At 74.7% G+C, this 57,671-nt stretch carries 52 protein-coding genes and 2 tRNA genes (2 of these 54 running past the window's edge); 12 read left to right on the forward strand and 42 right to left on the reverse strand.

Annotated features, from left to right (window positions below; all coding sequences use genetic code 11):
• On the reverse strand, positions 1-1,644 hold the 5' portion of the coding sequence (gene polA / locus BJP59_RS08665) for a DNA polymerase I (RefSeq protein ID WP_194522729.1). The gene continues 1,062 nt to the left of window position 1, outside the view; 1,644 of the gene's 2,706 nt are visible here — the first part of the coding sequence; the start codon lies at positions 1,642-1,644; its stop codon lies beyond the left edge, outside the window.
• A 100-nt stretch (positions 1,645-1,744) separates the two neighbouring features.
• Here polA and BJP59_RS08670 point away from each other — a divergent pair, with 100 nt between their 5' ends.
• On the forward strand, positions 1,745-2,128 hold the full coding sequence (locus tag BJP59_RS08670; protein WP_043651213.1) for a hotdog fold thioesterase: 384 nt from the start codon (positions 1,745-1,747) through the stop codon (positions 2,126-2,128).
• Positions 2,129-2,165: 37 nt separating this feature from the next.
• Here the strand turns inward: BJP59_RS08670 and BJP59_RS08675 are convergent, their stop codons facing one another.
• Together BJP59_RS08675 and BJP59_RS08680 are read right to left on the reverse strand one after the other, a co-directional pair.
• Positions 2,166-2,831, reverse strand: a complete 666-nt coding sequence (locus tag BJP59_RS08675; protein ID WP_021482502.1) for a GNAT family N-acetyltransferase — start codon at positions 2,829-2,831, stop codon at positions 2,166-2,168.
• A gap of 235 nt (positions 2,832-3,066) precedes the next feature.
• Positions 3,067-3,687 carry an ANTAR domain-containing response regulator gene (locus BJP59_RS08680; protein WP_044144409.1) on the reverse strand — a complete coding sequence of 207 codons (621 nt, stop codon included), beginning with the start codon at positions 3,685-3,687 and terminating at the stop codon, positions 3,067-3,069.
• A gap of 190 nt (positions 3,688-3,877) precedes the next feature.
• Here BJP59_RS08680 and BJP59_RS08685 point away from each other — a divergent pair.
• A tRNA-Leu gene (locus BJP59_RS08685) sits at positions 3,878-3,951 on the forward strand.
• A gap of 33 nt (positions 3,952-3,984) precedes the next feature.
• Here BJP59_RS08685 and BJP59_RS08690 read toward each other — a convergent pair.
• The 29 genes from BJP59_RS08690 to BJP59_RS08830 all read right to left on the reverse strand — a co-directional run bounded on the left by BJP59_RS08690 (position 3,985) and on the right by BJP59_RS08830 (position 38,609).
• Positions 3,985-4,809 (reverse strand): alpha/beta fold hydrolase, encoded by an 825-nt coding sequence (locus BJP59_RS08690; protein ID WP_194522730.1) that lies wholly within the window; start codon positions 4,807-4,809, stop codon positions 3,985-3,987.
• A gap of 159 nt (positions 4,810-4,968) precedes the next feature.
• The gene (locus BJP59_RS08695; RefSeq protein WP_194522731.1) at positions 4,969-5,325 is read right to left on the reverse strand and encodes a hypothetical protein; all 357 of its coding nucleotides are present in this window, start codon (positions 5,323-5,325) and stop codon (positions 4,969-4,971) included.
• 58 nt (positions 5,326-5,383) lie between these two features.
• A complete protein-coding gene (locus tag BJP59_RS08700; RefSeq protein ID WP_194522732.1) occupies positions 5,384-6,250 on the reverse strand; it encodes a nucleotidyltransferase domain-containing protein in 867 nt (288 codons plus the stop codon).
• A 157-nt stretch (positions 6,251-6,407) separates the two neighbouring features.
• Positions 6,408-7,838 (reverse strand): pyruvate kinase, encoded by a 1,431-nt coding sequence (gene pyk, locus BJP59_RS08705; RefSeq protein WP_194522733.1) that lies wholly within the window; start codon positions 7,836-7,838, stop codon positions 6,408-6,410.
• Positions 7,839-7,950: 112 nt separating this feature from the next.
• Positions 7,951-9,417, reverse strand: a complete 1,467-nt coding sequence (locus BJP59_RS08710) for a glutamate synthase subunit beta (RefSeq protein ID WP_194522734.1) — start codon at positions 9,415-9,417, stop codon at positions 7,951-7,953.
• Positions 9,410-13,993 (reverse strand): glutamate synthase large subunit, encoded by a 4,584-nt coding sequence (gene gltB, locus BJP59_RS08715; RefSeq protein WP_061267745.1) that lies wholly within the window; start codon positions 13,991-13,993, stop codon positions 9,410-9,412. The genes BJP59_RS08710 and gltB overlap by 8 nt, the downstream gene beginning before the upstream one ends.
• A gap of 138 nt (positions 13,994-14,131) precedes the next feature.
• Entirely contained in the window at positions 14,132-15,145 is a 1,014-nt protein-coding gene (gene lgt / locus BJP59_RS08720; protein WP_194522735.1) for a prolipoprotein diacylglyceryl transferase, read from the reverse strand.
• Positions 15,142-16,044: a tryptophan synthase subunit alpha gene (gene trpA / locus BJP59_RS08725; protein WP_194522736.1), complete on the reverse strand. Its 903-nt coding sequence runs from the start codon at positions 16,042-16,044 to the stop codon at positions 15,142-15,144. The genes lgt and trpA overlap by 4 nt, the downstream gene beginning before the upstream one ends.
• Entirely contained in the window at positions 16,041-17,297 is a 1,257-nt protein-coding gene (trpB, locus tag BJP59_RS08730; protein ID WP_194522997.1) for a tryptophan synthase subunit beta, read from the reverse strand. The genes trpA and trpB overlap by 4 nt, the downstream gene beginning before the upstream one ends.
• Positions 17,298-17,436: 139 nt before the next feature.
• Entirely contained in the window at positions 17,437-18,249 is an 813-nt protein-coding gene (trpC, locus tag BJP59_RS08735) for an indole-3-glycerol phosphate synthase TrpC (protein WP_043651188.1), read from the reverse strand.
• 185 nt (positions 18,250-18,434) lie between these two features.
• Positions 18,435-18,866, reverse strand: a complete 432-nt coding sequence (locus BJP59_RS08740; protein WP_194522737.1) for a DUF2752 domain-containing protein — start codon at positions 18,864-18,866, stop codon at positions 18,435-18,437.
• Between the two features lie 12 nt (positions 18,867-18,878).
• Positions 18,879-19,421 (reverse strand): DUF4190 domain-containing protein, encoded by a 543-nt coding sequence (locus BJP59_RS08745; protein WP_194522738.1) that lies wholly within the window; start codon positions 19,419-19,421, stop codon positions 18,879-18,881.
• Entirely contained in the window at positions 19,418-19,693 is a 276-nt protein-coding gene (locus tag BJP59_RS08750) for an HGxxPAAW family protein (protein WP_228075274.1), read from the reverse strand. The genes BJP59_RS08745 and BJP59_RS08750 overlap by 4 nt, the downstream gene beginning before the upstream one ends.
• Positions 19,694-19,779: 86 nt before the next feature.
• The gene (locus BJP59_RS08755; RefSeq protein WP_194522739.1) at positions 19,780-20,421 is read right to left on the reverse strand and encodes a Trp biosynthesis-associated membrane protein; all 642 of its coding nucleotides are present in this window, start codon (positions 20,419-20,421) and stop codon (positions 19,780-19,782) included.
• Complete coding sequence (locus BJP59_RS08760; protein ID WP_061267739.1) at positions 20,418-21,995, reverse strand: anthranilate synthase component I; 1,578 nt, start codon at positions 21,993-21,995, stop codon at positions 20,418-20,420. The genes BJP59_RS08755 and BJP59_RS08760 overlap by 4 nt, the downstream gene beginning before the upstream one ends.
• Positions 21,992-22,426, reverse strand: a complete 435-nt coding sequence (hisI, locus tag BJP59_RS08765; RefSeq protein ID WP_051876457.1) for a phosphoribosyl-AMP cyclohydrolase — start codon at positions 22,424-22,426, stop codon at positions 21,992-21,994. Before hisI ends, BJP59_RS08760 begins: the two co-directional genes overlap by 4 nt.
• 117 nt (positions 22,427-22,543) lie before the next feature.
• Positions 22,544-24,436 (reverse strand): ABC transporter ATP-binding protein, encoded by a 1,893-nt coding sequence (locus BJP59_RS08770; protein WP_194522740.1) that lies wholly within the window; start codon positions 24,434-24,436, stop codon positions 22,544-22,546.
• The gene (locus tag BJP59_RS08775; protein ID WP_194522998.1) at positions 24,433-26,340 is read right to left on the reverse strand and encodes an ABC transporter ATP-binding protein; all 1,908 of its coding nucleotides are present in this window, start codon (positions 26,338-26,340) and stop codon (positions 24,433-24,435) included. The genes BJP59_RS08770 and BJP59_RS08775 overlap by 4 nt, the downstream gene beginning before the upstream one ends.
• 251 nt (positions 26,341-26,591) lie before the next feature.
• Positions 26,592-27,362: an imidazole glycerol phosphate synthase subunit HisF gene (gene hisF / locus BJP59_RS08780; protein ID WP_043651192.1), complete on the reverse strand. Its 771-nt coding sequence runs from the start codon at positions 27,360-27,362 to the stop codon at positions 26,592-26,594.
• The gene (locus BJP59_RS08785; protein WP_228485353.1) at positions 27,359-28,429 is read right to left on the reverse strand and encodes an FKBP-type peptidyl-prolyl cis-trans isomerase; all 1,071 of its coding nucleotides are present in this window, start codon (positions 28,427-28,429) and stop codon (positions 27,359-27,361) included. The genes hisF and BJP59_RS08785 overlap by 4 nt, the downstream gene beginning before the upstream one ends.
• A gap of 13 nt (positions 28,430-28,442) precedes the next feature.
• Entirely contained in the window at positions 28,443-29,804 is a 1,362-nt protein-coding gene (gene pafA / locus BJP59_RS08790; RefSeq protein WP_194522741.1) for a Pup--protein ligase, read from the reverse strand.
• A gap of 6 nt (positions 29,805-29,810) precedes the next feature.
• The gene (prcA, locus tag BJP59_RS08795) at positions 29,811-30,587 is read right to left on the reverse strand and encodes a proteasome subunit alpha (protein WP_086150502.1); all 777 of its coding nucleotides are present in this window, start codon (positions 30,585-30,587) and stop codon (positions 29,811-29,813) included.
• Positions 30,584-31,507 carry a proteasome subunit beta gene (gene prcB, locus BJP59_RS08800; RefSeq protein WP_021479767.1) on the reverse strand — a complete coding sequence of 308 codons (924 nt, stop codon included), beginning with the start codon at positions 31,505-31,507 and terminating at the stop codon, positions 30,584-30,586. The genes prcA and prcB overlap by 4 nt, the downstream gene beginning before the upstream one ends.
• Before the next feature lie 19 nt (positions 31,508-31,526).
• Positions 31,527-31,727, reverse strand: coding sequence for a ubiquitin-like protein Pup (locus BJP59_RS08805; RefSeq protein ID WP_021479766.1), 201 nt, complete (start codon positions 31,725-31,727; stop codon positions 31,527-31,529).
• Between the two features lie 150 nt (positions 31,728-31,877).
• A complete protein-coding gene (gene dop / locus BJP59_RS08810) occupies positions 31,878-33,515 on the reverse strand; it encodes a depupylase/deamidase Dop (protein WP_194523000.1) in 1,638 nt (545 codons plus the stop codon).
• An 86-nt stretch (positions 33,516-33,601) separates the two neighbouring features.
• Positions 33,602-35,260, reverse strand: coding sequence for a proteasome ATPase (gene arc, locus BJP59_RS08815; RefSeq protein WP_171467940.1), 1,659 nt, complete (start codon positions 35,258-35,260; stop codon positions 33,602-33,604).
• Between the two features lie 180 nt (positions 35,261-35,440).
• A complete protein-coding gene (locus BJP59_RS08820; protein ID WP_228485415.1) occupies positions 35,441-36,472 on the reverse strand; it encodes a tRNA (adenine-N1)-methyltransferase in 1,032 nt (343 codons plus the stop codon).
• Positions 36,473-36,678: 206 nt separating this feature from the next.
• Positions 36,679-37,857: a site-2 protease family protein gene (locus BJP59_RS08825; RefSeq protein ID WP_228485354.1), complete on the reverse strand. Its 1,179-nt coding sequence runs from the start codon at positions 37,855-37,857 to the stop codon at positions 36,679-36,681.
• 71 nt (positions 37,858-37,928) lie between these two features.
• Positions 37,929-38,609, reverse strand: a complete 681-nt coding sequence (locus tag BJP59_RS08830) for an HAD family hydrolase (protein WP_228485355.1) — start codon at positions 38,607-38,609, stop codon at positions 37,929-37,931.
• 284 nt (positions 38,610-38,893) lie between these two features.
• Here BJP59_RS08830 and BJP59_RS08835 point away from each other — a divergent pair, with 284 nt between their 5' ends.
• Positions 38,894-40,816 carry an alpha/beta hydrolase domain-containing protein gene (locus tag BJP59_RS08835; RefSeq protein WP_194522744.1) on the forward strand — a complete coding sequence of 641 codons (1,923 nt, stop codon included), beginning with the start codon at positions 38,894-38,896 and terminating at the stop codon, positions 40,814-40,816.
• Positions 40,817-40,879: 63 nt separating this feature from the next.
• Entirely contained in the window at positions 40,880-41,746 is an 867-nt protein-coding gene (locus BJP59_RS08840) for a PAC2 family protein (RefSeq protein ID WP_021482086.1), read from the forward strand.
• A gap of 46 nt (positions 41,747-41,792) precedes the next feature.
• Here BJP59_RS08840 and mshC read toward each other — a convergent pair whose 3' ends face one another.
• Positions 41,793-43,067 carry a cysteine--1-D-myo-inosityl 2-amino-2-deoxy-alpha-D-glucopyranoside ligase gene (gene mshC / locus BJP59_RS08845; protein ID WP_194522745.1) on the reverse strand — a complete coding sequence of 425 codons (1,275 nt, stop codon included), beginning with the start codon at positions 43,065-43,067 and terminating at the stop codon, positions 41,793-41,795.
• Positions 43,068-43,186: 119 nt separating this feature from the next.
• On the opposite strand from mshC, the gene BJP59_RS08850 reads away from it, so the two are divergent.
• Complete coding sequence (locus tag BJP59_RS08850) at positions 43,187-44,251, forward strand: magnesium and cobalt transport protein CorA (protein ID WP_194522746.1); 1,065 nt, start codon at positions 43,187-43,189, stop codon at positions 44,249-44,251.
• A 16-nt stretch (positions 44,252-44,267) separates the two neighbouring features.
• Here the strand turns inward: BJP59_RS08850 and BJP59_RS08855 are convergent, their stop codons facing one another.
• Entirely contained in the window at positions 44,268-45,143 is an 876-nt protein-coding gene (locus tag BJP59_RS08855; protein WP_021482775.1) for an undecaprenyl-diphosphate phosphatase, read from the reverse strand.
• A gap of 141 nt (positions 45,144-45,284) precedes the next feature.
• Here BJP59_RS08855 and BJP59_RS08860 point away from each other — a divergent pair, with 141 nt between their 5' ends.
• Entirely contained in the window at positions 45,285-46,253 is a 969-nt protein-coding gene (locus BJP59_RS08860) for an aldo/keto reductase (RefSeq protein WP_194522747.1), read from the forward strand.
• Positions 46,254-46,284: 31 nt separating this feature from the next.
• Here the strand turns inward: BJP59_RS08860 and BJP59_RS08865 are convergent, their stop codons facing one another.
• Positions 46,285-46,596: a hypothetical protein gene (locus BJP59_RS08865; protein WP_034651396.1), complete on the reverse strand. Its 312-nt coding sequence runs from the start codon at positions 46,594-46,596 to the stop codon at positions 46,285-46,287.
• A 101-nt stretch (positions 46,597-46,697) separates the two neighbouring features.
• Here BJP59_RS08865 and BJP59_RS08870 point away from each other — a divergent pair, with 101 nt between their 5' ends.
• Together BJP59_RS08870 and BJP59_RS08875 are read left to right on the forward strand one after the other, a co-directional pair.
• Complete coding sequence (locus BJP59_RS08870) at positions 46,698-46,931, forward strand: DUF5703 family protein (RefSeq protein ID WP_009861400.1); 234 nt, start codon at positions 46,698-46,700, stop codon at positions 46,929-46,931.
• A 24-nt stretch (positions 46,932-46,955) separates the two neighbouring features.
• Positions 46,956-47,804, forward strand: coding sequence for a fructosamine kinase family protein (locus BJP59_RS08875; RefSeq protein WP_194522748.1), 849 nt, complete (start codon positions 46,956-46,958; stop codon positions 47,802-47,804).
• A gap of 18 nt (positions 47,805-47,822) precedes the next feature.
• Here the strand turns inward: BJP59_RS08875 and BJP59_RS08880 are convergent, their stop codons facing one another.
• The 4 genes from BJP59_RS08880 to ald form a co-directional block, all read right to left on the reverse strand.
• Positions 47,823-49,196 (reverse strand): M20/M25/M40 family metallo-hydrolase, encoded by a 1,374-nt coding sequence (locus tag BJP59_RS08880; RefSeq protein WP_194522749.1) that lies wholly within the window; start codon positions 49,194-49,196, stop codon positions 47,823-47,825.
• 203 nt (positions 49,197-49,399) lie between these two features.
• The gene (locus BJP59_RS08885) at positions 49,400-51,541 is read right to left on the reverse strand and encodes a M3 family metallopeptidase (protein WP_194522750.1); all 2,142 of its coding nucleotides are present in this window, start codon (positions 51,539-51,541) and stop codon (positions 49,400-49,402) included.
• Between the two features lie 77 nt (positions 51,542-51,618).
• Positions 51,619-52,254, reverse strand: a complete 636-nt coding sequence (locus BJP59_RS08890) for a GNAT family N-acetyltransferase (protein WP_194522751.1) — start codon at positions 52,252-52,254, stop codon at positions 51,619-51,621.
• A gap of 101 nt (positions 52,255-52,355) precedes the next feature.
• Positions 52,356-53,471, reverse strand: coding sequence for an alanine dehydrogenase (gene ald / locus BJP59_RS08895; RefSeq protein WP_175009790.1), 1,116 nt, complete (start codon positions 53,469-53,471; stop codon positions 52,356-52,358).
• A 108-nt stretch (positions 53,472-53,579) separates the two neighbouring features.
• Here ald and BJP59_RS08900 point away from each other — a divergent pair, with 108 nt between their 5' ends.
• From BJP59_RS08900 to BJP59_RS08905, 3 genes are all read left to right on the forward strand, one after another.
• Positions 53,580-54,779 carry an APC family permease gene (locus BJP59_RS08900; protein ID WP_228485356.1) on the forward strand — a complete coding sequence of 400 codons (1,200 nt, stop codon included), beginning with the start codon at positions 53,580-53,582 and terminating at the stop codon, positions 54,777-54,779.
• 5 nt (positions 54,780-54,784) lie between these two features.
• On the forward strand, positions 54,785-54,922 hold the full coding sequence (locus BJP59_RS19750; RefSeq protein ID WP_228485357.1) for a hypothetical protein: 138 nt from the start codon (positions 54,785-54,787) through the stop codon (positions 54,920-54,922).
• Between the two features lie 68 nt (positions 54,923-54,990).
• Entirely contained in the window at positions 54,991-55,293 is a 303-nt protein-coding gene (locus tag BJP59_RS08905) for a DUF1905 domain-containing protein (protein ID WP_081896040.1), read from the forward strand.
• A 35-nt stretch (positions 55,294-55,328) separates the two neighbouring features.
• On the opposite strand, the gene BJP59_RS08910 is transcribed toward BJP59_RS08905, so the two are convergent.
• Positions 55,329-56,474, reverse strand: a complete 1,146-nt coding sequence (locus BJP59_RS08910) for an AI-2E family transporter (RefSeq protein WP_378223161.1) — start codon at positions 56,472-56,474, stop codon at positions 55,329-55,331.
• 376 nt (positions 56,475-56,850) lie between these two features.
• Here BJP59_RS08910 and BJP59_RS08915 point away from each other — a divergent pair.
• Positions 56,851-56,938: transfer RNA gene (locus tag BJP59_RS08915), tRNA-Leu, on the forward strand.
• Between the two features lie 88 nt (positions 56,939-57,026).
• Here the strand turns inward: BJP59_RS08915 and BJP59_RS08920 are convergent.
• Both BJP59_RS08920 and BJP59_RS08925 read right to left on the reverse strand, forming a co-directional pair.
• Positions 57,027-57,518: a hypothetical protein gene (locus BJP59_RS08920; protein ID WP_194522752.1), complete on the reverse strand. Its 492-nt coding sequence runs from the start codon at positions 57,516-57,518 to the stop codon at positions 57,027-57,029.
• A 148-nt stretch (positions 57,519-57,666) separates the two neighbouring features.
• A protein-coding gene (locus tag BJP59_RS08925) for an SDR family NAD(P)-dependent oxidoreductase (RefSeq protein WP_194522753.1) crosses the window boundary here: on the reverse strand, positions 57,667-57,671 show its 3' end. 850 nt of this gene lie beyond the right edge of the window; the window shows 5 of its 855 coding nt (coding positions 851-855); the start codon falls outside the window, past its right edge — the gene reads right to left on this strand; the stop codon is at positions 57,667-57,669.

Genomic DNA, 57,671 nt, shown 5'->3' on the forward strand with positions numbered 1-57,671 from the left:
GCGCCCGATGACGGCGTAGGCCTCCGACGCGGCGGTCGCGACGAGGTCGCCGAAGTGCTGCTCGAGCTCGCGCAGGTACGTGACGTCCGCCGCGATGCCGCGCTGCTCCATGCGCGCGAGCACCTGGGACAACGGCAGCTCGAGGTCGGCGAGGAGCGTCGTGGCCCCCCGGTCCTCGAGCTCGCCCGCGAGGACCTCGCCGAGCTGGGCGACGGCGAGCGCGCGCACCGCGTCGCGCTCCTGCTCGCCGCTGCCGTCGAGCGAGAGGTCGAGCGCGCCCTGCGCGTCGTTGCCCGCCTCCGTGTCCGGGCGGAGCTCGCGGTGCAGGTGGCGCACGACGAGGTCGCCCAGGTCGTAGCCGCGCTGGTCGGGGTGGCACAGGTACGCGGCGAGCTCGGTGTCGAACGTGACGCCCGCGAGGTCGTAGCCGCGCGCCGCGAGCTCGTGCCAGGCCGACTTCGCGCCGTGCACGACCTTGGGCCGCTCCGGGTCGGCGAGCCACGCGGCGAGCGCCTCGTCGTCGGCGCCCGCGACGTCGGCGAGCTCGAGCGCGACGGCCGCCCCGGCGTCGTCGGACACCGCGAGGCCCCACGCGTCCCCGCCGCCCGGCACGACCTTGCCGGCCACCTCGACGCCCAGCGGGCGCGTGCCGCGCTCGGCCAGCCAGGCGCCCAGGCCCCCCGGCAGGACGTCGGCGAGCGCGACGTCGAACCCCGCCTCGGCCTCGACCTCGCCCTCGGGGGCGATCGCGAAGAGCCGGTCGCGCAGGGCGCGGAACTCCAGGGCGTCGAGGACGCGGTGGGCGGCCTCGCGGTCCCAGGGACGGGTCGCGAGGTCGTCGGGGCCGACGGGCAGCTCGAGGTCGCGCAGGAGCGCGTTGAGCTGCCGGTTGAGGCGGACCTGGTCGAGGTGCGCCCGCAGGTTCTCCCCCGCCTTGCCCTTGATCTCGTCCGCGTGGTCCAGCAGGCCGTCGAGGTCGCCGTACGCCGTGATCCACTTGGCGGCCGTCTTGGGGCCGACGCCGGGGATGCCCGGCAGGTTGTCGGACGTCTCGCCGACGAGGGCGGCGAGGTCCGGGTAGCGCTCGGGCGGCACGCCGTACTTCTCGACGACGGCGGCGCTGTCCATGCGCGCGAGCTCCGAGACGCCCTTCTTCGGGTAGAGCACCGTGACGTCCGGGCCGACGAGCTGGAACGAGTCCCGGTCCCCCGAGCAGACGAGCACCTCCATCCCGGCGGCGGCGCCCTGCGTCGCGAGGGTCGCGAAGATGTCGTCGGCCTCGTAGCCCTCGCGCTCGAGCGTCGGGATGTGCAGCGTCTCCAGGATCTCCTTGATGAGCGGCACCTGGCCCCGGAACGGCTCGGGCGTGGACTCCCGCGTGCCCTTGTAGCTGGGCAGGATCTCGGTGCGGAAGGACTGGCGCCCGGCGTCGAACGCGACGGCGACGTGCGTGGGCTCCTCGTCCCGCAGGAGGTTGATGAGCATCGAGGTGAACCCGTAGACCGCGTTCGTGTGCTGCCCCGTGGTCGTCGAGAAGTTCTCCGCCGGGAGCGCGAAGAACGCGCGGTAGGCCATGGAGTGTCCGTCGATGAGCAGGAGGCGAGGTCGCGCGGAGGTCGTCACGGGTGCCAACCTATCGCCCATGACCCACACGCACGGTTCCGACCAGAACGCCGCCCCGACCGGGACGCCGACCCCCGCCACCCCGTCGACACCCGACGCCCCGCGTCACGCCTACGAGGCGATGGGCCTGCGCACCGAGGGGACGCTCATCGAGCGCATGGGCATCGAGCTGGGCGAGGTAGGGGCCGACCGTGTCACCGCACGCATGCCCGTGGCGGGCAACACGCAGCCCGCGGGGCTGCTGCACGGGGGCGCGTCCGTCGTCCTCGCCGAGACGCTGGGGTCCATCGCCGCGCAGCTGCACGGCGGACCCGGCCGCGCGGCCGTGGGCATCGAGGTGAACGCGACGCACCACCGCGGGGTGCGCGACGGCTGGGTGCACGGCGAGGCGGTGGCGGTGCACCGCGGGCGCACGACGGCGAGCTACGAGATCGTCGTGTCGGACGACGAGGGTCGCCGCGTGTGCACGGCGCGCCTCACGTGCATGATCCTCGCGCAGGGCTGACCGGGGCGACGCCGGCCGCAGAGCGCGCGAGCCCGGCTCAGCCGGGCAGGGTCTCGCGGGTGTCGGCCGGCGTCACCACGCCCGCGCGGCTGTTGTACTCGGCCTGGAACTCGCGCAGGTCGACCGGCCCCGACATCGTCTCGGTGCGGGCGCGCCGACGGCGCGCGATGAGGTCCTCGAGAGAGCGGGTGCCCCGGCGGGCCGGGGTGAGGTCGGCCGCGAGCCGGCGCTGCAGGACCGCCGTCGAGACGACGCGGTGCCCGGCCACGGGGCCGAAGCCCAGTCGCGCGAGGAAGCGCTGCACGCCGCGGGAACCGGGGATGGGCACGGAGTAGACGTGCGTCGCGCCGGACGACGCGGCGAGCTCGGCCGTCGCGCTGAGGAGCGCGTGGCCCACGCCGCGGCGCCGGGCGTCCTCCCCCACGTACACCGCCTCGACGTACAGGCTCGGCTCGTCCGCGAACAGGTGCGGGTCGAGCACGCGGGCCAGGACGAACCCGACGGGGCGGCCGTCGTGCAGGGCGACGAGCACGTTGCCGCCGGGCAGGGTGAGCAGCACCGACAGGTGCCGGACCAGGCGGTCCTCGTCGGGTGCGCAGATCTGCGCCCCGGACGCCGACTCGCGGCGTGCCTCCGAGCACAGCACAGCGATCCCCGGCAGGTCGTCACCGACCGCGGGCCTGACCTCCACTGCTGGGCGCACTGCGCTCCTCCTCGTTCGCACCGTGGGACCGGCGGCGGCACCGAGGGACGTGGGGCGTGAGAAGGTCCACGTCGCTCGGACAGCACCGTCGGCCGTCGACATGAGCACTACGTGGCGACCGTGTTCACCGCCCCGGAACTGCTGGACGCCAGTCCAAGACGATAGCCCGCCCGGAGCCCCGTGACAAAGGTCCTGATCAGGACCCCCGCGCGGCGCACCGGGCGTGGCGGGCGGCTCAGGCGCCGCCGACCTGCTCGATGACGGCGTCCGCGACCTCGCGCATCGTGAGGCGGCGGTCCATCGACGTCTTCTGGATCCAGCGGAACGACTCCGGCTCCGACAGGCCCATCTTCGTCATGAGCAGGCCCTTCGCACGGTCGACGCGCTTGCGCGTCTCGAAGCGCTCCGCGAGGTCGGCCACCTCGGACTCGAGGGCCGAGATCTGCGAGTAGCGCGAGATCGCGATCTCGACCGCAGGCAGCAGGTCCGCCGGGGTGAACGGCTTGACGACGTACGCCATGGCGCCGGCGTCGCGCGCCCGCTCGACGAGCTCCGCCTGCGAGAACGCCGTGAGCAGGACGACCGGGGCGGCGTGCGCCTTGCCGATCTGCTCCGCCGCGGAGATGCCGTCGAGCTCGGGCATCTTCACGTCCATGACCACGACGTCGGGCTTGAGCTCGAGCGCCAGCTTCACCGCCGTCGCGCCGTCGCCGGCCTCACCGACGACGTCGAACCCGGCGTCCCGCAGCGTCTCGACGACGTCGAGACGGATCAGGGCCTCGTCCTCCGCGACGACGGCGCGGCGCGCGGCGCGACCCGACGGGGCGGGGGTGGCGGCGGGCTCGGGCTCGATCATCGGGGGCAGGTCGAGCGGCTGCTTGTCCTCGGGCTGCGCTGTCTGGTCACTCACGGGACTCATCGTAGTGCGCCGCACCGGGTGCCGCCCCCGCGTTTCACCCTCCGAGGAGTGTGATTCTCGTGAAGGCGCGCGCGTGTGGTTCGATGGTGCCCGCGCGGCGGAGCCCGGCTGGACACGTCCGCGCGCGGCCCCGGTAGCCCAACCGGCAGAGGCGTTCGGCTCAAACCCGATCCAGTGTGGGTTCGAATCCCACCCGGGGCACCCCTCATCTCGGCAGACGTACGGTGCTCGACGTCACGGCTCCTCGCGGTCGAGGAAGTCCCGCGTCGTCGTGACGAAGGACTCGACGCTGGAGTACGGCAGCCCGTGCGGAGCCCCCGGGACGGTGACGAGCCGCCCGTCGGGCAGCGCGTCGACGAGGCGGCGCGCCCACGTCCCCGAGACGAGCGGGTCGCGGTCCCCGACGACCACGAGGACGGGCTGCGTGATGCTCTGCACCAGGTGGCTGACCTCGGCGCGGCGCGCCTGCTTCAGGGCCCGCACCGCCGCGACCGGACCGGCACGCAGGTAGTCCACGACGGCGATCGGCAGCAGCGACCACCTCTCGCGCGGGCCGTCGAGGAGCAGGCGCCACGCGCTCTGCCACCACCGGGGGTGCTCCGGGTCCCGGGAGGGGCCCACGAGCACGACCCGCCGGACCAGGTCGGGCCGCTCCGCGGCGAGATGGCTGACGATCTGGCAGCCCAACGAGTGCCCGACGACGTCCGCGCCCGTCATGCCGAGCCCGTCCATCCAGCGGGCCACGACGTCCGCCATCTCGGCCATCGACGGCAGGTGCGGCGGACGACCGCTGCGCCCGACGCCCGGCAGGTCCAGGGCGGCGGTGCGGCGGTCCGTCCCGAGCCGGCGGACGCCCGGCTCCAGGTACCGGGTCGACAGCGCGAGCCCGTGCACGAGGACCACGTCCGCGGGTACGGCACGGCCCTCCGGGCGGTCCGCCCGGTCCGGCTCCGCGACGACGGAGTACACCCGCACCCCGTCGATCAGGTCGTACCGCTCCTGGAGGGCCGGAAGGACCGTGCTCCCCGAGGAGCGCCCGCGCCGGTGCGCTCGGGGCACGACGGACCTCGCTCTCCCACCGTCGACCGGTGGCTGGATGGTCAGCACCGAGCGGTCGCCGAGCGCTGGGCCCAGGGTAGAGGGCGAGGACGAGCGGCGCCGCGGGGCTCGGGACGGGACGGACGGGCGACGGGCCCCGCGCGCACGGACCGACGCCGTCTAGAGCTCGGGCCGCGCCCTGTCCAGCACGACCGCCTCGCGCGCGGCCTCCCGGGCGGCGGCGCTCGCGTCGCGCGCCGCCTGCCGGGCGATCGCCTCGTCGCCGAGGAGAGCGGCGGCGTGCGCGACGGTCGCGGATCTCAGCGCGTCCTGCGCGCTGCGCTCGGCGGCCTCCGCCACCTGATGGACCTGCTCGCACACGGTGGCGGCCGCCTCCGCGGTCTCGCGCGCGTCGCGGCGCGCGACGAGCGCACGGAAGGTCGCCTCGCGCGCGGCGGCCGCCGCGCCGTCGGCGTCGGGGTCGCTCGCCGCCGCGTAGAGGTCCTGGTCGACGTCCTCGATCTGGTCGCTGGTCACCCACGCGAGGGTAGGGCCGACCCGCCGTGCTCGCTCGAGCGAGGCGCGCGCCCGTCGGTCACCGCCGCTCCCCCGACGCGGCGCCCGGCGCGCCCGCAGCCGTCGTCGAACGCGACCCCGCCGGGCCGTGCCGCGCGACCGCCGACCGGAAGAAATCCCCCGCCACCGAGCGAGCCGTCACGGCCCCGGCCCCTGCCACCGTCGCGGCCGCCGAGGCGGCGGCGAGCTCGTCGTCGACGAACCGGCGGAGCACGGCCGGGACGGGGCCCGCACCCATCTCGCGCGAGACCGCCTTGAGCGCGACGAGCCCGGACGCCTCCTGCACCACCGCGCTCGGTGCCTCGCCCTCGTCGAGCAGCGTCGTGAGGCGCATGGGCGGGACGGCGTCCGGCCGCACGCGCAGCCAGCGCAGCGTCGCGGCCGGGCGCAGGACGTAGAAGAGCTTCTTGAGCGGCACGTCGTCCGCCGTCCACCACCGCTCCCGCTGGCCGAGCGCGACGTGCAGGTAGTGGCGCCGCACGGCGTCGCGGTCGACGACCCGCTCGGCGAGCGCGAGCAGGTCCGCGCGGAACGCGGGGTCGCCGCGGTAGACGATCGGCGAGCGCAGCCACTCCAGCAGCGTCGCGTTCCCGCGCACGAGCAGCCGCACGGCCTTGACGAGGTCCCACCCGTTGACGTCCAGCACCGCGTCGAGCGGCGTCTCGACGACGTCGCGCCGCGGCCAGGGGTCGAGGTAGTCGGCCTCCGGGCGCACGTACACGAAGCGGCAGTCGTAGTCCGAGTCCGGCGACGGGAACCCCCACGCCCGGCTGCCGCTCTCCACCGCGAGCGGGATCGCGACGCCCTCGTCGCGCACGACGGCGTCCAGCCGCGCGTCGACCCGACGCACGACCGCGGGGTCCAGGGACGCAGGCACAGCTCGCATCCCGCGAGGGTAGGGGCGCGCCGGGGGCCGTGTCGCGGGCTTTCCCGCACCCGTAGGACGACCGACGGCGGCGCCCCCGCGCAGGGGGCGCCGCCGTCGGGCAGCACGAGCGCCCGTGGCGGGCGCGCGGCGTCAGCTCCGGTGAGAGCTCCGGACGTCAGTTCCGGGTGTCGGAGTGGTCGCCGATCTTGTGCACGAGGATCGAGTTCGTCGTGCCCGGCTGGCCCACGGGGGCGCCGGAGACGACGACCACGAGGTCGCCGACCTCGGCGAGGCCGTTGGCCTGCAGGGTCGTGTCGACCTGGCCGACCATCGCGTCGGTGTTCTCCACCTCGGGCACCTGGTACGTCTGGGTGCCCCACGTGAGCGACAGGACGTTGCGCACGTGCTCGCGCGGCGTGAACGCGAGCAGCGGGATGGACGAGCGCAGGCGCGACATGCGGCGCGCCGAGTCGCCCGACTGCGTGAACGTCGCGAGGTACTTCGCACCGAGGATCTCGCCGATCTCGGCCGCCGCGCGCGTGATGGCGCCACCGCGCGTGTGCGGCGTCGAGCCGAGCGGCGCGATGCGCTCGCGGCCCGCCTCCTCCGTCGCCTCGATGATCCGGGCCATCGTCTGGACCGTGAGGATCGGGTACTCGCCCACGCTCGTCTCGCCCGAGAGCATGACCGCGTCGGCGCCGTCGAGGACGGCGTTGGCGCAGTCGGACGCCTCGGCGCGCGTCGGGCGCGGCGAGTTCGTCATGGACTCGAGCACCTGCGTGGCGACGATGACGGGCTTCGCGTTGCGACGCGCGAGCTCGACGATGCGCTTCTGGACGAGCGGCACCTGCTCCAGCGGGAGCTCGACCGCGAGGTCGCCGCGGGCGACCATGACGCCGTCGAACGCGTCGACGATCTCGGCGAGGTTGTCGACGGCCTGCGGCTTCTCGATCTTCGCGACGACGGGGACCGTGCGGCCCTCCTCGTCCATGATCCGCTTGACGTCCTCGAAGTCCTTCGCGGACCGCACGAACGACAGCGCGATGATGTCCGCGCCGAGCGCGAGGGCCCAGCGCAGGTCGTCCTGGTCCTTCTCGGAGAGCGCCGGCACGGAGACCGCGACACCCGGGAGGTTCAGGCCCTTGTTGTTCGACACCGGGCCGGCGACCTCGACGCGCGTGACGACGCGCGGGCCCTCGACGGCGGTGACGCGGACGAGCACCTTGCCGTCGTCGATGAGGATCGGGTCGCCCACGCGGGCGTCGCCCGGCAGGCCCTTGTGCGTCGTGGAGACGAGCTCCTTGGTGCCGACGACGTCCTCGGTCGTGATCGTGAAGGTGTCACCCTCCTCGAGCCAGTGCTTCTCGTCGCCCGCGAAGCGGCCCAGACGGATCTTCGGCCCCTGAAGGTCGACGAGGACCGCCACGGAGCGGCCCGACTCGGCGGCGGCCTCGCGCACGCCGTGGTAGACGGCCGCGTGCTCCTCGGCGCTGCCGTGGCTGCGGTTGATCCGCGCCACGTCCATGCCCGCGTCGACGAGCGCGCGGAGCTGCTCCTTCGACTCGGTCGCGGGTCCGATGGTGCAGACGATCTTTGCTCTGCGCATATCTCCAGCCTCTAGTCTTCCGACCGGCCAGGAGCCGGTCGTCGCGGGGTGCCCCTCCCTAGGATGCCCCGCTCATCGTCCCGGCGCCGGACATCCGACGTCGGGGTGCACGTCAAGCGCGCAAGGACACGGTGTTCGCGCGCACGGGCGCGGGCAGCTCGGTCCCTCCCTGAAGGTAGGCGTCGACGGATGCCGCCGCCGCCCGCCCCTCGGCGATCGCCCACACGATCAACGACTGCCCACGACCGGCGTCGCCGGCCACGAAGACCCCGGGCAGCGACGACGCGAAGTCGTCGCCGCGCGCCACGAGGCCGCGCCCCGTGAGGTCCGCGCCCGTCTGGGTCGTGAGGGCAGCCGTCTCCGGTCCGGTGAAGCCCATCGCGACGAGCACGAGGTCCGCGGGGATCTCGCGCTCGGTGCCCTCCTTGGGCACGCGACGGCCGTCGGGCAGGTACTCGGTCTCCGCGACGCGCAGCGCGCGCACGGCCCCGTTCTCGTCGCCGAGGAACGCGACGGTCGACGCGAGGAACTCGCGCTCGCCGCCCTCCTCGTGGGACGAGGACACCTCGAACACGATCGGGTCGGTCGGCCACGGCTGGGTCGCGGACCGCTCGAGCGGCGGCTGCTTGCCGATCGCGAGCGTCGTGACGCTCGCCGCGCCCTGGCGCAGCGAGGTGCCGAGGCAGTCCGAGCCCGTGTCGCCGCCACCGATGACGATGACGTGCTTGCCCGTGGCCGTGATCTGGCCGGGCACCTCGTGCCCCGCCACGACCGCGTTCGCCTGGTGCAGGAAGTCCATCGCGAAGTGGATGCCGCCGAGCTCGCGCCCGGGCACCGACAGGTCGCGCGGCACCGTCGCGCCCGTCGCGACCACGACGGCGTCGTAGCGCGCCCGCAGGTCGTCCCACGTGATGTCGACGCCGATCTCGACGCCGGGGCGGAACCGCGTGCCCTCGGCCTCCATCTGCGCGACGCGGCGGTCGATGTGGTGCTTCTCGAGCTTGAAGTCGGGGATGCCGTAGCGCAGCAGGCCTCCGACGGCGTCGTCGCGCTCGTACACCGCGACGGTGTGCCCGGCGCGCGTGAGCTGCTGCGCGGCGGCGAGCCCGGCGGGACCCGACCCGACGACCGCGACCGTGAAGCCCGTGAGCCGCTGCGGCACCTGGGGCGTGACGTACCCGCGGTCGAACGCCTCGTCGATGATCGAGACCTCGACGTTCTTGATCGTCACGGGCGGCTGGTTGATGCCGAGCACGCAGCTCGACTCGCACGGCGCCGGGCACACGCGCCCGGTGAACTCCGGGAAGTTGTTCGTCTCGTGGAGGCGGTCGATCGCGTCGGCCCACTGCTCGCGGTAGACGAGGTCGTTCCACTCGGGGATGAGGTTCCCGAGCGGGCAGCCCTGGTGGCAGAACGGGATGCCGCAGTCCATGCAGCGGCCCGCCTGCTCCTTGAGGAACGGCTGGCCCTCCTCGAGGTGCGCGTGCACGTCCTTCCAGTCCCGCAGGCGCACGGCCACCGGGCGGTTCGGCGGGAGCTCGCGCTCCCGCACCTTCAGGAATCCGCGGGGGTCAGCCACGGGCCACCTCCAAGATCTGGTCCCACACGCCGGGCGCGGCCGGATCGAGACCGGCCGACTCGGCCTTCTCGAGCGCCGAGCGCATGCGGGCGAAGTCGGTCGGCAGGACGCGCGTGAAGCGTTGCACCGCCGTGGCGAAGTCCTCGAGCAGCTCGGCCGCGAGCGGCGATCCGGTCTCCTCGTGGTGACGGCGGACGAGCCGCTCGACGAGCGCGACCTCGGCGTCCTCGAGCGGGCTCAGCCCGAGCTCGCCGGTCGCGAGCGCGCTCGTGTTCACGGCGCTCTCGCGCAGGTCGAGCACGTAGGCGGTGCCGCCGGACATGCCGGCGCCGAAGTTGCGTCCGGTCGGGCCCAGCACGACGACCGTGCCGCCCGTCATGTACTCGCACCCGTGGTCGCCCACGCCCTCGACGACGAGCGTCGCGCCTGAGTTGCGGACGCCGAAGCGCTCCCCGACGCGGCCGCGCAGGAAGATCTCGCCCGACGTCGCGCCGTAGCCGATGACGTTCCCGGCGACGACGTTGCTCGACCCGGTGAGGACCGCGTTGCGGTCCGGCCGCACGACGATCCGCCCGCCCGACAGGCCCTTGCCGACGTAGTCGTTCGCGTCCCCGAACAGGCGCAGCGTGACGCCGCGCGGGAGGAAGGCCCCGAGCGACTGGCCGGCGGACCCCGTGAGGGTGACGTCGATCGTGTCGTCCGGCAGGCCCTCGCCGCGGAAGCGCTTGGTCACCTCGTGGCCGAGCATCGTGCCGACCGTGCGGTTGACGTTGCGGACCGGCAGCGAGATCCGCACCGGCTCGCGCCGCTCCAGCGCGTCCTCGGCCAGCGCGACGAGCTGGTTGTCGAGCGCCTTCTCGAGCCCGTGGTCCTGCGTCGTCGTGTTCCGCAGCGACGCGCCCTCGACGGGGACGGGCTTCTCGAGGATGGGCGCGAGGTCGAGACCCTGCGCCTTCCAGTGGTCGATCGCCTGGCGCGTGTCGAGGTACTCGACGTGGCCGATGGCCTCCTCGATGCTCCGGAACCCGAGGCGCGCCAGGTACTCGCGCACCTCCTCCGCGATGAACTCGAAGAAGTTCACGACGAACTCCGGCTTGCCCGTGAAGCGGGCCCGCAGCTCCGGGTTCTGCGTCGCGACGCCCACCGGGCAGGTGTCCAGGTGGCACACGCGCATCATGACGCAGCCCGAGACGACCATCGGCGCGGTCGCGAAGCCGAACTCCTCGGCCCCGAGCAGCGCGGCCACGACGACGTCGCGCCCGGTCTTCATCTGCCCGTCGACCTGCACGACGATGCGGTCGCGCAGGTTGTTGAGCACGAGGGTCTGCTGCGTCTCGGCGAGGCCGATCTCCCACGGCGTGCCCGCGTGCTTGAGCGACGTGAGCGGGCTGGCGCCCGTGCCGCCGTCGTGGCCCGAGATGAGGACGACGTCCGCGTGCGCCTTGGACACGCCCGTCGCGACCGTGCCGACGCCGAACTCGGAGACGAGCTTGACGTGGACGCGCGCCGCCGGGTTCGCGTTCTTCGCGTCGTGGATGAGCTGCGCGAGGTCCTCGATCGAGTAGATGTCGTGGTGCGGCGGCGGCGAGATGAGGCCGACGCCCGGCGTGGAGTGCCGGGTCTTCGCGACCCACGGGTACACCTTGTGGCCCGGGAGCTGACCGCCCTCGCCGGGCTTGGCGCCCTGGGCGAGCTTGATCTGGATGTCGTCGGCGTTCGTCAGGTACTCGCTCGTGACGCCGAAGCGGCCCGACGCGATCTGCTTGACCTTCGAGCGACGCTCCGGGTCGTACAGGCGCTCCGGGTCCTCGCCGCCCTCGCCCGTGTTCGACCGACCGCCGAGGCGGTTCATCGCGATCGCGAGGGTCTCGTGGGCCTCGGCCGAGATGGAGCCGTACGACATCGCGCCGGTGTTGAAGCGCTTGACGATCTCGCTCACGGGCTCGACCTCGTCGAGCGGCACCGCGGGGCGCTCGCCCTCGCGCAGCTCGAGGAGGCCGCGCAGCGTCATGAGCCGCGAGGACTGCTCGTCCACGCGGTGCGTGTACTCGCGGAAGATGTCGAACCGGCGCTCGCGCGTCGAGTGCTGGAGGCGGAACACCGTCTCCGGGTCGAACAGGTGCTCCTCGCTGTCGCGGCGCCACTGGTACTCGCCGCCCGTGGTCAGGCGGACGTGCGGGCGGTGGTTGCCGGAGCGCGGGTACGCGTCCACGTGGCGCGCCGCGACCTCGGCCGCGACGACGTCGAGCCCGATGCCGCTGAGGCGCGACGTCGTGCCCGTGAAGAACGCCTGCACGAGGTCGTGCGAGAGACCCACGGCCTCGAAGACCTGGGCGCCGCGGTAGGAGGAGATGGTCGAGATGCCCATCTTGCTCATGACCTTGAGGACGCCCTTGCCGAGGCCCTTGATGAGGTTCGCGACGGCCTTGGCCGGGTCGACCGCGAGGTAGCCGCGGCGCGCGAGGTCCTCGACGGTCTCCATGGCGAGGTAGGGGTTCACCGCGGCGGCGCCGTAGCCGATGAGGAGCGCGACGTGGTGCACCTCGCGCACGTCCCCCGCCTCGACGACGAGCGACACCTGCGTGCGCGTGTGACGCCGCAGGAGGTGGTGGTGCACCGCGCTCGACAGCAGGAGCGACGGGATCGGCGCGTGCTCGGCGTCCGAGTCGCGGTCCGACAGCACGATGAAGCTCGCGCCGGCGGCGACGTGCGCGTCGACCTCGGCGAAGATCTCCTCGAGCCGCGCGAGCAGCGACTCGCCGCCGCCCGCGACGCGGTACAGGCCCTTGATCGTCACGGCGCGGAAGACGCCCGCGAGGTTCGGGTCCTTGTCGACGCGGATGATCTTCGCGAGCTGGTCGTTGTCGAGCACCGGGAAGGGCAGCATGAGCTTGCGCGCGTGCTCCGGGGTGTCGACGAGCAGGTTCGGCTCGGGGCCGATCGCCCCGCCGATCGACGTGACGAGCTCCTCGCGGATCGCGTCCAGCGGCGGGTTCGTGACCTGCGCGAACATCTGCGTGAAGTAGTCGAACAGCAGGCGCGGGCGCTTCGCGAGGACGGCGATGGGCGTGTCCGTGCCCATGGCGCCGAGAGGCTCGGCGCCCGTGTTGGCCATCGGCGTGAGGATGACCTTGAGCTCCTCCTGCGTGTACCCGAAGGCACGCTGGCGGCGCTCGACCGACGCGGGGCTGTGCGCGACGTGCTCGCGCTCGGGGAGCTGGTCGAGGTAGACCGCGTTCTCCGCGACCCACCGCGCGTACGGGCGCTGCGCCGCGAGCTGGGACTTGATCTCCTCGTCCTCGATGATCCGGCCCTGGCCGGTGTCGACGAGGAACATGCGGCCCGGCTCGAGACGGCCCTTGCGGACGATCGTCGCGGGGTCGAGGTCGAGCACGCCCGCCTCGCTCGCCAGCACGACGAGGCCGTCCTCGGTGACCCAGTAGCGCCCGGGGCGCAGGCCGTTGCGGTCGAGGACCGCGCCGATGAGCGTGCCGTCGGTGAAGTTGAGGCACGCGGGGCCGTCCCACGGCTCCATGAGCGTCGAGTGGTACTCATAGAACGCGCGCAGGTCCGGGTCCATCTCGGCGTGGTTCTCCCACGCCTCCGGGACCATCATGAGCACGGCGTGCGGCAGCGAGCGGCCCGACAGGTGCAGGAGCTCCAGCACCTCGTCGAAGCTCGCCGAGTCGCTCGAGCCGTCCGAGCAGACCGGGAGCAGCGGCGCGAGGTCGCCGAGGGCGTCGCTCGCGAGCGTGCCCTCGCGCGCGGCCATCCAGTTCCGGTTGCCGCGCACCGTGTTGATCTCGCCGTTGTGCGCGATCATCCGGAACGGCTGCGCGAGCGGCCAGGACGGGAACGTGTTGGTCGAGAACCGCGAGTGCACGAGCGCGATCTCGCTCGCGTACCGCGGGTCGGACAGGTCCGGGAAGAACGGCTCGAGCTGCGCCGTCGTGAGCATGCCCTTGTAGGTGAGCGTGCGCGCCGACAGCGACGCGAAGAAGAGACCGAGCTCGTTCTCCGCGCGCTTGCGCAGGCGGTACGTCCGGCGGTCGAGGTCGACGCCGGCCAGCTCGCGCGACGGGTCGGCCACGACGACCTGACGGAACAGCGGCATCGACGCGCGCGCGCTCGGGCCCACGAGGTCGGCCGTCACGGGGACGTCGCGCCAGGCGAGGACCTCGAGCTTCTCCTCGGCGGCGATCGCCTCGACCGCGCGGGCCGTGGTCGCGGCCGCCTCGGGGTCCTGCGGGAGGAACGCCATGCCGATGGCGTAGTGCCCGGCGGGCGGGAGCTCGGCGTCGACCACGTCGCGCACGAAGGCGTCGGGGATCTGCGTGAGGATCCCCGCGCCGTCGCCGCTGTTCTCCTCGGCGCCGACCGCGCCGCGGTGGTCCAGGTTGAGCAGGGCCGTGAGCCCCGCGTCCACGATGTCGCGTCCGGGCGTGCCGCGGAGCGTCGCCACGAAGGCGACGCCGCACGCGTCGTGCTCGGCGGCGGGGTCGTACAGACCGGATGCCGTGGGAGGGGCGGACAGGGCGGGTGCCCGGTGCGCGTCCCGATACTGCGGCGTGGTCATCAACACCGTCCTCACAGGCGCCCGACCGAGACGGCCGGGCTGGTTCCAGCTGGGGGGTTCGGGACGTCGTCGGCCCTGGTGGACATGACGGAACCACCGGGCGGTCGCCCGGCGGATTCGCCGTTGAGTGACGGAGGCTCAGCGACCGGGGTCTGGTCGCGCGGCATCTGCCTGCTCGGACTCCTCCGAGTCGTCGGAGTCCGCGGTCTTCTCGGGGTCCGCGGCGTCGGTCGACTCCTCGACCGGCTCCGTGGGCTCCGTGGCGGGCGCCTCGCCCGGCGCGTCGAGGGACACCGTCTCCTCGCGCCCGGGGTGGCGACGCCCGACAACGATAAACGCTACCAACGCACCGACACCGACCAGGATCGAGGTCCAGACGTTCAGCCGGAGACCGAGGACGAGCTCGGCCTCGTCGATGCGCAGCATCTCGATCCACACCCGACCGAGCGTGTAGACGAAGACGTAGAGCCAGAATACCCGACCATGACCGAGCCGGAACCGACGGTCCAGGTAGATCAGGAGCAGGGCAGCGGCGATGTTCCAGACCATCTCGTAGAGGAACGTCGGGTGGAACAGCGTGCCCGGCGGGTAGCCGGCCGCGGCGGCGACCGAGTCGTCGACCCGCAGGCCCCACGGCAGCGTCGTGGGCGAGCCGAACAGCTCCTGGTTGAACCAGTTGCCGAGGCGGCCGACGGCCTGCGCGAGGAGCAGCCCCGGGGCGAGCGCGTCCGCGAACGCCGGGAAGCTCACGCGCTGGCGCCGGCACCCGATGTACGCGCCGACCGCTCCGAGCGCGACCGCGCCCCAGATGCCGAGGCCGCCCTCCCACACGTACAGCGCGCGGACGGGGTCCCCGTTCGGGCCCCAGTACGGGTCGGGCGTCGAGAAGACGTGGTAGAGCCGCCCGCCGACGATCCCGAACGGGACCGCCCAGAACGCGATCTCCAGGACGTCGTCGGCCTCTCCCCCGCGCTTGACCCAGCGGCGGCGCGTGAGCCACAGGGCGACGCCGATCCCGGCGAGGATCGCGAGCGCGTAGGCGCGGAGGGGGAACGGCCCGAGGTACCAGGTGTGCTGGGGCGGGCTCGGGATCGCCGCGGGCAGGGCGCCCGCGGCCTCCGCGAGCTGCCCGACGGCGAGCGCGGCGCTCATGCGACCACCCCGCCGGGCGTCGTCGTGCCGGGCTGCTCCTGGCGGGCGGACCGCACCCCGGCGGCCAGCGAGGCGGCGACCGTGCGGAGCGCGGCGAGCCGCTCGTCCCACGGGGCGTCGCCCAGCAGGGGCCGGACGAACGCCGAGCCGACGATGACGCCGTCGGCGTAGCGCGCGACCTCCGCGGCCTGCTCGGCCGTGGACACGCCGAGGCCGACGCAGACGAGCTCGGCGCCCGCCGCGCGCGTGTCGGCGACGAGCCGCGCGGCCTGGGGCCCGACGGCGGCGCGCACGCCCGTGACGCCCATCGTCGAGGCCGCGTAGACGAAGCCGCGCGACGCGCGCGCGGTGAGCCGGAGGCGCTCCGGCGTCGAGCTCGGCGCGACGAGGAACACGCGGTCGAGACCGTGCGCCTCGGCGGCGTCCAGCCACGCGCGACCCTCGTCGGGGACGAGGTCGGCCGTGATGAGCCCGGCTCCCCCGGCCGCCGCGAGGTCGCGCGCGAACGCGTCGACGCCGTAGCGCAGCACGGGGTTCCAGTACGTCATGACGAGCACCGGCACGCGCCCGCCCGTGCGCTCCGTGACGGCCGCGACGACGCGGAAGACGTCCGCGACGCGCGCGCCGCCGTCGAGCGCCGCCTGGGCTGCGGCCTGGATGACCGGGCCGTCCATGACGGGGTCCGTGTACGGGATGCCGAGCTCGAGCACGTCCACGCCCGCGTCGACGAGCGCGAGCGCCGCCTCGACCGAGCGCTCGACGGTCGGGAAGCCGACGGGCAGGTAGCCGACGAGCCCCGCGCGGCCCTCCGCGCGCAGCTCGAGCAGGCGGCGGGCGGTGGCCGACGCCGTCCCCGGCGTCGACGCCCCGGGTGCGTCCTGGGTCTGGGCGGCGCTCACAGCTGTCCCTCCGTGCCCGTCGCCGTCTCGGCGATCGCGTCGTCGTCCACGAGGTCGAACCACCGGGCGGCGGTCGCCACGTCCTTGTCCCCGCGCCCCGAGAGGTTCACGAGGATCACGTGGTCGGTGCGGCCCGCGGCCGCGGCCTCGCGCCCGACCCGCAGCGCGCCCGCGAGGGCGTGGGCCGACTCGATCGCGGGGATGATCCCCTCGGTGCGGCACAGCAGCCGGAACGCGTCCATCGCCTCGGCGTCGGTCACGGGCAGGTACGTCGCGCGGCCGAGGTCGTGGAGCCACGAGTGGGCGGGCCCGACGCTCGGGTAGTCGAGCCCCGCCGACACCGAGTGGCTCGGCAGGGTCTGGCCGTCCTCGTCCTGGAGGAGGTACGAGCGCGCGCCGTGCAGGACGCCCGGCGCGCCGCCGCTGAAGCGGGCCGCGTGGCGGCCCGTCTCGATGCCCTCGCCCCCCGCCTCGAAGCCGAAGAGCTCGACGCCCTCGTCGTCGAGGAAGGCGTTGAAGAGCCCGAGCGCGTTCGAGCCGCCGCCCACGCACGCGGCGAGAGCGTCGGGCAGGCGCCCGATGCGGTCGAGGATCTGCGTGCGCGCCTCCTCGCCGATGACGCGGTGGAACTCGCGCACCATCTCGGGGAACGGGTGGGGCCCGGTCACGGTGCCGAGCAGGTAGTGCGTCGTGTCGACGTTGGCGACCCAGTCGCGCAGCGCCTCGTTGATCGCGTCCTTGAGCGTGCGCTGGCCGATCGTCACGGGGACGACCTCGGCGCCGAGGAGGCGCATGCGCGCGACGTTCAGCGCCTGGCGCCGCGTGTCCTCCTCGCCCATGTAGACGACGCACTCGAGGTCGAGCAGGGCGGCGGCCGTCGCCGTCGCGACGCCGTGCTGGCCGGCGCCCGTCTCGGCGATCACGCGCTTCTTGCCCATGCGCTTGACGAGCAGCGCCTGGCCGAGGACGTTGTTGATCTTGTGCGAGCCGGTGTGGTTGAGGTCCTCGCGCTTGAGGAAGACGCGCGAGGCGCCGGCGTGCTCCGCGAAGCGGGGCACCTCGGTGAGCGGGCTCGGGCGGCCGGTGTACTCGCGCTGAAGGCGCGCGAGCTCGGTGACGAACGCCGGGTCGTCGAGCGCCTTGCGGTACTCGGTCTCCAGCTCGTCGAGCGCGGCGACGAGCGCCTCGGGCACGAAGCGCCCGCCGAACTCGCCGAAGTAGGGACCCTCCTGGGTCGCGAGGGAGCGCGTCAGGTCGGCGCGGACGGAGTGCGCGCCGCTCGGAGGGGTGGTCGATGGTGTCGAGTCGGGCACGGGGCCGGTCCTCCTGCGTGGTGGGGTGTGCTGGGCCGGGGCGCGGCGCCTGCGACGTGACGGACGGTGCCGTCGTGCCTCAGGGCCGCACGGACCACAGCGACGGGTGCGACCCGGCCGCGACGAGGTCGGCGACGGACGAGCGCGGCGCGTCGTCGGTCACGAGCGCCTCGCCGACCAGCACGGCGTGCGCGCCGGAGCGGGCGTAGTCCATGACGTCGTGCGGCCCGCGCACGCCGGACTCGGCCACGCGGACGACCTCGTCGGGGATCGCGGGCGCGAGGCGCGCGAAGGTCGTGCGGTCGACGTCGAGCGTCTTGAGGTCGCGCGAGTTCACGCCGACGACCCGCGCCCCGGCGTCGAGCGCGCGCGTCACCTCGTCGAGCGTGTGGACCTCGACGAGCGCGGTCATGCCGAGCGAGTGCACGCGCTCGACGAGCGACGTGAGCACCGTCTGCTCGAGCGCGGCGACGATGAGGAGCACGATGTCCGCGCCGTGCGCGCGCGCCTCCCACACCTGGTACGGCGTCACGACGAAGTCCTTGCGCAGCACCGGGACGTCGACCCGCGCCCGGACGGCGTCGAGGTCGGCGAGGCTCCCGTTGAACCGCCGCTGCTCGGTGAGCACCGAGATCGCGGCCGCGCCGCCCTTCTCGTACTCCCCCGCGAGCTCGGCCGGGTCGGAGATGGACGCGAGCGCGCCCTTGCTGGGGCTCGACCGCTTCACCTCGGCGATGACGGCCACGGCGTCGTCCGCCTTGAGGCGGCTCACGCACTCGAGCGCACCGGGGACGCGGGCGGCTCGTTCCTTGAGCTCGTCGAGCGAGGTCGTCGCCTGGCGTGCCGCGAGGTCCTCGCGCACACCCGCGACGATGTCGTCCAGCACCGTCATCGTCCCACCACTCCCCGTGTCGTCCCGCCCCCTGCCGGGCCGGTCGGCCGGCGTGCACCCACAGGTTCGGGCCGACCCGTTGACAGGGAGGTACCTGCCATCGTAGAGCCGCCCCCGAGTGACGATGACCACGGCCCAGCCCCGAGACGCGCGCGGCGCCGCCGGTCGCGGTCACGGCCACCGGCTCAGACGGCCACCGGGCCGAGCCACGGGACCAGGGCGGGCACGTTGCGCAGCACCCCGAAGAGCACGAGCACGGCGAGCGACGTCCACGCCACCCCCGCGGGCACGCGCGGCGCGGGGCGGCCGCGCCAGGCGCGGACGAGCCACAGGCCCCACAGCACGACGAGCAGCGGTGCGACGACGACCCAGAGCGGGTTCATGGACCAGGCCGCGGCGAGGTCGAGGTGCACGAGGTCGTGCGTGGCCCGCAGGCCGCCGCACCCGGGGCACGCGAGGTCCGTCAGGGCGAGCAGCGGGCACGTGACGTAGTGGCCCGGGCGGTTCGGGTCGACCGCGCCCACGTACGCCGTCGCGGCGGCGACGAGCGCACCGACGGCGAGCGGCGCCACGGCCTCGCGCGGCACCAGCCGTCGGCGCACCGCCTCGGACGTCACGTGACCGCCCCGTCAGTACTGGTCGGGGATCGTGCCGACCCAGGCGAGGACGGCGGGGAAGAACACCAGCAGGAGCAGCAGACCGATCGCGGACAGGCCGATCGCGACCCAGCCGAGGATGATGCCCGCCGTCGCCATGCCGTCGTTGTCCGCCTGGCCCTCCGCGACGGCACGCTTCGCCGCGTTGCCCACGATGACCGCGGGGATGCCCGTGAAGAAGCCGCAGCTGAGCACGAACGCGGCGATGCCCAGGACGAGAGACCAGATCGCGAGGTTGTTCTTCGGGTAGTACGGCGGCGGCGCGTAGGCGCCTGCCGGGTACGGCTGGCCCGGGTACGGCTGGCCCGGGTACGGCTGACCGGGGTACTGCTGGCCCGGGTACTGCTGCTGGCCCGGGTACGGCTGACCGGGCTGCTGCTGACCGGGGTAGCCCTGGTCAGGACCCTGCGGGCCGGGGTGCTGCGCGCCGCCGGGCACCGACGAGCCGTACGGCGCCTGCGACCCGTCCTGCGGGGGCGTGCCGTCGTGCGGGCCCGGTGCCGGCGGCTGCGTCACCGCGCGTCCTGCTTCTTCTGCCCGTAGCCCATGTTGCGGAGCACGAGGCCGCCGACGAGCGCCACGGCCACGACGCCCATGCCGACCCAGAACAGCCAGACGGCGGCGACCACGACACCGATCGCGGCCACGAGGGCGCCGACCATGATGCCGATCATGGTGAACCACGCGGCGACGGTGTGGCCGTGGTTCGTGGGCGGTGCCGCGGGCGGCAGGTAGGCGATCTCGGTGGTCTGCTGGTTCTCGGCCATGAGGGTCGTGCCTTTCGTCAAGATGTGGTCAGAGCCTATCGGACCGGGCCGGGGCCCGTCCCGTCGCGGGACGTCGGCGGACGTCGCGTGGGACACGTCCGCGCTGCTCAGCGGTCCGTGGGGTCCTCGCCGCGGGAGAGCGCGTCCCAGGCGTCGTGGTCGGAGACGTCCTCGGCGTCGGCGGGGCCCGCCGCGCCCGCGACCTCGGAGGTCCCGTCCGCGGGCGTGCCGGCTGCCGTCGCGGGCGTCGCCCCGGCCCGCTCGTGCCGCGTCGAGGCGCTCGCCCACGACCGCGCGCCGAGCGCCACCCACACCACCACGAGCACGGTGAGCACGCCGAGCACGGCCGCCACCCAGGGCGCCGCGGTGAGCTCGACCGGTGCGGTCAGCTCCGTCACGCCCGTCGCCTCGGCCACCGCCGACCGGGCGGTCGGCTCCGGGTCGATCGCGACGCTCAGCGCCGACACCGTCGCGACGACGCCGCTCGCCGCCGCGACCGCCAGGACGACCCACCGGCCGACCCGTCCCACGAGGCCGAGCGCGAGCGCGGCCGCGACGAGCACGAGCGCGGCCGCGCTCACGCCGGGTGCGGCCGACGTGCCGGCCACCGCGACGTCGACCTGCGGGTCGAGCGCGGTGGCCCCCGTCGTGCGCAGCCACGTGGGCACCGCCGCCGCGAGGGTCGCGCCCCCGAGGAGCAGCAGGACCCAGATGGCCGTGCGGCGGGCCGGGCCGCCCGGGCGGCTCACGCGAGCCCCCGCAGCCGCGCCGCGACCTGCACGGCACGGACCGCCGCGGCCGCCTTGTTGCGCGACTCCGCGTACTCGAGCGCCGGCACGGAGTCGGCGACGATCCCGCCCCCGGCCTGGACGCTCGCGCGCCCGTCGCGGATCAGCGCCGTGCGGATGGCGATCGCCATGTCCATGTTCCCGTCGAAGTCGAAGTACCCGGCCGTCCCACCGTAGATCCCGCGCGAGGCGGGCTCGAGCTCGTCGATGAGGGCGATCGCGCGCGGCTTGGGCGCGCCCGAGAGCGTCCCCGCGGGGAACGTGGCCCGGAAGGCGTCGAGCGCCGTCGCGCCGTCGCGCAGCGTGCCGACGACCGTCGAGCACAGGTGCATGATGTGGCTGAACCGCTTGGTCGCCATGAACTCCACGACCTCGACCGACGTCGGCTCGCAGACCTTGACGAGGTCGTTGCGCGAGAGGTCGACGAGCATGATGTGCTCCGCGAGCTCCTTGGGGTCCTCGCGCAGCTCCTCCCCGAGCGCGACGTCCTCCTCGGGCGTGGCGCCGCGCGGCCGCGAGCCCGCGATGGGGAACGTCGTGACCCGGCCGTCCTCGACCTTGACCAGCGTCTCCGGGCTCGACCCGACGACCGCGAAGTCGCGCCCGTCCGCGTCCGTGAGCTGGAAGTAGTACATGTACGGGCTCGGGTTGATCGTGCGCAGCGCCCGGTAGACGTCCAGCGGGTCCGCCGGGCAGTCGAGGTCCAGGCGCTGCGAGAGGACGACCTGGAAGACCTCGCCCTCGCGGATCGCGTCCTTGCCCGCCACGACGGACGCCTCGAACTCGTCGCGCGTCGAGCGGAACTCGAGCTCCGGCTCGACGGCGTCGGCGGCCACGACCGACGCGACGTGCGCACCGCCGGCGACGAGGCGCGCCTGCATCGCGTCCAGGCGCCGCACCGCGTCGGCGTACGCCTCGTCGACCCGCTCGTCCGTGTCGTCGAAGTTGATCGCGTTCGCCACGAGCCACACGCTGCCCTCCGCGTGGTCGACGACCGCGAGGTCCGTCGCGAGGCACAGCGTGAGCTCCGGGACGCCCAGCTCGTCGGGCGCGTGCGCGGGCAGCGTCGGCTCCCAGTGCCGGATGACGTCCCACCCGATCGCCCCGGCGAGCCCGCCAGTCAGCGGCGGGAGGCCGTCGACCGCGGGCGTGCGCAGCACGTCGAGCGTCGCCTCCAGCACCTCGACCACGTCGCCCTCGCGCGGGACGCCCGCGGGCACGTCGCCCGACCACACCGCCCGGCCGTCGCGCGCCGTGAGGGTCGCGCGGGACGCGACGCCGACGAACGAGTACCGGGCCCAGCGCCCGTCCGACTCCGCGGACTCCAGCACGAAGGTGCCCGGCCGACCCTGCGCCAGGGTGCGGTAGAGACCGACCGGCGTGACGTCGTCGGCCAGGAGGCGCCGCACGACCGGGACGACCCGGCGGGAGCGGGCGAGCGCGCGGAAGCCGTCGAGCACGGGCCACGTCGTGCCCCACGCGGGCCCGCCCGCGGGGACGGTGGTGGTGCCGGCCGGGTCGACGGTCGTGCTCACTGGTTCTCCTCCTCGGGGTCCGGTCCGACGGCGGGCGCGGCCCCGGCGTCCGGGGCACCCGGCGCGGACGGCAGCTCGCCGACGACGGCGCCCAGGTCTCCGCCGGCCTCGAAGCACGTGCGGGTGCCCGTGTGGCACGCGGCGCCGACCTGGTGCACGCGCACGAGGAGCGCGTCGCCGTCGCAGTCGAGCGCGACCGAGCGCACCACCTGGACGTGGCCCGACGTGTCGCCCTTGCGCCAGTACTCCTGGCGCGACCGGCTCCAGAACGTCACCCGCCCGGTGGTCAGGGTGCGGTGGAGCGCCTCGTCGTCCATCCAGCCGAGCATGAGCACCTCGCCGGTGTCGTGCTGCTGGACGATCGCGGCGACCAGTCCGGCGTCGTCGCGCTTGAGCCGCGCGGCGACCTCGGGGTCGAGCGCGGACGGGATCGTGGTCTGCGGGCCGGTCGTGGAGTCGGGCACCCGAGAATCCTGCCAGACGCCGGGCCGCCGCCGGTCCCCCGTCTCGCCCGACCCGGCGTGACGTCGGTCGCCCGATCGGGCAGGTCAGCGGGTCTGGGAGACCCAGGCGTCGTGCATGCGGGCGTAGACCCCGCCCGCGCGGGCGAGGTCGTCGTGGTGGCCCACCTCCACGACGTGCCCGGCGTCGACGACGACGACGAGGTCGGCCGCCTCGGCCGTGGAGAGGCGGTGCGCGATCGTCAGCGTCGACCGGCCCGCGGTGAGCGACGCGAGCGCCCGTGCGATCCGGACCTCGGTGGCCGGGTCGACGGCGGACGTCGCCTCGTCCAGGACGAGCAGGTCCGCCTCGGCCAGGTACGCCCGGACGAGCGCGACGAGCTGCCGCTCGCCCGCGGAGAGGGACTCGCCCCGCTGGCCGACCGAGGAGTCGAGCCCGTCCGGCAGGTCCGCGACCCAGTCGGTGAGGCCGAGCCGCTCGACGGCCGCCTCGATCCGGGCGCGACGCGCGGCAGCCGGCTCCTCCTCGGCGACGCCCCGGAGCCCGTAGGCGACGTTGTCGGCGAGCGTCCCGTCGAACAGGAAGCCCTCCTGGGGCACGAGCACGACGCGCTCGCGCAGGGACGCCACGGACAGGTCGCGCAGGTCCGTGCCGTCCAGGAGCACGCGCCCGCCCGTCGGGTCCATGAGCCGCGTGACGAGCTTTGCGATCGTCGTCTTGCCCGAGCCGGTCGCGCCGACGACGGCGACCGAGGCACGCGCCGGGAGGTCGAGGTCGACGCCGTGCAGCACCTCGGGCCCGTCGGGGTAGGCGAACCGGACGTCCTCCAGACGCACGTGGGCCGGGCCGCGCGGGCTTCGCACGCCGTCGAGGCCCTTGTCGACGACCTCGACCGGCGTCTCCAGGACCGCGAGGACGCGGCGCCAGCCCGCCACGGCGTTCTGCAGCTCGTTGAGGATCTCCGTCGCCATCTGGACGGGGCCGGTGAAGAGCTGGACGAGGAAGAGGAAGGCGAGGAGCTGGCCCACCGAGATGTCGCCCGCCACGCCGAGCAGCGACCCGACGACCACGACGACCGCGAGCACCAGGTTCGCGACGAGCACGCCGCTCGAGAACACGACGGCGACGAGCTTCTGCGCCCGGACCATCGCGCGCCGGGTCGCGTCGACCGCGGCGTCGACGCGACGGGCCGTCCGGGCCCCGGCGCCGTACGCGCGGATCGTCTCCGCGCCGACGACGGACTCCGAGATCGCGCCGAGCATCGCGCCGACCCGCGCGCGGACCTGGGTGTACGCGTCGTTGACCCGCGCCTGCGCGGGGCGCAGGACGAGGAACAGCGGCACGAAGCACGCCCACACCACGAGCGTGAGCTGCCACGAGTACACCGCCATGAGCGCCGTCGCGACGCCGATCTGCAGCACCGAGACGAGCAGCATGATGCCGCCCCACTGCACGAACAGCGAGATCGTGTCGACGTCGCTCGTGACGCGCGAGACGAGCGACCCGCGCCGCTCGGAGTTCTGGGTGAGCACCGACAGGTCGTGCACGTGCCGGAACGCGCGTACGCGCAGCGCGGCGAGGCCGGCCTCGGTCGACCGGAACAGGCGCACGTTGACGAGGGCCGAGCACAGCCCGGCGACGACGAGGATCACGGCGGCGACGCCCACGAGCACCGCGACGCGCGTCGTGTCCGGACCGCCGTCGGCGAGCACGCCCGTGTCGATGGTCTGCTGCACGGTCACGGGCACGACGACCCGGCCCAGCGCCGCGGCGACGGCGAGGCCGAGCGTGACCCAGATGCCGGCGAGGATCTGCGGCGAGACCTGCACGCCGCGACGCAGCGTCGCGAGGACGCCCAGGGAGCTCGCCGAGGCGATGCGCGCGTCGCCGGTACGGACGTCGGCGGCCCCGCCGTCGACGGCGGGGCCCGTGCCCCGGCGGGTCGACCGCCCGGGTCGTTCGGTCGTGGTCCGGGTCATTCCTCCAGCGCCCCCGTCTCGACGTGCCGCACGACGTCGTCCTCCTCCGTCTCCTCCTGGCGCGCGAGGTCGTCGTCCCGGCGACCGTCGCGGACCTGGTCGTCCTCGCCCGCGTCGCGCACCGAGTCGTCCGTCGCGTCGGCGCGCTCGTTCTCCCGGCGCTCCGCCTCGCGCGCGTACGCGGTCGCGAGCTCGCGGTACCCGGGATCGCGGGCGAGCAGCTCGTCGTGCGTCCCGACGTCCACCACCCGCCCCGACTCCACGTGCACGACGACGTCCGCGAGCGCGACGCTCGACATGCGGTAGGCGACCATGACGACCGTCGGGCGGTCGTCGCCGCCCCGCGCGACGCCCGCGAGGATCTCCTGCTCGACCCGCGGGTCGACGGCCGACGTCGCGTCGTCGAGGACGAGCAGGCGCGGACGCCGGACGAGCGCGCGCGCGATCGCGAGACGCTGGCGCTGGCCGCCGGACAGGTTGGCCCCCCGCTCCCCGAGCGGGGCGTCGAGGCCCTCCGGGAGCCGCTCGACGACGTCGTCCACGCGCGCGAGCCGCAGGGCCGCCCAGACCTCCGCGTCGTCCGGGCCGGGATCGCCGTCGTCGACGAGCGTGACGTTCGCGCGCACGGTGTCCTCGAACACGAACGCCTGCTGCGCGACGAGGGCGACCTGCGTCGTGAGGTCCGCCTCGCGCACGTCGCGCACGTCCGTGCCGTCGAGGAGCACGCGCCCGCGCGACGGGTCCGAGAGCCGCGCGAGGAGCGAGACGAGCGTCGTCTTGCCGGCGCCCGTCGGACCCACGACGGCGACCGTCGTCCCCGGCGCCACGGTGAGGTCCACGCCGTCGAGCAGCGTGAGCTCGCGGCCGCCCGCCCGGACATCGACACCGACGCCCTCGAGCCGCACGCCCAGCCCGGCACCCGTCCCGCTCAGGGCCGACGTCCCGGGACGCAGCACGCCCCCGGCGTCGACGACGCGGCTGATGCGCTCGTACCCGACGAGCGCGCGCGGGAGCTCGCCGAGGACCCAGCCGAACGCGCGGACCGGCACGGCCATCACGGTCAGGAGGTACGCGGCGGTGATGATGTCGCCGGGCGCGACGTCGCCCGCGGTGAGGCGCACGGTCCCGACGCCCAGCACGAGGAGCGTGCCGAGCGACGGCAGGAGCTCGATGACGGGGTCGAAGAACGCCCGCACGACGCCGACCCGCACGTTCGCGGCGCGCAGCTCGTCGGTGCGCTCGGCGAAGCGGCGCTCCTCGCGGTCCGCGGTGCCGAGCGACGTGACGAGGAGCGCGGCCTCGAAGCTCTCGTGCGCGACGTCGGACACCTCGGCGCGCAGCTGCTGCGCCCGCGTGATGGCGGGCGACATGTAGCGCTGGAACACGATGTTCACGGCGACGGCGACCGGGATGACCACGAGCGCCGCGCACGCGAGCCAGACGTCCACCCGGAAGAGCATCACGGCGGCGACGCCGATCATGACGACGACGCCCAGCGCGAACGGCAGCGGGTTGAAGACGCCCGTCGCGGCCTCGACGTCGGAGTTCGCGTTCGACAGGAGCTGCCCGGCCGGGTGCGAGCGGTGCCACGACATCGGCAGGCGCAGGTACTGGCGGGTCACCGCGGTGCGGTGGCGTGCCTGCAGCGCGGCGTACCCGTTGCCCGCGAAGATGCGCCGCGCGGCGACGCTCACCGCGAGCGAGAGCGCGATCCCGGCGAGCACGAGGCCCGCGACCCAGATGCGGCCGCGCGCAGCCTCATCGCCCGCGAGCGCGGGCACCACGACCTCGTCGGTGACCCGGCCGACCGCGCCGCTCACGGCGACGGTCAGCGCGCCGAAGAGCGCGGACGAGCCGATCGCCAGCACGTACGTGCGCGGCTCGTCGCGGATGCCGCGCCCCATGAGCGCGAGCGAGCGGCGGACGCGGGAGCCGGTGAGCGCGTGCGGTCGGCGCACCGACGGCTCGGCGGGGAGCCGGTCGCGGGGGCGGTCGTGCCGGGCGGCGGTGGCCGGCGGGTCGGTCGGGGCGGGCGGGGCGTCGGCGCCGGTGGGGCGCGTCCTGCTGCCGGGCACGGGACGGTCCTCGTCTTTCGTTCAGGGGTGGCCCGATCCTCTCACGGGCTCCCGACACCGCCGCCGGGCGTCCGCGCCGGTCAGCGCACCTGCACGCCCTCGGCCCGCATCGCGTCCTTCACCTGACCGACGGTGAGGGCGCCGAAGTGGAAGACGCTCGCGGCGAGCACCGCGTCCGCCCCGGCGCGCGCCGCCGCCACGAAGTGCTCGGGCGTGCCCGCCCCGCCGCTCGCGATCAGCGGCACGCGCACCTCGGAGCGCACCGCGGCGAGCATCTCGAGGTCGAACCCGGCGGTCGTGCCGTCCGCGTCCATCGAGTTGAGCAGGATCTCGCCCGCGCCCAGCCCCGCTGCGCGCGACGCCCACTCCACGGCGTCGATCCCCGTGCCGCGACGCCCGCCGTGGGTCGTCACCTCGTAGCCGGACTCCGTCCGCACGTCGCCGGTCGTGCGGCGCGCGTCCACCGAGAGCACGAGCACCTGGCTGCCGAAACGGTCCGCGATCTCCGCGATGAGCTCCGGGCGGGCGATCGCCGCCGTGTTCACGCCGACCTTGTCCGCGCCCGCGCGCAGGAGACGGTCCACGTCGTCCGCCGAGCGGACCCCGCCACCGACGGTGAGCGGCACGAAGACCTGCTCGGCGGTCCGCCGCACGACGTCGTACGTCGTCTCCCGGTTGCCGGACGACGCCGAGACGTCGAGGAACGTCAGCTCGTCGGCGCCCTCGGTGTCGTAGCGCGCGGCGAGCTCGACGGGGTCGCCCGCGTCGCGCAGGTTCTCGAAGTTCACGCCCTTGACGACGCGCCCCGCGTCGACGTCGAGGCAAGGGATCACGCGGATCGCGACGGTCATGGGGAGTCTCCTCGGTCGGCCGGCGCTCCGCCGGTCGTGTCGGTGCCGGCCGTGCCGGTAGTGTCGGTGCCGGTGTCGGTGCCGGCTGTGTCGTCGGCCGTGCCGGTGTCGCCCGCGCTCTCCTCGGTCACGGGGAACTGGGCGTCGAGGATGTCGACGACGTAGACGAGCGTCTCGCCGGCCAGCGGGTTGGCGGTGGCGCCGTAGGCGAGGTCGGGCGGCACGACGAGCAGCACCTGGCTCCCTACCGACTGCTCGAGGAGCCCCTGCTCCCACCCCTCGATGACCTCGCCGATGCCGATCATCACCGACAGGGGCGCCGCGCCGTCCGTCCACGTCGAGTCGAAGACCTCGCCGTCGGACCAGCGCACGCCCGAGTACCGGACGGTGACCACCTGACCGACCTCGACCTGGCGCCCGTCGCCGCGGACGAGCGGCTGCACCACGAGGCCCGCTGGCGCCGCGGTCTCCGACGGGACGGTCACGCTCGGTGCGCCCTGCTCGTCGAGCGTCACCGTGGGCAGGCCCTCGACCGGCTCCACCGGCTCCCCGGACGCGCGCGTCGGCAGGACGTCGACGACCAGGGCGACGGGAACGCCGTCGTCCACCTCGAGGCGCAGCAGGCGCGCCCCCACGCGCTGCCCCCGCAGGAGGTCGCGCAGCTCGCGGCCGACGGACTCGTCGGTCAGCGTGCGCCAGCGCGGCGCGTCCGTGTACGTGTTCTGCAGGACGGTGCCGTCGCGCAGGTCCTCCGCGTAGAGGTTGAGCAGCAGCGGGCCGCCGTCGACGAGCTCCGCCCCGGCGCCCGGCCACACCACCTCCGACCGCGCGTCCGGCACGTCGAGCGGCGCGCGGTACTCCAGCGCGGGCGGGGCGCCGGACGACCCGGCGACCGTGAGGTCGGTGTTGAGCGGCGTTTCCGTCGCGTCCTCCGGCTCCGTGCACGCACCGAGCACGAGCGCCGCGAGGAGCGCCACGAGCAGCACGAGCGCGGCCCGGGACGCGGGCGCACGACGAGCGCGCCGGACGCCCGGAGGGCGCCCGGCCGCGAGGGCCAGGTTCGTCACATCACGTCCTGCATCACATCGACTCGATGAGGCGCTCCACGCGCTCGTCGACGTTCCGGAACGGGTCCTTGCACAGCACGGTGCGCTGCGCCTGGTCGTTGAGCTTGAGGTGCACCCAGTCCACCGTGTAGTCGCGGCGGGCCTCCTGCGCGGCGCGCACGAAGTCGCCGCGCAGCTTGGCGCGCGTGGTCTGCGGCGGCACGGCCGTCGACTCGAACACCTCGAGGTCTGTGGTGACCCGCTCGACCATGCCGCGCGCCGCGAGCAGGTTGTACAGCCCCTCGGTGCGCGAGATGTCGTGGTAGGCGAGGTCGAGGCGCGCGATCCGCGGGTCGTCGAGCTCGAGACCGTGCTTGGCCTGGTAGCGCTGGATCAGGCGGTACTTGATGACCCAGTCCAGCTCGCGGTCGACGAGCGAGAGGTCGCCCGTCTCGAGGGCGCGCAGCCCGCGCTCCCACAGGTCGAGCACCTGCTTGACGACGGGCGTCGGCGCGACGTCCTGCTCGACGAACTCGCGCACGCGCTGGAGGTACTCGCCCTGGAGGTCGATCGCGGTGACCGTCCGGCCGCTCGCGAGCTGGACGGGCTGCTTGCCCGTCATGTCGTGGCTGATCTCGCGGATCGACCGGATGGGGTTCTCGAGCGCCAGGTCCCGCATGGGGACCCCTGCCTCGACCATGCGCAGGATGAGGTCGGTCGAGCCGACCTTGAGCATGGTCGTCGTCTCCGCCATCGAGGAGTCGCCGACGATGATGTGCAGGCGCCGGTAGCTCTCGGCGTCGGCGTGCGGCTCGTCGCGCGTGTTGATGATCGGGCGCGACCTGGTCGTCGCGCTCGACACCGCCTCCCAGATGTGGTCGGCGCGCTGGGACAGGCAGTACACGGCGCCGCGCGGCGTCGCGAGGACCTTGCCGGCGCCCGTGAGCACCTGGCGCGTGATGAGGAACGGCACGAGGACGTCCGAGAGGCGCGCGAAGTCGCCCTGGCGTCGCACGAGGTAGTTCTCGTGGCAGCCGTACGAGTTGCCCGCCGAGTCCGTGTTGTTCTTGAACAGGTGGATCCGGCCGGGCAGTCCCTCGTGCTCGAGCCGCTGCTGCGCGTCCGCGACGAGGCCCTCGAGGATCCGCTCGCCGCCGCGGTCGTACGCGACGAGCTGACGGACGTCGTCGCACTCCGCCGTCGCGTACTCGGGGTGCGAGCCGACGTCCAGGTACAGCCGCGAGCCGTTGCGCAGGAACACGTTCGACGAGCGGCCCCAGGCGACCACCTTGCGGAACAGGTACCGCGCGACCTCGTCCGCCGAGAGGCCGCGGCCGTCGTCGGACGCGCACGTCACGCCGTACTCGGTCTCCAGCCCGAAGATCCTGCGGTCCATGCGGCGCTACCCCTCGTCCGTCGGGCCGGTGCCCGTCGTGTCGTCGGGCGCGCCCTCGGCGGTCCCGTCGGTGGTGGTCGCCGCGTCGTCGTCCGCGAGGAGGCCCTCGAGGACGGAGCCCGTGAGACGGCGGAACGCGCGTCGGGGCCGGGTGCGGTCCAGGACGGCCACCTCGAGCTGCGCGGCCGGGATGGTGCGGGTGTCGTCCCCCTCGCCGCCGGACGCGAGCGCGTGCACCGCCAGGCGCAGCACCTCGGCGAGCCCGAGACCGGGCCGCCACGCGTCCTGGAGCACGCGACCGAGCTGGTCGGCCTGGCCGCCCATGACGACCACGCCCTGCTCGTCGGCGACGGAGCCGTCGTAGGAGATGCGGTAGAGCTGGTCCTGCTCCGCCGTGCGACCGACCTCCGCGACGACGAGCTCGACCTCGAGCGGCTTCGACTCCGTGGTGAACACCGTGCCGAGCGTCTGGGCGTACGCGTTCGCGAGACCGCGCGCGTTGACGTCCGTGCGGTCGTAGGAGTAGCCGCGCAGGTCCGCGTACCGCACCCCGGCGACGCGCAGGTTCTCGAACTCGTTGTACTTGCCCACCGCGGCGAACGCGATGCGGTCGTAGATCTCCGAGATCTTGTGCAGGGCCCGCGACGGGTTCTCCGTCGCGAACGCGATGCCGTCCTCGTAGGCGAGGACCACGACGGACCGGCCGCGCGCGATGCCCTTGCGCGCGAAGTCCGCCCGGTCCTTCATCAGCTGCTCGGGCGAGACGTAGAAAGGCATGTTCACGCGTCGTCACCTCCGGTCGGGCCGTCCTGCGGGCGGTCGTGCGGGACGGCCTCGGCGTTGGTCACCGGGGGACGCCCGCGCTCCACGCCCGCCCCGGAGCGCTCCGCCACGATCTGCTCGACGACCGCCGCGAGCTCGTCGTCCGGCACGCGCTCGTAGCCGTCGGCCGTGACGACCGCGACCACCGGCCAGATGCGGCGGACCGGGTCCGGGCCGCCGGTGGCCGAGTCGTCGTCCGCCGCGTCGTAGAGCGCCTCGACCGCGACGCGCACGGAGGCCGCCCGGTCGAGACCGGTGCGCCACAGCTTCTTCAGGGAGCCGCGCGCGAAGACCGAGCCCGATCCCACCGAGTGGTACGCCCGCTCCTCGTACCGCCCGCCCGTGACGTCGTACGAGAAGATCCGGCCGGCACCGCGGTCGAGGTCGAACCCGGCGAAGAGCGGCACGACCGCGAGGCCCTGCATGGCGAGGCCGAGGTTCTGCCGGATCATCGTCGACAGGCGGTTCGCCTTGCCGTCGAGCGAGAGCAGCGCGCCCTCGATCTTCTCGTAGTGCTCGAGCTCGAGCTGGAACAGGCGCACGAGCTCGACGGCGATCCCCGCCGTCCCGGCGATGCCCACGGCCGAGTACTCGTCGGCCGGGAAGACCTTCTCGATCTCCCGGTTCGCGATCATCGAGCCCATCGTCGCGCGGCGGTCCCCCGCCATCACGACGCCCGCGCCCACGCCCTCGGCGCCGAACGTCAGCGCCACGATCGTCGTGGCGTGCGGAGCGTCGGGCACCGTGCCGGTCGCCGCGTGCCCGGCCGCGCGGTGCGACGGCAGCAGGTCGGGGGCGTGCCCCGACAGGAAGTCCAGGAAGGACGACGACCCAGGGGTCGTGAACGCGTCGGGCAGGCGCCCGGGCTGGTCCGTGCTCATCGGGTTGCCGTCACCCTTCCTACTCGCCGCCCTTCTGCACGAAGCCCCGGACGAAGGACTCCGCGTTCGTCTCCAGGACCTCGTCGATCTCCTCGAGGAGCGCGTCCACCTCGGCGTCGCGCGACTGCGCCTGCGGCGCGACCGGGGTCGCCGGGGCCTCGGGCTCGTCGTCGGGACGCCGGTCCTCGTGCGACGCGTGCGTGCGTTCGGTACCCGCCATGGCTGCCTCCTCGTCCGTCGGCCGGCCTCGCGCCGACGCTCTGTCCGTTCCAACCCCGTCCGGGCTCGCGCCCTTCCCGGCCCTGCTCGCACGCGGCGCCCCTCCCACGGAGGGCGGGCGCCGTCGTGCGTCCAGCCTAGTCGCCGCCGGTCACGACGGGCCTGCCAGACCCGCCAGCAGCGCGGCGGCGTCCGGGCTCGCGTCGAGCAGCGCCCCGATGTGGGCGCGCGTCCCGCGCAGCGGGTCCATCATCGGGACGCGCTGGAGCGACGGCGCGCCCGGCACGTCGAAGATCACCGAGTCCCAGCTCGCCGCGGAGACCTCGTCGCCGTAGCGCGCCATGACCTCGCCGCGGAAGAACGCGCGCGTGTCCTCGGGCGCGTGGTGCACCGCCGCGCCGACCTCGCGCTCGGTGACCACGCGGTCCACGGCGTCGGCGGCGAGGAGGCGGTGGTAGATGCCGCGCTCGGGCCGCACGTCGGACCACTGGAGGTCCATCGCCGCGAGGCGCGAGTGGCCCCAGTCGAGGCCGTCGCGCTCGCGCAGGCGGTCGAGGAGCCGGAGCTTCGCGACCCACTCGACGTCGCGCCCGCACGCGTCGCGGTCGGTCGCCAGGCGGTCGAGCACCGAGCGCCACCGCGCGAGCACGTCGCGCGTCGGGGCGTCGACCCCGTCCGGTCCCGCGAGGCGCTCCGCCGCGTCGGCGGCGACCTCCAGGTACTCGCGCTGGACCTCGAGCGCCGTCAGCTCGCGCCCGTCGGCGAGGGCGAGGCGACGCGTCAGCTCGAGGTCACGGCTCACGCGCTGGACGTCCGCGACCGGGTCCGCGAGGCGCAGCCCGGCCAGGCGGGCGCGCACGTCCGGGCCGAGCTTCTCCAGGTGCTCGACGACGAAGAGCACGAGCGACGTCGTGCCCGTCTTGAGGTAGGTCGCGGTCTCGAACATGTTCGCGTCGCCGATGATGAGGTGCAGCCGGCGCCAGCGCTGCCGGTCCGCGTGCGGCTCGTCGCGCGTGTTGACGATGGGGCGGCGCAGCGTCGTCTCCAGCCCGACCTCCGCCTCGACGTAGTCGGCGCGCTGGGAGATCTGGAACCCGTGCTCCTCCCCCGCCGGGCCGAGCCCCACGCGCCCCGAGCCGGCGAACACCTGCCGGGTCACGAGGAACGGCGTGAGCATCTCCACGAGGACGCCGAACGGCACCTCGCGGTCGACGAGGAAGTTCTCGTGGGTGCCGTAGCTCGCGCCCTTGCCGTCGACGTTGTTCTTGTAGAGCACGACGCCGCCGCCCGGCACCTGGGCCAGCTCGCGCGACGCGGCGAGCATGACCCGCTCCCCCGCGACGTCCCAGCACACGACGTCGTGCGGCACCGTGACCTCGGGCGAGGAGTACTCGGGGTGCGCGTGGTCGACGTAGAGCCGGGCGCCGTTGGTGAGGATGACGTTCGCCGCGCTCGGGTCGTCGTACTCCTCCGTCGTCGGTCTCGCGACCTCCTGGAGGGAGGCCCCGGCGGCGCCGCCCTCCGCCGTCCGGTCGACCGGCCCCGACGGCGCGGGGCGCGACGGGTCGTCCGTGAGGAGGGACGGGTGCGCCGACGCGCGCGGCACGTGGAACCCCCGCGCGTCCTGCAGCGGGTCCTCGTCGTCGTAGTCCCAGCGCGCCCGGCCCCGGGCGCCGTCGCTGCGCGCGGCGAGCGCCCGGTACGTGGTGACGACCTGGCTCGACATGAGCATCGGGTTCGCCATCGGCTTCCCCGGCTGCAGGACGCCGTACTCCGTCTCGATCCCCATGACCCGTCGTACGCTCACGCGCTCACCCTATGTCCGCCCTCCGACGCCGCGCCGCGCCGTCCACGGGGCGGAGCGACCGCGCCCCGCTACAGGTACTGGCCGGTGTTGGTGACCGTGTCGATGGTGCGCGGCGAGCCGCCCTCGCCCTTCTTCTGGACGATCGTGCGGATGAAGACGATGCGCTCGCCCTTCTTCCCGCTGATGCGCGCCCAGTCGTCGGGGTTGGTGGTGTTCGGCAGGTCCTCGTTCTCCTTGAACTCGTCGACGCACGCGGCGAGCAGGTGGTCGACGCGGATGCCGCGCTGTCCCGTGGCGAGGAGGTCCTTGATCGCCGACTTCTTCGCCCGGTCCACGACGTTCTGGATCATCGCGCCCGAGTTGAAGTCCTTGAAGTACAGGATCTCCTTGTCGCCGCTGGCGTAGGTGACCTCGAGGAACTGGTTCTCCTCCTCCTCGGAGTACATGCGCTCCACGACCGAGCGGATCATCGCGTCGAGGGCCTCGCGCTGGTTGCCGCCGTGCTCGGCGAGGTCGGCCGCGTGGATCGGCAGGTCCTCCGTGAGGTACTTGGCGAAGATCTCCTTGGCGCCCTCGGCGTCGGGCCGCTCGATCTTGATCTTCACGTCGAGGCGCCCGGGCCGCAGGATGGCAGGGTCGATCATGTCCTCGCGGTTCGACGCCCCGATGACGATGACGTTGTCCAGCCGCTCGACGCCGTCGATCTCGGCGAGGAGCTGGGGCACGATCGTCGTCTCGACGTCCGACGACAGGCCCGTCCCGCGGGTGCGGAACAGCGACTCCATCTCGTCGAAGAACACGACGACGGGCGTCCCCTGCGACGCCTTCTCCCGAGCGCGGGCGAAGATCAGCCGGATGTGCCGCTCGGTCTCGCCCACGTACTTGTTGAGCAGCTCGGGGCCCTTGACGTTGAGGAAGTAGCTGCGCGCCGCGCCCGAGCCGTCCTCCACCTGCTCGCCGCGCGCCCGCGCCACGGTGTGCGCGAGCGAGTTGGCGACGGCCTTGGCGATGAGCGTCTTGCCGCACCCGGGCGGCCCGTACAGCAGGACGCCCTTAGGCGGGTGCAGACCGTGCTCGCGGAAAAGGTCGGGGTGCGTGAACGGCAGCTCGACGGCGTCGCGGATCTGCTCGATCTGGGGCCCGAGACCGCCGATGTCCTCGTACTCGATGTCCGGCACCTCTTCGAGGACGAGCTCCTCGACCTCGGACTTCGGGATGACCTCGAACACGAAGCCGCTGCGCGTGTCGATGGTGAGCGAGTCGCCGACGCGGAGCGTCGTGCGCGCCACCGACCCGGCGAGCCGCACGACCCGCTCCTCGTCGGCCCGGCCGACGACGAGCACGCGGTCGGCGTCGAGGATCTCCTTGACCGTGACGATCTCGCCCGTGCGCTCGTAGCCGCCCGCGGCGACGACGGTCATCGCCTCGTTGAGCTTGACCTCCTGCCCCGGGCGCAGGCGCTGGACGTCGAGGGTGGGGCTCGCGCCGACGTGCATCTTGCGCCCGGCGGCGGACACGTCGACCGACCCGTCCGGGTGCGCGGCGAGGAACACCGCGTACGTCCCCGGGGGCTTGGCGAGGTCGTCGATCTGCCGCTTGAGGTCGAGGATCTGGTCCCGGGCCGCGCGCAGCGCCTCGGCGAGCCTCTCGTTCTTCGCGGACAGCAGCGCGAGCTCGCGCGCGCCGTCCTGCGGGGCCTGGTCGCTACGGCCGAATGTCTCGCTCATCGGGTGTCCCTCTCGCCGCCGGCTCGCCCGACCACGGGTGGACGGCGGACGACGGGCCTCGCGAGGCGCCCGTGCCGACCATCGTCCGGCGGTCGGGTGTAGACCTTAGGCACAAGTCTCGCCCGTGCACACGGACGACACCCAGGGTGAGACGGCGGCGCCCCGATCGTTACCGGACCGTCACGCGCCCGACACGTCGGGCGCCCCGCCGGCCTCGTCCGCGCCCTGCTGCACGCCGTGCTCCGCGCCACGGTCCGTGCTCTGCTCGGCGCCCGGACCGGTCGTCTGCTCGGGGCCCTGGCCGACGTCGCGCCGCACGCGCCGGATCTTCTTCTCGGAGACCGGGCGCTCGCCCAGCTCCTCGGGCGACCACTGCTCCGCGTCGGTCGGGTACGCGCCCTTGGCCGGGCGGCGCTTGCGCTCGGGCGGCGCGACGCCGTCCGCGAGGCGCCGTGCGGTGAGCAGGAACCCGGTGTGCCCGATCATGCGGTGCTGCGGCCGCACCGCGAGACCCTCGAGGTGCCAGCCGCGCACCATCGACTCCCACGCGACGGGCTCCGCGTAGCGGCCGTCGGCCCGCAGGTCCTCCGCGAGACGCGAGAGCTGGGTCGTCGTGGCGACGTAGCACACGAGGACGCCGCCGGGCACGAGCGCGCGCGCGACGACGTCGAGGTTCTCCCAGGGCGCGAGCATGTCGAGCACGACGCGGTCGACCGTGCCGTCCTCGGCGACGGTCGGTAGGACGTCGGCGAGGTCGCCCACAGAGAGGGTCCAGGCCGGGTGCTCGCCACCGAAGAACGTCTCGACGTTGCCGCGCGCGATCGCGGCGAAGTCCTCGCGCCGCTCGATCGAGTGGAGCTCGCCCGCGTCACCGACGGCGCGCAGCAGCGACATCGTCAGCGCGCCCGACCCGACGCCCGCCTCGACGACGCGCGCGCCCGGGAAGATGTCCGCCATCGCGACGATCTGGCCGGCGTCCTTCGGGTAGACGACCGCCGCGCCGCGGGGCATCGAGAGCACGTAGTCCGCGAGGAGCGGGCGCATCGCGAGGTACTCGATCTCGGCGGTGTTGCGCACGACGCTGCCCTCGGGCCGGCCGATGAGGTCGTCGTGCCGCAGGTAGCCCTTGTGCGTGTGGAACGTCGCGCCCGGCGCGAGCGTGATGGTGTGCAGGCGACCGCGCGGGTCCGTGAGCTGGACCTTGTCCCCCACGCGGAGCGGGCCGCGGCGCTCGTCCGCGCCCGTCGCACCGGGGCGGTCGGACGTGCCGTGCGCGGGGGCGGCTGCGCCGTCCCCACCGGGCTGCGGGGTCGGGTGGCCGGGCGTGGTGGCGGGCTCGGAGGTCACGGGCGACCATCCTACGGGCCGCCCGCCCCGCGCCCGACGCCGGTCGGTCGCGCGCGCGGACGGCGCGCCGGTCACCGCCCGCGTCGGGCGTCCCGCAGCGCCGCGACGACCCGGGCGACCTCGAGCGCGCCGACGATGCGGCCGCCGTCGGTCACGACGACGACCGCCGCGTCCCGCCCGACGCGCGAGAGCTCGGCGAGCATGTCCTGCCCCGCGCTGTGGGCGTCGATCGTCGCGGTCCCAGGCAGCGGCACGGCGACGGCGCCGACCGGGGTCGTCTCGGCGGCGTCCGGCGGCACGGCCGACGCCGCGACGTGGTCCACGTACCCGAGGGGCCTGCCTGCGCCGTCCACCAGGACGGCCACCACGTGCGGACCGCCCGCGAGCGCCACCGAGCGCCCGACCGCGCCGACCGTCGCCGTGGACGGCACAGCGACCGCGGGGCGCGCGAGGCTGCGGACGGTGAGCCCGGACACCGCCTCGCGGGTGCGCCCGACGGTGATGGCCTGCCCCGCACCGCTCCACAGGAACGCCCCGATGAGCGCCGCCCAGGCGACGGTCCACAGGTCCGGCCGTCCGCCGTAGGTCAGCGGCCAGATGAGCGCCCACGCGACGACCCCGACGGCGACCGCGCGCCCGACCCATCCCGCTGCGACCGTGCCCTTCGTCCGCGACCCGGTCGCGGCCCACACGGCGGACTCGAGGATCTGGCCGCCGTCGAGCGGGAGGCCGGGCAGGAGGTTGAAGAAGCCGACGAACGCGTTGGAGAACGCGGCCGCGTACAGCAGGAGGGCGGGCACGGAGAAGGTCGGCTGCGCCTGGAACGTCACCCAGAACACGACCGCGAGCGCCAGGTTGGTCAGCGGGCCGACGACCGAGATGAGGAAGCCGTCGAGCGGGCGCGCCGACGTCCCGGAGTACGCCGTGTGGCCGCCCCAGAGCGTCACCGCGAGCTCGGTCACGTGCTGGCCCCGGGCGCGCGCGACGAGCGCGTGCGCGACCTCGTGCAGGAAGACGGACGCGAACAGCAGCAGCACGAACGCGAACGACACGAGGTAGATCTCGGGGCCGAGGTGCGGGGCGAGCCGCTGCACCGTCGGCGCGAACAGGACCGTGAGGATCGCCGCGGCGAGGAACCACGACGGCGTGAGGATCACCGGTGCGCCGACGACGCGGCCGATCACCCAGCCCTTCGTGCGCGGGCCTGCCGGTGCGGGCGTGCGGGGTGCTCGAGTTTCGGGTCCGTCCACCCTGAGAGCCTATGCGCTCGGCGGGTCCGTCCCGACGGCCCGCGCACCGTCGGGCAGGCCGTCCGGGCGCCTCAGGCGGCGTCGTCCTCCATGAGGTCGACGACGTCGCCCGCGACGAGCCGCGACAGGAGCGCGACGTCGACGAGCTCGAGCGACGGCGTCCGGCTGAGGCCCGGCGCCGGGAGCACCGGGACCACGGCCTCGACGCCCAGCGTCGCGGCCCCCGCGGCGCGGGCCGAGGCGATGCCCGCGGGCGAGTCCTCGATCGCGACGCAGCGCGTGACGTCGACGCCCAGGCGCTGCGCGGCGAGGAGGTAGGGCTCCGGGTCGGGCTTGCCGCGCTCGACCTCGTCGCCGCAGACCAGCACCTGGAACGCGTCCGGCGGCGCCATCTCGGCGACGGGCTGGGCGAGCTCGCGGTAGGACATCGTGACGAGCGCGCACGGCACGCCCGCCTCGCGCAGCGCCGTGAGGAGCTCGCGCGCGCCGGGCTGCCACGGCACCTCGACCCGCACCTGCTCGATCACGCGCCCGATGAGGAACGCGACGATCTCGTCCACCGGCAGGTCGACGCCGCCGCGCTCGCGCAGGATGCGCGCCGACTCGCGCAGCGGGTTCCCGACGAGCGACATCGCGTCCTCGTGCGTCCACGTGCCGCCGTGCGCGGAGACGAGCTCGTGCTCCGCCGCGATCCAGTAGGGCTCGGTGTCGACGAGCGTCCCGTCCATGTCCCACAGGACGGCCTCGGGCAACGCGGGGACCTCGGGACGCTCGGCAGAGCGCTGACCTGCGGACGTGCTGTCAGGACGAGAAGGCAAAGCGGTCTCCATCAATGGTCGTGCGACGAACCCCTGCACCCTCGACCCTAACCGGGCGGCTCCGCCGCGAGCGCGCGCCGCCGTTCTCGGCGTGCGGTGGCGCGCGACGGCTTCTGGCGACACCGCTCCCGAACTCGCGCGCCGGTCGACAGAAGCGTGCGGCTTCCCTAGGCTGCTGAGCGCCCGCCACCGCCGTCGGGCCCGACGAAGGAGTCGCCATGTCCGCACCCCCCGTCCGCCGCCCGCTCGCGCTCGCCCTCGCCGGGGTGCTCGTGCTCGCCGGGACCACGCTCCCCGCGAACGCCGCCGTCCCCGATCCCGTGGTGACCGGCCCCGTGCCCACGACGACGGCGCCCGGCGACCCTGCCCACGGGTACCCCTTCCTCGCGACCGACTACGACCTGGCCGCGCGCGGCTACGTCGAGGAGGAGTTCTTCGTCGAGGGCGAGGCGACCCGCTACCTGGCGGACGGCGTGACGGACGCGACGGTCCTCAGCACCGGGCACGCGTTCCGCACCCGCGTCGTGGTGCGCCGGCCCGTCGACCCCGCGACGTTCAACGGCACGGTGATCGCCGAGTGGTACAACGTCTCGAACCAGTGGGACCAGGAGGTCGACTGGTTCCAGACGCACGAGCACCTGGTGCGCGAGGGCTACGCGTGGGTCGGGGTGTCGGCGCAGCGGGCGGGCGTGCACTCGCCCACCGGCCTGCGGGCCTGGAGCCCCGAGCGCTACGGCACGCTCGACCTCACCGACGGCGGCACCGTGACCGACGACACCCTCTCGTGGGACGTCTTCAGCCAGGCCGTGGCCGCGGTCCGCGATCCCGCGGGCACGGCGCCGCTCGGTCCGCTCGAGGCGGAGCGCGTCGTCGCGACCGGGCACTCGCAGTCGGCGGGGCGGCTGTGGTCGTACGTGAACTCGGTCGACCCGCTCGCGGGGGTCGTCGACGCCGTCGTGCTGCACGGCGGGGGCGGGCTGCTGCGCGACGGCCTCGAGACGCCGGTGTTCAAGATCAACAGCGAGACCGACGTCGCGATCGACCTCCTCGGGGCGGCGCAGCGCCAGCCCGACACCGACGTGCGGCGCACGTGGGAGGTCGCGGGCGCGTCGCACGGCGACTGGAAGCTCATCACCGACTACGGGCGGCTGCGGATCCGCGACGTCGGCTCCGCGCCCGGCGGTTACCCCCGGACGCCGCAGACGTGCGAGGAGCCGTCCGGCTCCCGCGTGCCCCAGCACCTGGTCCAGGCGTCGGTGTACGACCACGTGGCCGCGTGGGTCGCGGACGGGACCACCCCGCCGTCGGCGGCCCCCATCACGCTGTCCGACCAGGCGCCGCGCCAGGTGGTGCGCGACGAGCGCGGCCTGGGCCTGGGCGGCGTCCGGCTCGCGCAGCAGGAGGTCCCGACGCGGATCAACTCCGGCGCCAACGCCGGGCCCGGGTTCTGCTTCCTCGACGGCGGCTCGCGCCCGGTGGACGACGCCACGCTCGCGGCCTGGTACCCGGACGCCGAGGACTACCGCGACGCCGTCGTCGCGTCGACCCGTGCCGCGGTGGAGGCGGGCTTCGTGGATGCCGACGTCGCGGCCGACCCCTCCTGGTACACCGACGTCGTCGACCTCGTCGACGAGCGCGTCGCCGCGGGCACGGTCGAGCCGGAGGCCGGGGCGCAGGTGCAGGTCCGGATGCGGCGCGCGCTCGAGGCCGCGGACCGGCGTGACTGGGACGCGGCGCAGACCCTGGTCCAGGAGGCGCTCGCTCTCGGCTCCACGGCGATCGAGGACGCCGGCGCGTCGGCGAACGTCGTGCGCTCGACCACGGCCGTGCTCGGCGTCCTCGCGCTGTCCGCCGCCCTCGACGGCCCCGACGTCTCCGCGACCGCCGTCCCGCGGTGCCTTGCCGGGCGGGCGTACGTCGCGGTCCGCGCGACGAACGACGGCGCGGTGCCCGCGGACGTCACGCTGAGCACGCCGTTCGGCGAGCGCACCGTGGCGGGCGTCGCACCCGGCGCGTCCGCGTACCAGTCGTTCTCGGCGCGCTCGGCCACGCTCGACGCGGGCAGCGCGCGGGTGACGGCCACGGGAGACGGGCGGTCGTCGTCGGACGACGTCGCCTACCCGGCGCTCGACTGCGGCTGAGGCGGCTACGCCGGGCGCGAACCCGCCCCGACGCCGCCGGGCCCGGCCGCATAGGCTGGGGTGATGACCGAGAACGCGACCGAGGGCACCCGCCAGACCGTGATGATCGCGGCGTTCGAGGGCTGGAACGACGCCGGGAGCGCCGCCACGGCCGCCCTCCAGCACCTGCACGAGGTGTGGGGCGCCGAGGACGTCGACGAGCTGGACCCGGAGGAGTACCACGACTTCCAGGTGAACCGCCCGGTCGTCACGACGGACGACGACGGCCGCCGCGAGATCACGTGGCCCACGACGACGATCGCGTCGGCGGTCCTGTCGCCGACGGGTCGCCGCGTGGTGCTCGTGCACGGCATCGAGCCGTCCATGCGCTGGCGCCGGTACTGCCGCGAGCTGCTCGACGTCGCGGAGGAGCACGGCGTGCGCACGGTCGTCACGCTCGGCGCGCTGCTCGCGGACGTGCCGCACACGCGGCCGATCCCCATGACGGCGACGTCGGAGAGCGTGGGTCTGCAGGCCGTGCTCGACGTCGAGCCGAGCACGTACGAGGGCCCGACGGGCATCGTCGGCGTCCTCCAGCACGCCGCGGCCGAGCGCGGGATGCAGTCGGTGTCGCTCTGGGCGGCCGTGCCGCACTACGTGGCGCACCCGCCGTCGCCCAAGGCGACGCTCGCGATCCTCGCGCGCATCGAGGAGCTGCTGTCCGAGCCGATCCCGCTGGGCGACCTGCCGGAGGACGCCGAGGCGTGGCAGCACGGCGTCGACGAGCTCGCCGCGGAGGACGCGGAGATCGCGGAGTACGTCCAGCAGCTCGAGGAGGCGAAGGACACGGCCGAGCTCCCCGAGGCGAGCGGCGAGGCCATCGCGCGCGAGTTCGAGCGCTACCTGCGCCGCCGCGACCGCGGCAACCCGGGCAAGGGCCCGACCGTCTGACGCACGGCCCGCCTCGCGGGCGGCGGTGTCAGCGCGGGGCGGCTCGTCAGAGCCGGACGCCCAGCAGGGCGTTCACCGCGCGCGCGACGACGCCCGGGGCGCCCTCCTCGTCGCGCGAGGTGTCACGACCGGGGCGCAGCGACTCCGCGGCCCAGGCGTCCACGGCGGCGAGCGCCGTCGGGGCGTCGAGGTCGTCGGCGAGCGCGGCGCGCACGGCCGCGAGCGTCGCGGTCGCGTCCGGGCCACCGTTGCCGGACACTGCGTCGCGCCACGTCTCGAGACGTCGTACGCCCGCGGGCAGGTCGTCGTCGGTCCACTCCCACTCGCCGCCGTAGTGGTGCGCGAGCAGCGCGAGGCGGATCGCCATCGGGTCGACGCCCATGGCCCGCAGGTTCGACACGAGCACGAGGTTGCCGCGCGACTTGCTCATCTTCTCGCCCTCGTACGCGACGAGGCCGGCGTGCACGTGCGCGCGAGGCGCACCGCCGCCGGTGAGCATGCGGTCGTGCGAGGACGACATCTCGTGGTGCGGGAACAGGAGGTCTGCTCCCCCGCCCTGCACGTCGAACGGCAGGCCGAGCCCGTCGCGGGAGATGACCGTGCACTCCACGTGCCAGCCGGGGCGGCCGGTGCCGAGCGCGCCGCCGTCCCACGCGGGCTCGCCCGGGCGTTCGCGGCGCCACAGCAGCGGGTCGAGCGCGTCCTTCTTGCCCTCGCGGTCGGGGTCGCCGCCGCGCTCGGCGAAGAGGTGCTCCATGACGTCGCGCGCGAGGCGTGAGACCGAGCCGAACGCGCGGTCGGCCGAGAGGTCGGCGTAGACGTCGCCCAGCCCGGGGTCCGTACCCCCGGCGCCGGGCTCGACCGGGACGCGGTACGCGAGGCCCGCGTCGAGGAGCTGGGTCACCGCGTCCACGACGGCGGGGATCGTCTCCACCGCGCCCTCGTAGACGTCGGGCGGGACGACGCCGAGCGCCGTCATGTCCTCGGCGAACAGCGCGGTCTGCTCGACGGCGAGCGCGCGCCAGTCGACGCCGGTCGCGGCGGCACGCTCCAGCAGCGGGTCGTCGACGTCGGTGACGTTCGACGCGTAGCGCACGCGGTGCCCGGCGTCCGTCCACGCGCGCACGAGCAGGTCGAACGCGACGTAGGTGGCCGCGTGGCCGATGTGCGTCGCGTCGTAGGGCGTGATGCCGCACACGTACAGGGTGGCGTCCTCGCCCGCGGCGGCGACGACGAGCTCACGGGTCGACGAGTCGTGCACCCGGACCGGGAGGCCTCGTCCGGGGAGCTCGGGGATCTGCGGGGCGGGCCAGCTGTGCACGCGTCAACCTTAGCCGCCGGGGCGCCGCCGTCGGACCGCCGTCCGGCACGCGAGCGACGCGCGGAGCCGCGCCCGACGGCGACCGGGCAGGTCCGTGCGGGGCGCGGGACAATGCGGACGTGACGAACCCCACCGAGCCGCAAACGGGCACCCCGCCCGACGGCGCGCCCGCCCCCGCGCCCCGACGACCGACCGTGCGCGCCGTCGCGGCGTGGACGGTCGAGCCCGGCGCCGACGGCGTGCACCCGGCCGATCCCGGCACCCTGGACACGCCCGGCGACCGGCACGCCGCCCGCGCCACGGTGACCTGGGCGCGTCTGGAGGACCTCGACGCCGTGCTCGACGCCGCGGCCCAGGTCACGACCGGGGTGGGCCCGACGCGGCAGGACCTCGCGCGGCACAACCGCCACCCCTTGGCGCACGTGCGCCGGGTCGCGGCGGACTGGCTCCTCCTGGTGACCCCGACGGCATGGTTCACCGAGTCGGACCGCCAGGTGCACACGGGCCAGTTCGCCGCGCTGCTCGGCCCGGGCCTCGTCCTCACCGCCGAGGAGGGCGACGCGGACGTGCACGCGATCATGCTCGACAAGGTCGCCGCGCCCGGCGACCCCCACGGCTCGCCGGTCCAGCGGATCGTCTCCGCCGCGGTCCTCGCCATCGTCGGCGGCGCCTCGCAGGTCGAGCTGGGCCTGGGCGACGCCGTCGCCGACACCGAGCGCGTGGTGTTCGACCAGCAGCGAGAGGACCCGGTCGAGCGCATCTACGACCTCAAGCGCGAGATCACCGAGGCGCGGCGCGCCCTCATGCCCGTCACGGCGGAGCTGCCCGAGCTCCTCGACCCGGACGTCCCCGACCACCTCGGGGTGAACCGGCGCATGCTCGAGCGCGTCGTGACGACGGTCGAACGGATCGACCGGCACCTCGACGCGCACGACGACCTGCTCTCGGACATGCTCCAGGTCCACATGACCCAGGTCTCGGTGCGGCAGAACGAGGACATGCGCAAGATCTCGGCGTGGGCGGCGATCCTCGTGTACCCGACGATCGTCGCGGGCGTGTACGGGATGAACTTCCGCAACATGCCGGAGCTGCACTGGGCGTTCGGCTACCCCTTCGCGCTCGCCCTCATGGCGGGCGGCTGCGTCGTGCTCTACCGCGTCTTCAAGCGCGTCGGCTGGCTCTGACCGCGGCCCGAGAGGGTCACGGCGTCGAGACGGCCGTCCCGCCCGGCTCCAGCACGCCGACGAGCAGGAGCAGCACGACGAGCGCCGCGAGCACGAGGCGGTAGACCACGAACGGCGTGTAGCTGAAGGTCGAGACGATCTTGAGGAACGCGATGATGACGAAGTACCCGACGACGAACGCGACGAGCGTCGCGATGAGGGTCGCCCCGGCGCCGGGGGCCCCGGGTGCCGGCTCGTCCGCGGACTTGAAGAGCTGGTAGAAGCCCGAGCCCATGACGGCCGGGATCGCGAGGAGGAACGAGTAGCGCGCCGCCGCCTCGCGCGTGAAGCCCATGAGCAGGCCGGCGGTGATCGTGCCGCCCGAGCGCGAGACACCGGGGACGAGCGCGAGCGCCTGCGCGAAGCCGAACGCGACCGCCTGCCCGGCCGAGAGCTCGCGCAGCGTGCGGCGCTTGGCGCCGATGCGGTCGGCCCAGCCGAGCAGGAGCGCGAACACCGCGAGCATGAGCGCCGTCAGGTAGAGGTTCCGGAACGTGTTCTCGATCGCGTCCTGGAACAGCAGGCCGAGCAGCACGATGGGCACCGAGCCGAGCGCGATGTACCAGGCCATCGCGGCGTCGTGGTCGTGCCGGCCGAGCCGCGCCCGCCAGTCCGTGCCGTGGTCGCCGCGCACCGAGCGCCACCACGCGGCGCAGATGCGCGCGATGTCCCGCCGGAAGTACAGCAGCACCGCCGTCTCGGTCCCGATCTGCGTGATCGCTGTGAAGGCGGCACCCGGGTCCTGCGACCCGATCAGCTCGCCGACGATGCGCAGGTGGGCGCTCGACGAGATCGGGAGGAACTCGGTCAGGCCCTGGACGAGGCCGAGGAGGACGGCTTCCCACGCGTTCACGAGCGGTCACGATACCCGCTCGGGGCGCGGCAGCCGCGCACGTGCGGGCCCGAGGCCGAGCGGGTGAACCTGGCCCGACCAGGTCCCCGACCGCGCGCCCCGACGGTCGCCCGCGGGCCCCCGCCGGTACCCTCGGCAACCATGGAGAACCGCCACCTCGGCAGCACCGGCCTGCGCGTGTCCGAGCTCGGGCTCGGCACCATGACGTGGGCCCGGGACACGGACGAGCTCGACGCGGCCGAGCAGCTGCGGGACTTCGTGGACGCCGGCGGCACCCTCGTGGACACGGCCGCCTCCTACGCCGACGGCGACGCCGAGTCGCTCCTGGGGTCGCTCCTCGGGGCGAAGGTCGACCGGCGCGACGTCCTGCTGTGCACCAAGGCGGGGGTGCGCCACACGCCGTCGGGCCCCGTGGTCGACGCGTCCCGCGGTGCGCTCCTCGACTCGCTCGACGACTCGCTCGCGCGCCTGGGCACCGACCACGTCGACCTGTTCCTCGTGCACGCGCCCGACCCGCGCACGCCGTTCACCGAGACGCTGTCGGCGCTGCGCCACGCGGTGACGTCCGGGCGCGCGCGCTACGTCGGGCTGTCCAACCACCCGGGATGGGCGACGGCGCGGGCCGCGACCCTGCTCGGCGGGACCGACGACGTCGGCCTCGCCGCCGTCCAGCTCGAGTACTCGCTGCTCCAGCGCGGCGCCGAGCGCGAGGTCGTCCCGGCCGCCGGGTCGCTGGGCCTGGGCCTGCTCGCGTGGTCCCCGCTCGGTCGCGGCGTCCTCACCGGCAAGTACCGGCGCTCGCTCCCCGCCGACTCGCGCGGCGCGTCCCCGCACCTCGCCGCGTTCGTCGAGCCGTACCTCGACCACGCGTCGTCAAGGATCGTCGAGGCCGTCGTGACCGCCGCGGAGGGCCTGGGCCGCGCGCCGCTCGACGTCGCGCTGTCCTGGCTCCTGGGGCGCCCCGCCGTCGCGAGCGCGGTCGTCGGTGCGCGCACCCCTGCGCAGCTGCGCACGTCGCTCGCCGCGACCGACCTCGTGCTGCCCGACGCCGTGCGCGCGGCGCTCGACGACGTGAGCGCGCTCGACGTCGGCTACCCCGAGAGGTGGTGACCCCGCCCCTCCCTCGGCGACCTCGGGCGGCTCAGCGCGCGCCGTCGGTCTCGAGCTCGCCGGAGAGGACGTCGTCGTCGAGCGTGTCGTCGAGGTCGTCGTCCTCCTCCGCGTCGTCGTCCTCGTCGTCCTCGTCGTCGTCCTCCTCCGCGAGGTAGAACGGCGTCGCCTCCCCGTGCACCTGTCCCAGCGCCTCGTCGTACACCTCGAAGGCGTCCCCGAGGACGTAGTAGGCGTCGTCGACCGCGGGGTCGTCCTCCCCGCGACGTGCGGCGACGGCGTTGTAGTGGGCTTCGAGCGCGGCGATGAACCGGTCGAGCGCGGCACGCGGGTCAGCGGTCATACCCTGACCGTAGCGCCGAGAGGGGCACAATGGCACTCGTTGGCCGGGTCGGTCCCACCACCCGGCCCGCGACCGAGACAGGCGAGAGAGGACGGTGGCACGTGGAGGAGAGGCCGACGTCACGCCGGAGGTCCGGATGGGCCGCGCACGGCGGGCAGTACGAGTACCGCGTCCTGACGATCGACCGCTCCACGAGCCGGTCGGACGCGAGCAGGCTCCTCACCGACGAGGCGGAGTACGGGCGCTGGGAGCTGGCCCGCACCCGGCTGTACGTCGGGGGCGAGCGCCGGGTCTGGCTGCGGCGCAAGATCATCCGGGTCAGCTCGACGCTGTGAGCACGATCCGGTGAGAGCGGCCCGGTGAGCGGCGAGCACGAGGCGGCGCCGGCCGTCTTCACGAAGTCGCGCGCCGCGGCGCCGGCAGGGTTCTTCCGCTGCGAGGCCGCCGGGCTGGCGTGGCTCGCCGTCCCGGGCGGGCCGCGCGTCGCCCGCGTGCTCGACGTCGGCCCCGACCACCTCGACCTGGAGCGCGTGCCGACGACCGCGCCGACCCGCGAGGCGGCCCGCGTGTTCGGGCGGGCGCTCGCCGTCGTGCACGACGCCGGGGCGCCGGCCTGGGGCGCGGCCCCGCCCGGGTGGTCGGGTGAGGCGTTCTTCGGCCCGCTCGACGACCCGCTGCCGCTGCCCACGGGTGCGTGGCCGGACTGGCCGACCTTCTACGCCGAGGCGCGCCTCCTGCCGGTCGCGCGGCAGGGCCGCGACCGGGGTGCGCTCGACGCCGAGGACGCGCGGCTCCTCGACCGCCTCGCCGCGCGCCTGCCCGACCTCGCCCGCCCCGCGCTCGACGACGCGCCGGCGCGCGTGCACGGCGACCTCTGGTCGGGCAACGTGCTGTGGGCGCCACGCGGGGGCGGTGGGCCGGACGACCGCACGGGCGGCACGGCGGGCGCGGTCGAGGCGGTGCTCATCGACCCGGCCGCGCACGGCGGGCACCGCGAGGCCGACCTCGCGATGCTCGCGCTGTTCGGCGCGCCGTTCCTCGACGAGATCCTCGCCGCGTACGACGCCGCGCACCCGCTCGCGCGCGGGTGGCGCCACCGCGTCGCGCTGCACCAGGTGTACCCGGTCGCGGTGCACGCGGTGCTGTTCGGCGGCGGGTACCGCGCGCAGCTGCGCTCCTCCGTCCGGGCGCTGCTCGGCGAGACCTGACCGCGCGACGCCCGCCGGTCAGCAGGTGCGCAGGAGCCGGTCCAGGACGCGCACGCCGAACCGCAGCGAGTCGACGGGCACGCGCTCGTCCACGCCGTGGAACATGCCGGAGAAGTCGAGGTCGGCGGGCAGGCGCAGCGGCGCGAAGCCGTAGCCCGTGATCCCGAGCCGGGCGAGCGACTTGTTGTCCGTGCCGCCCGACAGCGTGTACGGCAGCACCGTCGCCTCCGGGTCCTCCGCGAGCAGCGAGTCCACCATGGCGTCCACCAGGTCGCCCGCGAACGGCACCTCGAGCGCGATGTCGCGGTGGATCTCCTCGACCCGCACGTGCTCGCCCGCGAGCGCGCGGAGCGTCGCGAACCCGTCCTCCTCGTGGCCCGGCAGGAGGCGCGCGTCGATCGCCGCCTCGGCGCGACCGGGGATGACGTTCGCCTTGTAGCCCGCGGAGAGCTGCGTCGGGTTCGACGTGTGCCGCACCGTGGCGCCGACGAACCGCGACGCCGGGCCCAGCGCGGCCACGAGGGCCTCGATCGACCGGGAGTCCTCGGGGTCGTACCGCAGGCCCGTGAGGTCCGCGACGCCGCGCAGCAGCTTGTCGACCGTCGGCGTGAGCGTGTTCGGCCAGTGGTGCGTCCCGATGCGCGCGACCGCCTCGGCGAGCCGCGTCACCGCGTTGTCGTCGTTCACCTGCGACCCGTGCCCGGCGCGGCCCTCCGCGACGAGGCGCAGCCAGGCGATGCCCTTCTCCGCCGTCTGGAGCAGGTAGGCCCGCCGTCCCCCGACCTCGACCGAGAACCCGCCGACCTCGCTGATCGCCTCGGTCGCGCCCTCGAACAGCTCGGGCCGGTGGTCGACGGCGTAGCGCGCCCCGTAGGCGCCGCCCGCCTCCTCGTCCGCGAAGAACGCGACGACGACGTCGCGCGCGGGCTTGCGGCCCTCGCGCACCATCTGGCGCACGACAGCGAGGATCATCGCGTCCATGTCCTTCATGTCGACGGCGCCGCGCCCCCACAGCAGGCCGTCGATCTCCTCGCCCGCGAACGGGTCCACCGACCAGTCCTCCGCCTGCGCGGGGACGACGTCGAGGTGGCCGTGGAGCACGAGCGCCGGTCGCGTCGGGTCCGCGCCCTCGAGCCGCACGACGACGCTCGCCCGGCCGGGCTCCGACTCGAACAGCTCCGGCTCGAGCCCGACCTCGTGCAGCAGCCCCATGACGTACTCCGCGGCGGCCCGCTCCCCCGGGCCCGACCCGTCGCCGAAGTTCGACGTGTCGATGCGCAGCAGCTCGCGGCAGATCCGCACGACCTCGTCCTCGGCGCGGGGCACCGCGCCGGGGGTCGCGTCGGTCGCCGCGGGGGCGCTGGCCAGGGAGTCCGGGTGCGGAGCGGTCATGAGCGACACGCTACCCGTCGCCGTCGGGCGTGCGGACCGCCCCGCCCGACCGCCCGTATGCCGGACACGTCGTCGCCCCACGAACCGGCGGAGGCAGCCTCCCGCGGTCCCCGGGGCCGGGCGTCGGCCGGGCGGCGTGCGCGCGCCCGGAGCGGACCCTGGGCGGGGCCCGGGGAGGCTCGGGGCCTCCCCGGGCCGGCGGCTCAGGCGTCGAGGCCGCGCCGCGCGAGGAGCGGCGCGATGTCGGCGTCGCGGCCGCGGAGCTCACGGAACGACTGCAGCGGGTCCTGCGAGCCGCCGCGCGCGAGCAGCACGCGGCGGAAGCGCTCGCCGTTCTCGCGCGACAGGCCGCCGTTCTCGCGGTACCACTCGACCGTGTCGGCGTCGAGGACCTCGGACCAGATGTAGGAGTAGTACCCGGCCGCGTACCCGCCCCCGAACACGTGGTTGTAGTACGTCGTGCGGTAGCGCGGCGGGACGGGCCCGAAAGCGACGCCCGCCGCCTCGAGCGCGGCGGCCTCGAACGGCACGACGTCCGCCTCCGACGCGGGGACGCCGTCGGGCCCGACCTGGTGCCAGGCCTGGTCGAGCAGCGCCGCGGCGAGGTACTCGGTCGTGCCGAAGCCCTCGTTGAACTGGCGCGAGGCGAGCATCGTGTCGACCCACTCGGCGGGCATCGGCTCGCCCGTGACGTGGTGCACCGCGTAGGAGCGCAGGACCGACGGCTCCCACGCCCACATCTCGTTGACCTGCGAGGGGTACTCGACGAAGTCGCGCGGCACCTCGGTGCCGGACTGCGACGGGTAGCGCACGTCGGAGAACAGGCCGTGCAGCGCGTGCCCGAACTCATGGAAGAGCGTGATGACCTCGTCCCACACCAGCAGCGTGGGCTGGCCTGCCGGCGGCTTGACGATGTTGAGGTTGTTGACGACGACCGGCTTCTGCCCGAGCAGGTGGTTCTGGTCGACGAGGTTGTTCATCCAGGCGCCGCCGCGCTTGGACTCGCGCGTGTACCAGTCGGCGAGGAACAGCCCCAGGCCCTGGCCCGGCTCCCCCGGCGTCTCGGCGTCGAACACCTCGAAGACGCGCACGTCCGGGTGGTACCCGACGAGGTCGTGGCGCTCGGCGAAGGAGATGCCGAACAGGCGGTTCGCGGCCAGGAACACGCCGTCGTGCACGACGCGCTCGAGCTCAAGGTACGGGCGCAGCAGCGCGTCGTCGAGCGCGTAGCGGTCCTTGCGCACGCGCTCGGCGTAGAACGACCAGTCGGACGCGCGCAGCGTCGCGCCCGGCTCGTCGGCCCGCAGCGCCGTCTCGAGGTCGGCCGCCTCGCGGCGCGCGTTCGCGACGGCGGCGGGAGCGAGCCGCGCGAGCATCGCGTTCACGGCCTCGGTCGTCTTGGCGGTCGCGTCCTCCGCGACGTACGCGGCGTGGTGCTCGTAGCCGAGCAGGCGCGCGCGCTCGGCGCGCAGGCGCACGGTCTCCAGCACGATCTCGCGCGTGTCGTGGTCGTCGCCGGTCGCACCGCGCGACTCCGACGCCTGCTGCACGCGCTCGCGCACGTCGCGGCGCGCGAGCGAGGCGAGGACGCCCTGCTGGGTGGGGAGCTGCATCTCCAGCAGCCACGCGCCCTCGTGCCCGCGCGCGGCGGCGGCCGCCGCCGCGCCCGCGACGGCGTCCTCGGCCAGGCCGTCGAGCTCCGCACGGTCGGTGACGAGCACGCTCGCGGCGTTCGCGCCCGCGAGCAGCTTGCGGCCGAACGCGGCCTCGAGCGTGGTCAGGCGGCCGTTGAGCGTGCGCAGGCGCTCCTGCTGCTCGGCGTCGAGCTCCACGCCCGAGCGGCGGAACCGGACGAGCAGCGTGCGGAGCAGCCACGCGGCGTCGGGCTCGAGGGTCTGCTCGCCGGCGTCCACCGCGTCCTGGAGCGCGCGGGCGCGGGCGTAGAGGCGCGCGTCCATGTAGATCGCGTCGTGGTGGGCCGCGAGCTCGGGCGCGAACTCCTCCTCGATCTGCTCCAGGCCCGGCGTCGCGTCGGCCGAGAGCTGGTTGTAGAACGCGTTGAGCACGCGCGCGAGGTCGCGGCCCGACCGCTCGAGCGCCTCGAGCACGCTCGCGGCGGTGGGCGGCGCGTCGTCGGTCGCGATCGTCTCGATCGCCGCGCGCTGCGCGGCCGTCGCGGCCCGCAGCGCCGGGAGGTAGTGCTCCTCACGGATCGCGTCGTAGTCGGGCAGCTCGTACGGCAGCACGGACGGCGCCGCGAACGGGTTGGCGGGGTCGAGGTCGAGGAGGGCCGGCGCGGTGGTGGGCGCGGGCGCGTCGGCGCGCGTCGTGGGCTCGGAGGTCATGGTGCCCATCTTGACCCCGCGGGCAGGCGCGACGGAAACGGACACCCCGCCGTCCGGAGCACGGCGGCGGTAGGGCGTCAGGCCGCGCGGCCCGACGACGGCGCGTCCCCCGGCCACGGCTCCGCGGGCTCGCGCGGGTCGTCGGGCAGGAGCGTGCCGAGCCACGCGTCGCGTCGCTCGCCGCGCTGCAGCGCGAAGCCGCGCACCGTGCCCTCGACCCGGAACCCGAGGCGCCACGCGGTCCGGCGCGAGGGCCAGTTGCCGACGTACGCCTGCCAGAAGAGCCGCGCGAGACCCGCCCCCTCCGGGTCGAACGCCCAGTCGACGACGAGGCGGCCCGCGGCCGTCATGAGGCCCCGGCCCCGGGCGCCGGGGGCGGTCCAGTAGCCGATCTCGGCCGACCGCCGTCCCTCGGGCGCGTCGTCGAGGCTGAGGCCGATCATGCCGAGGAGCGGGCTCACGCCGTCGGGGCCGGGGATGCCCGAGCGGCCCGCGCTCTCGCGCACGCCCCACGTGAGGACGTCCCCGCGCTCCCACCCGGGACCGACGTACTCCTGCACGAACTGCACCGCGTCCGCGCGCGTGTACGGCGACGGCACCACCGTCCACGCGGCGACGTCCGGGTCCTGGCACGCGGCCGTGATCGCATCGACGTCGTCGAGGGTCGGGGTGGACAGGTGGACGCGGCCGTCGTCGAGGGCGAAGGGGTGCACCCGCCCGAGCCTGGCACGCCGTGCCGCGCGGCGTCACCCGGACTCGCCGCCCGGGTGATCGCAGCGACGGCCGCTCTCGACCGTGCCCGGACCCGCGTGGGTCACCGGCGCAGGGCGTCCTCCACGGGCGTCCACGGCAGGTCGTGCGCGGCGGCCACCGCCGCGTTGAGCAGCGCGCCGCGGTGGGTGGACGCCCCCGACCGCAGGAGCGGGACCTCCCGCAGCGCGTCGACCCCGCCGTCCGCGAGCGCCGCGAGGTACGGGAGCGTCGCGCTGGTCAGCGCGAGCGTGCTCGTCACGGGAACCGCGCCGGGCATGTTCGCGACGCAGTAGAACGTGGTGCCGTGGACGGCGAAGGTCGGGTCGTCGTGGGTCGTGGGCCGCGACCCCTCGAAGCACCCGCCCTGGTCCACGGCGACGTCCACGAGCACGGCGCCGGGCCGCATCCGCGCGACGAGGTCGTCGGTGACGAGGCGCGGGGCGCGCGCCCCCGCGACGAGCACGGCGCCGACGACGAGGTCGGCCTCCAGCACCTCGCGCTCGATCGCGTACGCGCTCGACACCACGGTGCGCACGTGCCCGGAGAACTCTCGGTCGACGGCGCGCAGCACGGGCAGCGCGAGGTCGACCACCGTGACCTCGGCGCGCATGCCCACGGCGATCTCGGCGGCGTGGCGCCCCGCGGTGCCGCCCCCGAGCACGACGACCCGACCGGGTCGCGTCCCGGGCACGCCGCCGAGCAGGACGCCGCGGCCGCCTGCCGGGCGCTGGAGGAGCCACGCGCCGACCTGGGTCGCCATGCGTCCGGCGACCTCGCTCATGGGCGCCAGGAGCGGGAGGGTGCCGTCCGGGGCCTGGGCGGTCTCGTAGGCGACGGCGGTGGTGCCGGCGTCGAGCAGGGCGCGCGTGCACGCCGCGTCGGCGGCGAGGTGGAGGTAGGCGAAGAGCAGCAGGTCGTCGCGCAGGAAGCGGTGCTCGCTCGCGACCGGCTCCTTGACCTTGCAGACGAGCTCCGCCTCGCCCCAGACCTCCTCGGCGGTCGGCACGATGCGCGCCCCCGCGCTCTCGAACTCTGCGTCGGGCAGGTGGGAGCCGGTCCCGGCCCCGGACTGGACGAGCACGTCGTGCCCGGCCCGCACGAGGTGGTGCGCGCCGGCGGGGGTGAGCGCGACGCGGTCCTCGTGGTTCTTGACCTCGGTGGGTATCCCGATCCTCATGGTCCAGTGTGGCCGCAGGCGGCCGTCGTGCGCAGGGTGGCAGGATCTTGTGCCTGCGTGTCTTGACTGCCACTCGTCCGGCCCCGCCGTCGTTGCCAGGGTGGGCGGGTGGACCCGACGACCTCCCGCACGACAGCCCGGCCCGCCCCGACGCGCGGCGCGGCCTCCCGCTCCGGACGGGATCTGCCCACCAGCCCGCTCGACCGGGCCCCGGCCCCGACCCCGGCGGGCACGCTGGGCCTCGCGCGCGGCAGCGCGCTGTACGTCGCGAGCGTCCTCGGGACCGGCGTCCTCGCCCTGCCGGGCCTCGCGACGCGCGTCGCCGGGCCTGCGTCCGTGCTCGCCGTCGCGCTCGTCCTCGTGGCGAGCGTGCCGCTCGCGGGGACGTTCGCCGCGCTCGCCGCACGGCACCCGGACCGGGGCGGGGTCGCGAGCGCCGTGCGCGCGGCGCTCGGCCCGACGGCGGCCCGCGCCACCGGGTACTGGTTCTTCCTCGGCGTGTGCGCGGGCGTCCCCGTCGTCGCGGTGCTCGGGGCCGAGTACGTCGTCGCCGTCGTCGGGGCGGACCGCGCCGTCGTCCCGGTCGTGGCGGTCGCGCTGGTCGTCGTGCCGGCACTCGCCGTCGCGCTCGGCGTGCGTGTGGCCGGCGCCGTCCAGCTCGGCCTGACGACGCTTCTGCTCGCGGCCGTCGTCGTGGTCGTCGCAGCGGCGGCGCCGGCGGCGAGCGCCGAGCGCTTCACGCCGTTCCTCAGCGAGGGGTGGTCCGGCGTGGGCTCCGCCGTGAGCCTGTTCGTGTGGGCGTTCGCGGGGTGGGAGGTCGGCACGCACGTCTCGGCCGACTTCCGCGACCCGCGGCGCACGATCCCCGCCGCGACGGGCGTGGCGCTCGTCGTGGTCGGCGTCGCGTACCTGACGCTCCAGGTCACGACGGTCGGGGTGCTCGGCACGGACGCGGGGACGGGGACGGTCGCGCTCCTCGACCTCGCGCGCGTAGGCGCACCCGGGGCGGGTCCGGTGCTCGTGAGCGTCGTCGCCGCGGTCGTCACGTCCGGGGTGCTCACCGCGTATCTTGCCGCGTTCGCGAACCTCGGGCAGGCGCTCGCCCGGGACGCGCGCTGGCCGTCACGCTCGCGCTCGCGACGGGCTACCTCGCGGTGCCCGTCGCCACGGGGCTTGACCTCGAGCCGTTCGTCCGGGTCCACACGAGCAGCATGGTGGCCGTCTACGCGCTGGGCATGGTGGCGGCGCTGCGCCTGCTCCCCCGACGCTCTCCCGGGTGGTGGCTCGCCGCGGTCGCGACGGCCCTGACGGCGGTGCTGCTGCTCCTCGCGGGGGCGTCGCTCGTCGCGCCGGCGCTGCTCGCCGCGGCCGCGGTCGTGGTGACGCTCGTCCGCCGCGGCGCCGGGCGCGCACGAGCCGACGGCCGGTCGGCCGGGCCCGAGGCCGGCTGACCGAGCCGCGCGGAAATCGCCCGGGCGGCCCGTTCCCCGCGTCCGCGCTCTCCGCTACGGTCGACGCCATGCCCACGTGGACGGACCCCGGCCCGGTGGAGTTCGACGCCGTGGTGGTCGCCGCCGGGACACGGTCGGGAGCGTTCGTCGCGCTCCCCGTCGACGTCCTCGACCTGTTCGGGACGCGCGGCCGGGTCCCCGTGCTCGCGGCGGTCGACGACGTGGCGTACCACGCGTCCCTCGTCGCCTACGGCGGCCCGCACCTGCTCGCCGTGCTCCGGTCCGTGCGAGCCGCGACCGGCAAGGACGTCGGGGACACCGTGCACGTCTCGGTCCGGCTCGACGCGGGGGTCTCCGCCGTCCCGCGGTGATCCCTCCCGGCCGCCCGGGCAGGGACGGCGCGAGGTCAGCTCGTCGCGCCCTCCGGGGGCGGCGTGACGCCCGGGCCGACGTCCCCGAGGGCGATCTCCTTCGCCGTCGGCAGCTCGTCCTCCATCGGTGGGTCCTTGTGCCGCAGGTGCGAGAACACCGACCACGCGACCGCGACGAGCGGCACCGACACGACCGCGCCGAGGATCCCGGCCAGCAGCGTGCCCGCCGTCACGGCGATCGCGACCACCACCGGGTGGAGCGACACCTGCTTGCCCATGACGAGCGGCTGCAGCACGTGGCCCTCGAACTGCCCGATGAGCGCGATGCCGATCGTCACGATCAGCGCGATGAGGAAGCCCTTGGCCGCGAGCGCGACGATCGCGGCGATGATCATCGCGAGCGGGGCGCCGATGATCGGGATGAACGCCCCGATGAACACGAGGACGGCGAGCGGGGCCGCGAGCGGCACGCCGAGGATCGCGAGGAAGATCCCCGCGAGGATGCCGTCGACGAGCGCGATGATCACCGTGCCGCGCGCGTAGCCGGAGAAGGTGTACCAGCCGGCGCCGCCCGCGATCTTCCAGCTGTCGCGCGAGCGCGACGGGAGCTGGTTGAGGAACCACGTCCACATGTCCTTGCCGCGGGCGAGGAAGAACACCGTGCAGAAGATCGCGAGCGCGATCGCCGCGAACGCCTCGAAGACCGAGCCCGCGCTCGCCGCGGCCTGGCTCGCGATGTCGCCGCCGTGCTCCGTCAGCCACTGGCGCCCGTTGTCGATCCAGCCGTTGACGTCGTCCGCGGTGATCGTGACCGGCAGCGGGCCGTTCTCGAGGAAGTCGAAGATCTGCTCGATGCCCTGGTCGAACTGCTCCGCGAGGCTCTGCCACTGGCCCGCGACCGACGTGATGACGTACGTCAGCAGGCCCGCGAAGAAGAGCAGGGCCGTGAGGATCGCGAGCCCCGTGGCCAGGCCGCGCGGCATGATCCTGCTGTAGAAGTCGGTCACCGGTCGCAGCACGGACGTGATGACGAGCGCGAGGAAGACCGCCACGAACACGAGCTGCACCTGCGCGGTCGCGAAGAAGACGAGCGCGACGGCCGCGACGATCATGAGCAGGCGCCACGACCAGCCGGCCGTCGTGCGCAGCCAGGCGGGGACCGTCTCGTCGTACCCCACCACCGACGGGTTGCGACGCGCCCCGGCGACCTTGCGCGCCGCGCTCGACGCCCCGGCGAGGTGCTTGACCGACGCCGCCGAGCGGTCGGAGCCGGAGCCCGGCCGAGGTGTCGGTGCCGGGCCTGCTGCGGGTCGCTGCTCGTCCGTCACGCGTGCCTCCGTCGCGTCGTGGCCACCATCCGCCCAGTCTGCCCCAGGTCGTCCCCGCACGCCGGGCGCCGCGCACGGCCTCGCCCGAGGTCACGTCGAGGTCGCGGTCGAGGTCGCGGTCGAGGTCGCGGCCCTGGTCCGGGCCGTGACGGCGATGTGAGGACCACCCCCGAACCGTGCTATGTTTTTCCCCGCACCCGAACGGCGGAAACGCCGGGAAGGTCCACTCGTCCGGGTGGCGGAATGGCAGACGCGCTAGCTTGAGGTGCTAGTGCCCTTTATCGGGCGTGGGGGTTCAAGTCCCCCTCCGGACACCATGATCGAGGCCCCTGGCCTGCGGAGACGCAGACCAGGGGCCTTCGTCGTCCCCGGGGCACACACCAGTCCCCTGGCGCGCACGTGGTGTCAGCGCCCCGGCGGGAGGACGACGTCGTCGCCCGAGGTGAGGATCGTCACGGCCTCGTCCGCAGGCAGGCCGGGCACGACGACGACGCTCGTCGACGGCGCGGTGTCGAGGGTGCAGGGGCGCTCGTCGGTGCCCGCCCGGCGACCGAGGCGGAAGCTCAGCGCGCGCTCCTCGGCGTCCCACGTGTAGTCGACCGGGACGAGCGGGCACGAGCTCGACCCGAACGTCACGACGTTCACGGTCTGCGGCTCGCCGCCGCGCGCGTAGCCGACGGCCGGGGTCTCGGCGTCGGACCACGGGTGCACCTCGCCGCCCTCGGCGGGCAGCCCGAGATACGTGCGGTCCGCGACGGACGGGTCGATGGGGTCGGTGGCCGCCGCGCACGCGACGAGGGCGACCGCCACGCCGATGCTCAGCACCGAGGTGCCGACGAGACGGGCCGTGCGGACGAGGACGGGCAGCTGCGGGTCGATGGCGGGCATGGTGCTCACGCTCGTCCTGAGGCGCCCCGTCCCGGATCGGTCGAACGCGCCGTCCCGACCCGCCCCGGGGCCTCAGCGCGCGCCGCACCTCCTCAGCCCCGGGTGCTCCGAGCCTGAGGTGCCTGAGCACCGGAGGGGCCGCGCCCCACGCGTCGGCTCACG

Origin of the sequence: Cellulosimicrobium sp. JZ28 (assembly GCF_015327065.1) — a bacterium.
Lineage (GTDB): Bacteria > Actinomycetota > Actinomycetes > Actinomycetales > Cellulomonadaceae > Cellulosimicrobium > Cellulosimicrobium funkei.

Excerpts from the sequence above, each read along its gene's own strand:
- BJP59_RS08670 (WP_043651213.1), top strand. The coding sequence starts at position 1,745 with ATGGGCCTGCGCACCGAGGGGACGCTCATCGAGCGCATGGGCATCGAG.
- BJP59_RS08680 (WP_044144409.1), bottom strand. The coding sequence starts at position 3,687 with ATGATCGAGCCCGAGCCCGCCGCCACCCCCGCCCCGTCGGGTCGCGCC.
- BJP59_RS08700 (WP_194522732.1), bottom strand. The coding sequence starts at position 6,250 with ATGCGAGCTGTGCCTGCGTCCCTGGACCCCGCGGTCGTGCGTCGGGTC.
- pyk (WP_194522733.1), bottom strand. The coding sequence starts at position 7,838 with ATGCGCAGAGCAAAGATCGTCTGCACCATCGGACCCGCGACCGAGTCG.
- gltB (WP_061267745.1), bottom strand. The coding sequence starts at position 13,993 with ATGACCACGCCGCAGTATCGGGACGCGCACCGGGCACCCGCCCTGTCC.
- lgt (WP_194522735.1), bottom strand. The coding sequence starts at position 15,145 with ATGAGCGCCGCGCTCGCCGTCGGGCAGCTCGCGGAGGCCGCGGGCGCC.
- trpC (WP_043651188.1), bottom strand. The coding sequence starts at position 18,249 with ATGACGGTGCTGGACGACATCGTCGCGGGTGTGCGCGAGGACCTCGCG.
- BJP59_RS08770 (WP_194522740.1), bottom strand. The coding sequence starts at position 24,436 with ATGACCCGGACCACGACCGAACGACCCGGGCGGTCGACCCGCCGGGGC.
- BJP59_RS08775 (WP_194522998.1), bottom strand. The coding sequence starts at position 26,340 with ATGGGGCGCGGCATCCGCGACGAGCCGCGCACGTACGTGCTGGCGATC.
- hisF (WP_043651192.1), bottom strand. The coding sequence starts at position 27,362 with ATGACCGTCGCGATCCGCGTGATCCCTTGCCTCGACGTCGACGCGGGG.
- pafA (WP_194522741.1), bottom strand. The coding sequence starts at position 29,804 with ATGGACCGCAGGATCTTCGGGCTGGAGACCGAGTACGGCGTGACGTGC.
- prcB (WP_021479767.1), bottom strand. The coding sequence starts at position 31,507 with ATGAGCACGGACCAGCCCGGGCGCCTGCCCGACGCGTTCACGACCCCT.
- BJP59_RS08805 (WP_021479766.1), bottom strand. The coding sequence starts at position 31,727 with ATGGCGGGTACCGAACGCACGCACGCGTCGCACGAGGACCGGCGTCCC.
- dop (WP_194523000.1), bottom strand. The coding sequence starts at position 33,515 with ATGGGGATCGAGACGGAGTACGGCGTCCTGCAGCCGGGGAAGCCGATG.
- arc (WP_171467940.1), bottom strand. The coding sequence starts at position 35,260 with ATGAGCGAGACATTCGGCCGTAGCGACCAGGCCCCGCAGGACGGCGCG.
- BJP59_RS08835 (WP_194522744.1), top strand. The coding sequence starts at position 38,894 with ATGTCCGCACCCCCCGTCCGCCGCCCGCTCGCGCTCGCCCTCGCCGGG.
- BJP59_RS08840 (WP_021482086.1), top strand. The coding sequence starts at position 40,880 with ATGACCGAGAACGCGACCGAGGGCACCCGCCAGACCGTGATGATCGCG.
- BJP59_RS08860 (WP_194522747.1), top strand. The coding sequence starts at position 45,285 with ATGGAGAACCGCCACCTCGGCAGCACCGGCCTGCGCGTGTCCGAGCTC.
- BJP59_RS08865 (WP_034651396.1), bottom strand. The coding sequence starts at position 46,596 with ATGACCGCTGACCCGCGTGCCGCGCTCGACCGGTTCATCGCCGCGCTC.
- BJP59_RS08880 (WP_194522749.1), bottom strand. The coding sequence starts at position 49,196 with ATGACCGCTCCGCACCCGGACTCCCTGGCCAGCGCCCCCGCGGCGACC.
- BJP59_RS08885 (WP_194522750.1), bottom strand. The coding sequence starts at position 51,541 with ATGACCTCCGAGCCCACGACGCGCGCCGACGCGCCCGCGCCCACCACC.
- ald (WP_175009790.1), bottom strand. The coding sequence starts at position 53,471 with ATGAGGATCGGGATACCCACCGAGGTCAAGAACCACGAGGACCGCGTC.
- BJP59_RS08905 (WP_081896040.1), top strand. The coding sequence starts at position 54,991 with ATGCCCACGTGGACGGACCCCGGCCCGGTGGAGTTCGACGCCGTGGTG.